Source organism: Ignatzschineria sp. LJL83 (assembly GCF_054871845.1).
Map to the genome: position 1 here is coordinate 230,685 of NZ_JBTXLY010000001.1, position 57,671 is coordinate 288,355.

At 38.0% G+C, this 57,671-nt stretch carries 38 protein-coding genes (2 of these 38 cut by a window edge); 19 read left to right on the top strand and 19 right to left on the bottom strand.

Features of this window, described 5'->3' with window-relative positions; translation table 11 throughout:
- From ACYSN2_RS00990 to ACYSN2_RS01000, 3 genes are all read right to left on the bottom strand, one after another.
- On the bottom strand, positions 1 to 1,057 hold the 5' portion of the coding sequence (locus ACYSN2_RS00990; protein ID WP_461748384.1) for an autotransporter assembly complex protein TamA. Its footprint begins 728 nt before the window's first position; 1,057 of the gene's 1,785 nt are visible here — the first part of the coding sequence; its start codon is at positions 1,055 to 1,057; its stop codon lies beyond the left edge, outside the window.
- Between the two features lie 144 nt (positions 1,058 to 1,201).
- Positions 1,202 to 2,422, bottom strand: coding sequence for an aspartate kinase (locus tag ACYSN2_RS00995; protein ID WP_461748385.1), 1,221 nt, complete (start codon positions 2,420 to 2,422; stop codon positions 1,202 to 1,204).
- A gap of 135 nt (positions 2,423 to 2,557) precedes the next feature.
- Complete coding sequence (locus tag ACYSN2_RS01000; RefSeq protein ID WP_461748386.1) at positions 2,558 to 3,982, bottom strand: sodium:proton antiporter; 1,425 nt, start codon at positions 3,980 to 3,982, stop codon at positions 2,558 to 2,560.
- A 394-nt stretch (positions 3,983 to 4,376) separates the two neighbouring features.
- Between ACYSN2_RS01000 and ACYSN2_RS01005 the strand changes: the two genes are divergently transcribed.
- The 7 genes from ACYSN2_RS01005 to ACYSN2_RS01035 all read left to right on the top strand — a co-directional run bounded on the left by ACYSN2_RS01005 (position 4,377) and on the right by ACYSN2_RS01035 (position 25,149).
- Positions 4,377 to 5,249: an NAD(+)/NADH kinase gene (locus ACYSN2_RS01005; protein ID WP_461748387.1), complete on the top strand. Its 873-nt coding sequence runs from the start codon at positions 4,377 to 4,379 to the stop codon at positions 5,247 to 5,249.
- Between the two features lie 317 nt (positions 5,250 to 5,566).
- A complete protein-coding gene (locus ACYSN2_RS01010) occupies positions 5,567 to 6,604 on the top strand; it encodes an amidohydrolase family protein (RefSeq protein ID WP_461748388.1) in 1,038 nt (345 codons plus the stop codon).
- A 210-nt stretch (positions 6,605 to 6,814) separates the two neighbouring features.
- Positions 6,815 to 7,543, top strand: a complete 729-nt coding sequence (locus ACYSN2_RS01015) for a M15 family metallopeptidase (protein ID WP_461748389.1) — start codon at positions 6,815 to 6,817, stop codon at positions 7,541 to 7,543.
- 263 nt (positions 7,544 to 7,806) lie between these two features.
- Positions 7,807 to 9,024 (top strand): DUF819 family protein, encoded by a 1,218-nt coding sequence (locus tag ACYSN2_RS01020; protein WP_461748390.1) that lies wholly within the window; start codon positions 7,807 to 7,809, stop codon positions 9,022 to 9,024.
- Between the two features lie 389 nt (positions 9,025 to 9,413).
- Positions 9,414 to 17,693, top strand: a complete 8,280-nt coding sequence (locus ACYSN2_RS01025) for an ESPR-type extended signal peptide-containing protein (protein WP_461748391.1) — start codon at positions 9,414 to 9,416, stop codon at positions 17,691 to 17,693.
- A 266-nt stretch (positions 17,694 to 17,959) separates the two neighbouring features.
- On the top strand, positions 17,960 to 22,858 hold the full coding sequence (locus ACYSN2_RS01030; protein ID WP_461748392.1) for an ESPR-type extended signal peptide-containing protein: 4,899 nt from the start codon (positions 17,960 to 17,962) through the stop codon (positions 22,856 to 22,858).
- 356 nt (positions 22,859 to 23,214) lie between these two features.
- A complete protein-coding gene (locus ACYSN2_RS01035; protein WP_461748393.1) occupies positions 23,215 to 25,149 on the top strand; it encodes a BCCT family transporter in 1,935 nt (644 codons plus the stop codon).
- Between the two features lie 154 nt (positions 25,150 to 25,303).
- Here the strand turns inward: ACYSN2_RS01035 and ACYSN2_RS01040 are convergent, their stop codons facing one another.
- The 5 genes from ACYSN2_RS01040 to recC form a co-directional block, all read right to left on the bottom strand.
- Positions 25,304 to 26,059 carry an alpha/beta hydrolase gene (locus ACYSN2_RS01040; protein WP_461748394.1) on the bottom strand — a complete coding sequence of 252 codons (756 nt, stop codon included), beginning with the start codon at positions 26,057 to 26,059 and terminating at the stop codon, positions 25,304 to 25,306.
- A gap of 219 nt (positions 26,060 to 26,278) precedes the next feature.
- Complete coding sequence (gene folD, locus ACYSN2_RS01045; RefSeq protein WP_461748395.1) at positions 26,279 to 27,163, bottom strand: bifunctional methylenetetrahydrofolate dehydrogenase/methenyltetrahydrofolate cyclohydrolase FolD; 885 nt, start codon at positions 27,161 to 27,163, stop codon at positions 26,279 to 26,281.
- A gap of 94 nt (positions 27,164 to 27,257) precedes the next feature.
- Positions 27,258 to 28,121, bottom strand: a complete 864-nt coding sequence (gene rapZ / locus ACYSN2_RS01050) for an RNase adapter RapZ (RefSeq protein WP_461748396.1) — start codon at positions 28,119 to 28,121, stop codon at positions 27,258 to 27,260.
- A gap of 47 nt (positions 28,122 to 28,168) precedes the next feature.
- Positions 28,169 to 28,981: a hypothetical protein gene (locus ACYSN2_RS01055; RefSeq protein WP_461748397.1), complete on the bottom strand. Its 813-nt coding sequence runs from the start codon at positions 28,979 to 28,981 to the stop codon at positions 28,169 to 28,171.
- Positions 28,971 to 32,816, bottom strand: coding sequence for an exodeoxyribonuclease V subunit gamma (gene recC, locus ACYSN2_RS01060; RefSeq protein WP_461748398.1), 3,846 nt, complete (start codon positions 32,814 to 32,816; stop codon positions 28,971 to 28,973). The genes ACYSN2_RS01055 and recC overlap by 11 nt, the downstream gene beginning before the upstream one ends.
- Positions 32,817 to 33,292: 476 nt before the next feature.
- On the opposite strand from recC, the gene ACYSN2_RS01065 reads away from it, so the two are divergent.
- Entirely contained in the window at positions 33,293 to 34,495 is a 1,203-nt protein-coding gene (locus ACYSN2_RS01065; RefSeq protein WP_461748399.1) for an aminotransferase-like domain-containing protein, read from the top strand.
- 185 nt (positions 34,496 to 34,680) lie between these two features.
- On the opposite strand, the gene ACYSN2_RS01070 is transcribed toward ACYSN2_RS01065, so the two are convergent.
- On the bottom strand, positions 34,681 to 35,580 hold the full coding sequence (locus ACYSN2_RS01070) for a U32 family peptidase (RefSeq protein WP_461748400.1): 900 nt from the start codon (positions 35,578 to 35,580) through the stop codon (positions 34,681 to 34,683).
- Positions 35,581 to 35,841: 261 nt separating this feature from the next.
- Positions 35,842 to 36,840 (bottom strand): ubiquinone anaerobic biosynthesis protein UbiU, encoded by a 999-nt coding sequence (ubiU, locus tag ACYSN2_RS01075; RefSeq protein ID WP_461748401.1) that lies wholly within the window; start codon positions 36,838 to 36,840, stop codon positions 35,842 to 35,844.
- A gap of 91 nt (positions 36,841 to 36,931) precedes the next feature.
- Between ubiU and ubiT the strand changes: the two genes are divergently transcribed.
- Together ubiT and ACYSN2_RS01085 are read left to right on the top strand one after the other, a co-directional pair.
- The gene (gene ubiT, locus ACYSN2_RS01080) at positions 36,932 to 37,411 is read left to right on the top strand and encodes a ubiquinone anaerobic biosynthesis accessory factor UbiT (protein ID WP_461748402.1); all 480 of its coding nucleotides are present in this window, start codon (positions 36,932 to 36,934) and stop codon (positions 37,409 to 37,411) included.
- A 199-nt stretch (positions 37,412 to 37,610) separates the two neighbouring features.
- Positions 37,611 to 38,261 carry an IMPACT family protein gene (locus ACYSN2_RS01085; RefSeq protein WP_461748403.1) on the top strand — a complete coding sequence of 217 codons (651 nt, stop codon included), beginning with the start codon at positions 37,611 to 37,613 and terminating at the stop codon, positions 38,259 to 38,261.
- A 95-nt stretch (positions 38,262 to 38,356) separates the two neighbouring features.
- On the opposite strand, the gene ACYSN2_RS01090 is transcribed toward ACYSN2_RS01085, so the two are convergent.
- The gene (locus ACYSN2_RS01090; protein ID WP_461748404.1) at positions 38,357 to 39,127 is read right to left on the bottom strand and encodes an endonuclease/exonuclease/phosphatase family protein; all 771 of its coding nucleotides are present in this window, start codon (positions 39,125 to 39,127) and stop codon (positions 38,357 to 38,359) included.
- A gap of 520 nt (positions 39,128 to 39,647) precedes the next feature.
- On the opposite strand from ACYSN2_RS01090, the gene ACYSN2_RS01095 reads away from it, so the two are divergent.
- The 3 genes from ACYSN2_RS01095 to ACYSN2_RS01105 all read left to right on the top strand — a co-directional run bounded on the left by ACYSN2_RS01095 (position 39,648) and on the right by ACYSN2_RS01105 (position 41,529).
- Positions 39,648 to 40,807, top strand: a protein-coding gene (locus ACYSN2_RS01095) for an IS3 family transposase (protein ID WP_461748405.1) whose coding sequence is annotated in 2 segments (ribosomal slippage) — positions 39,648 to 39,909 and positions 39,909 to 40,807 — 1,161 coding nt in all. Because the reading frame shifts where the segments join, the coding sequence is not laid out codon by codon here.
- Positions 40,804 to 41,055, top strand: a complete 252-nt coding sequence (locus tag ACYSN2_RS01100; RefSeq protein ID WP_461748406.1) for a hypothetical protein — start codon at positions 40,804 to 40,806, stop codon at positions 41,053 to 41,055. The genes ACYSN2_RS01095 and ACYSN2_RS01100 overlap by 4 nt, the downstream gene beginning before the upstream one ends.
- A gap of 120 nt (positions 41,056 to 41,175) precedes the next feature.
- Positions 41,176 to 41,529 carry a hypothetical protein gene (locus tag ACYSN2_RS01105; RefSeq protein ID WP_461748407.1) on the top strand — a complete coding sequence of 118 codons (354 nt, stop codon included), beginning with the start codon at positions 41,176 to 41,178 and terminating at the stop codon, positions 41,527 to 41,529.
- A 394-nt stretch (positions 41,530 to 41,923) separates the two neighbouring features.
- Here ACYSN2_RS01105 and ACYSN2_RS01110 read toward each other — a convergent pair whose 3' ends face one another.
- From ACYSN2_RS01110 to ACYSN2_RS01130, 5 genes are all read right to left on the bottom strand, one after another.
- Positions 41,924 to 42,601: a lysophospholipid acyltransferase family protein gene (locus ACYSN2_RS01110; protein WP_461748408.1), complete on the bottom strand. Its 678-nt coding sequence runs from the start codon at positions 42,599 to 42,601 to the stop codon at positions 41,924 to 41,926.
- Between the two features lie 3 nt (positions 42,602 to 42,604).
- Entirely contained in the window at positions 42,605 to 43,540 is a 936-nt protein-coding gene (locus ACYSN2_RS01115; RefSeq protein ID WP_461748409.1) for a phosphatidate cytidylyltransferase, read from the bottom strand.
- 212 nt (positions 43,541 to 43,752) lie between these two features.
- The gene (locus ACYSN2_RS01120) at positions 43,753 to 44,469 is read right to left on the bottom strand and encodes a CDP-alcohol phosphatidyltransferase family protein (RefSeq protein ID WP_461748410.1); all 717 of its coding nucleotides are present in this window, start codon (positions 44,467 to 44,469) and stop codon (positions 43,753 to 43,755) included.
- 450 nt (positions 44,470 to 44,919) lie between these two features.
- Positions 44,920 to 45,711 carry a restriction endonuclease gene (locus tag ACYSN2_RS01125; protein WP_461748411.1) on the bottom strand — a complete coding sequence of 264 codons (792 nt, stop codon included), beginning with the start codon at positions 45,709 to 45,711 and terminating at the stop codon, positions 44,920 to 44,922.
- A gap of 128 nt (positions 45,712 to 45,839) precedes the next feature.
- Positions 45,840 to 46,268 carry a hypothetical protein gene (locus ACYSN2_RS01130; RefSeq protein WP_461748412.1) on the bottom strand — a complete coding sequence of 143 codons (429 nt, stop codon included), beginning with the start codon at positions 46,266 to 46,268 and terminating at the stop codon, positions 45,840 to 45,842.
- A 332-nt stretch (positions 46,269 to 46,600) separates the two neighbouring features.
- Here ACYSN2_RS01130 and ACYSN2_RS01135 point away from each other — a divergent pair, with 332 nt between their 5' ends.
- The 3 genes from ACYSN2_RS01135 to ACYSN2_RS01145 all read left to right on the top strand — a co-directional run bounded on the left by ACYSN2_RS01135 (position 46,601) and on the right by ACYSN2_RS01145 (position 48,551).
- Entirely contained in the window at positions 46,601 to 46,753 is a 153-nt protein-coding gene (locus ACYSN2_RS01135) for a hypothetical protein (RefSeq protein WP_461748413.1), read from the top strand.
- Between the two features lie 123 nt (positions 46,754 to 46,876).
- On the top strand, positions 46,877 to 47,590 hold the full coding sequence (gene rluF, locus ACYSN2_RS01140; protein ID WP_461748553.1) for a 23S rRNA pseudouridine(2604) synthase RluF: 714 nt from the start codon (positions 46,877 to 46,879) through the stop codon (positions 47,588 to 47,590).
- 265 nt (positions 47,591 to 47,855) lie between these two features.
- Positions 47,856 to 48,551, top strand: a complete 696-nt coding sequence (locus tag ACYSN2_RS01145; RefSeq protein ID WP_461748414.1) for an aspartate/glutamate racemase family protein — start codon at positions 47,856 to 47,858, stop codon at positions 48,549 to 48,551.
- A 115-nt stretch (positions 48,552 to 48,666) separates the two neighbouring features.
- On the opposite strand, the gene ACYSN2_RS01150 is transcribed toward ACYSN2_RS01145, so the two are convergent.
- The gene (locus ACYSN2_RS01150; protein WP_461748415.1) at positions 48,667 to 50,352 is read right to left on the bottom strand and encodes a thiamine pyrophosphate-binding protein; all 1,686 of its coding nucleotides are present in this window, start codon (positions 50,350 to 50,352) and stop codon (positions 48,667 to 48,669) included.
- A gap of 91 nt (positions 50,353 to 50,443) precedes the next feature.
- A complete protein-coding gene (locus tag ACYSN2_RS01155) occupies positions 50,444 to 51,136 on the bottom strand; it encodes a FadR/GntR family transcriptional regulator (RefSeq protein ID WP_461748416.1) in 693 nt (230 codons plus the stop codon).
- A 357-nt stretch (positions 51,137 to 51,493) separates the two neighbouring features.
- On the opposite strand from ACYSN2_RS01155, the gene ACYSN2_RS01160 reads away from it, so the two are divergent.
- The 3 genes from ACYSN2_RS01160 to ACYSN2_RS01170 all read left to right on the top strand — a co-directional run bounded on the left by ACYSN2_RS01160 (position 51,494) and on the right by ACYSN2_RS01170 (position 56,892).
- Complete coding sequence (locus tag ACYSN2_RS01160; protein WP_461748417.1) at positions 51,494 to 51,712, top strand: DUF3311 domain-containing protein; 219 nt, start codon at positions 51,494 to 51,496, stop codon at positions 51,710 to 51,712.
- 2 nt (positions 51,713 to 51,714) lie between these two features.
- Entirely contained in the window at positions 51,715 to 53,148 is a 1,434-nt protein-coding gene (locus ACYSN2_RS01165; protein WP_461748418.1) for a sodium:solute symporter family protein, read from the top strand.
- A gap of 264 nt (positions 53,149 to 53,412) precedes the next feature.
- Positions 53,413 to 56,892 (top strand): pyruvate carboxylase, encoded by a 3,480-nt coding sequence (locus tag ACYSN2_RS01170; protein ID WP_461748419.1) that lies wholly within the window; start codon positions 53,413 to 53,415, stop codon positions 56,890 to 56,892.
- 433 nt (positions 56,893 to 57,325) lie between these two features.
- Here the strand turns inward: ACYSN2_RS01170 and ACYSN2_RS01175 are convergent, their stop codons facing one another.
- A protein-coding gene (locus ACYSN2_RS01175) for an MFS transporter (RefSeq protein WP_461748420.1) crosses the window boundary here: on the bottom strand, positions 57,326 to 57,671 show its final stretch. The gene runs 845 nt beyond the window's last position; the window shows 346 of its 1,191 coding nt (coding positions 846–1,191); its start codon lies off the right edge, out of view; the stop codon is at positions 57,326 to 57,328.

The window sequence follows — 57,671 nt, forward strand, 5'->3', positions numbered from 1 at the left end:
ATTCATATTTAACGAAAATATTGTACATATCTTGAGTGGGATCGGTTCCCGGAATTTGATAGTTAATCAATCCATCTCGTTTTTTCTGACCATAGAGCAGGTTTGTTTGGAGTTTGTGGCCATAAGGATTGAGATAGTGCCAAGTGACTCCGCCCATGATTTTAGGACCAATGTCAGATGAATATCCTGCTCCTAAAGAGAGGGTTCGTTGCTTTCTAGGGCGCAGATAGATATCTAGCGGAACTTCTTTCGTTTCGGCATTTGTTTTTGGAACAATGACAACATCTTCAAAATAGTTAGCTTCATTAAACGTAGATTGTAGTGCCACTAATTTTTGGTCACTATATTCGCTAGATTCTCGCATGTTATGAAGGAAGCGATCTAAGAATTCATCAGCAAAATATTTTTGATGAAACGTCGTGCTACCAAAAAGATAGCGATCTCCTAAAGTCATTTGGAGATTAATATCTGATGTGTATGAGTCTAAATTGACGATAATTTCATGATAAGGATAATAGGCATCAAAATAGCCGAGAGTCGATGCTTGTTGAGAGAGTTGATCTTTCGTGGACTCATAATCAGGGTGATTAAGCGGTGCGCCTACTTTTAATTTACTACTACTCAGAATCTTAGAAAAATCCTGATATTCAGTAAGAGATGTTTCTGTATCTTTTTCTTTTAATTTTTCTAAATCAGTGACGCCTAGTTCTAATGTTTTTATAGGAATCTGTGCGCCAGGATTTACATGATACGTCGCAACAATGGTATCTTTTTGATAGATTAAATCCCCTTTAATTGTTGCTCTATAGTAACCATAAGGTTGTAGTGCCGCTGCGATTTGTTTAGTGCCTTCTTCATATAACCATTGGATTCTCAAGTCTGTAGGTGCAGTTTTCCCTTGTAATGAATAGATTTCTGCTGCATTTTGGGCATTCTCTAAGGCTTTTTTGTCAGAAATCCCCTCGATTTTAATTTCCATTGTTCTCTCGGCAAAAGAGGGGCTTAATAGAAATAAAAGCATGAGTAATATTAGGTAGGGCAGTTTTATCTTTTTCATACAATAGCGCCGTTAAATTTTTATGCTTAACGGCGAAATCCTTGAGATCAAAATTTTAGCGTGAAAGTCACTATTTCATATTTTTGTGACATTAATTCAATATCATACAGTATGTTTCTAATGACTTTAATGTTTTAAAGAAGATTATTCATCTAATTTAAAAGCATCATGAAGCGTTCTTACTGCCAATTCATGATACTTGCTATCAATGACAACCGATACTTTAATTTCAGAAGTAGAGATCATTTTGATATTGATTTTTTCATTTGCGAGCGCTTTAAACATCAAACTTGCAACCCCTGCATGAGAGCGCATTCCTAAGCCAACAAGAGATACTTTCACAATATCTTTATCGCCCAGTACTTTACGAGCACCCATCTCTTTCGCAGATTTTTCCGTAATTTCAAGCGCTTTGTCAAAATCAGTTTCGTTAATGGTAAAAGTGAAATCTGTTGTGCCATCTTGAGAAATATTTTGAACGATCATATCGACTTCGATATTGGCATCACTGATTTGCTCAAGAATATTAAAGGCAATCCCCGGTTGATCAGGAACCCCTAAAACGGTAATTTTAGCTTCATTTTTACTTGTTGCAACGCCGGAGATAATGGCTGCTTCCATGTCAATATCCTTTTCTGTAGTAATTAATGTACCTTCACCTTCTTCTGTGAGAGAAGAGAGAACACGAAGTGGTACTTTATTCTTTGCGGCAAGTTCGACTGAACGAATTTGTAATACTTTAGAACCTAAGCTTGAAAGCTCAAGCATCTCTTCAAAAGCGATTTTGTCGAGTTTGCGAGCTTTGGGCTCTATGCGAGGATCGGTAGTATACACGCCATCCACATCAGTATAGATTTGGCATTCTGTTGCTTTTAAACAAGCCGCAAGTGCAACTGCTGTGGTATCAGAGCCGCCACGACCTAAAGTGGTGACGGAACCATCTTCGGTCACGCCTTGGAAACCCGCAACTACGACAACGTAACCATTTTTTAAATCTTCTTCCATCGCTGAAGTATCAATATTCTTAATACGTGCTTTGGTATGAACCTGATCTGTTAGGATGCGAGCTTGATCACCATTGTAAGATTTCGCTTTGATGCCCATTGCTTCAAGCGCGATACATAACAATGAAATACTCACTTGCTCGCCGGTTGAAACTAACGCATCCATTTCTCTTGGATTAGGGCGAGTTGTTAAACCGTGGGCTAATTTAATAAGGCGATCGGTTTCTCCTGACATAGCAGAGAGAACGATTACCATTTTACTACCTTTTTCGTGATGTTTTTGAATACGACGAGCAACATTCTGAATACGATCAATGTTTGCTACAGAACTCCCGCCATACTTTTGTACTAACAGAGTCATTTAATTTATCCTGCCTTATGATGTATAAGTCCGATTATAAAGATCGCTATTACCGAGCAATCAGCCTATAAATATTACAAGAAAGCGCTAGAAAATCTAGCGCTTTCTTTGTCCTAACAATCTTCTTACAAAAACTTACAAGAAGAGGAAGTTTAGGAGGATATAAACAGGCGTTAATATGATTGTGGCGATAAAGAAATAGCCAAAGAATGATGGCATTTTGATGCCTTCTTGTTCAGCCATAGATTTCACCATAAAGTTTGGCGCATTTCCGATATAGGTTAATGGTCCTGTAAATACCGTTCCCATTGAGATCGCAAGAAGTGTTGCAGGAATACCATTCATGAGGTAATCAGCAGCAGAACTAAATCCTTCAGGAACTGAAGCACCTGCCATCTTGAAGAATACAAGATAAGTCGGAGCATTGTCTAAGAATGCGGAAAGAACCGTTGTTACCCAGAAGTAGATAACATTAATAGGCTCACCGGCATCCGTATGTGTAATATCCACAATCGCACCAAATGCACCACTTCTTCCAGCTTCTAAAATTGCAATGACAGGAACAATTGTTAAGAAGATTCCTGAGAAGAGTTTTGCAACTTCAATAATAGGGTGCCAGTTGAAGTTATTATCTTCACGAATTTTCTTAGAGGTAATTTTCAAGGAAACAATGGTTAAGAATACAAAGAAGAGATCACGAAGGATATTTTCTAGATGTACTTCAACCCCAAATACTGTCCAGTTGATTCCCGGGATCCAAACGCCTGATAAGATAATTCCAAAGAGAACACCAAGAATAATGAGGAAGTTCTGTTTTCCAACTACTACTACGGTTGTTTTTTCATCTGATTTAGGAATGTTTTCTTTATTAAAGAAATGATTATCAATGAAGAAGAAAATAGTGAGGAGAATAACCGAGAAGATTAATACTGGTAAGAACATGTGTTGCAAAGTCCAGAAGAAATCAACGCCATTTAAGAAACCAAGGAATAATGGTGGATCGCCAAGCGGTGTTAAACCTCCCCCGATATTCGCTACCAAGAAGATAAAGAAAATCGGGATATGCATACGATGTTTACGGTTTTTATTCGCTGAAAGAATTGGGCGAATGAGTAGCATGGCCGCTCCCGTTGTTCCCATTACAGACGCTAAAATGGTACCAATTGCTAAGATTGATACGTTGAATTTAGGGCTAGCTACTAAGTTTCCTGAAATATGAATTCCACCAGAAGCTGCAAAAAGCACTAATAAGAGCAAAATAAAGGGGATATATTCTTCTAGGAAAGCATGGGCAAAGATATTTGCTGTAATGCTTAGATCATAAGTGAAAAATAGAGGAATGAAGAATAATAGAGTCCATGCAGCGGTAATTTTCCCATAATGATGATCCCACAGTTTGGGTGCAAAAAGAGGGAGAACCGCAATCGAAAGAATGATTCCTATAAAAGGAATGGACCATAAAGGCGAGAGGTCTTGACCTGTAAACGAAAGTTCGTTTCCAGCTAAGGCGAGGCTTGGCATCATGATGATGCTAAGTAGAAAAAAAAGCGCTTTACGCATTATACCTCCAAAATTTATCTAGCGTATGTTGTCAAAGTTCAACTCTTTAAAAGAGTTGATCGTTAGCCTACTAGCCTTTTGGATCAGTACTTAGCGCACACTATTATTTCAAATGAATTACGCTAAAACCAATCGCAGTAAAATCATGTTCATCTCTATCGCTTTATCCACTGTATTAACTCACATTACTTAATGAATGAAGCTCCTATTTATTTTGAGTAAAAATAGAAGACCATTGTTTTTATAGTGATGTGCGGAAGAAATTTCAGAGCCGAAACTAGCTAATGACCTATATAGTAATTAGTCTCATAAAACAGCAAATTAGAAGCTTTAAGGAAGCAAATAACGTGCTATGCTATGGAACTACTTTAAGCAAAACACAATACCATAGAATATGAAAAAATTTCAAAAAATCGCACTAATTCTCAGTAATAAAGAATCTAAAGACGTTCAAAATGCCATTTTATGCACCAAAAGCATTATGGATGAGCGTGGCGTGAGTTATTTTGAGGTAGACAATTTTGAACATCGACTAGAACTCTCATATCCAGAAAATATTGTGAAAGAGATTTCAAACTGCGACCTCATTATTGCGTTTGGTGGCGATGGTACTTTTTTAGGAATTGCGAGAAAGGTACATCACTTAAAGATTCCAGTGTTAGGCGTTAATTTAGGACGTTTAGGATTCTTAACAGATATCGATCAGAAAGCTTTGCAGTCAAGGTTAGTTGAAATATTAGATGGTAAAAGAATCTATGAAGAGCGATTTTTGCTAAAAGCGATGATCAACAATGAGTTTCGTTCATATGCTATGAATGATGTTGTGATTCATAAAACAGAGTTGTCGCGATTAATAGAGATAGATGTTTATGTCAATGATCATTATCTATCGACGTATCGAGCAGATGGATTAATACTTGCAACGCCTACAGGATCTACAGCTTATTCTCTCTCAACAGGTGGGCCTATTATGTATCCTACATTGCCGGCAATCGTCATTTCCCCTATTTGCCCTCATACTTTGAGTCATCGACCTTTGGTGGTACCGGCAGATAGTAAGATAAGAGTCGTCACGAGTGATCGAGAAGTGTCCCCTGTAAATGTAACATGTGATGGGCAAGAGTTATTTACATTAGCGAGTGATGAGCACTTAACAATTGAGCCCTCAGAAGATCTATTAACATTAGTACATTCAGAGGATTATCGTTATTTTTCGATTTTAAGAGAAAAGCTTCATTGGGGAAATCAGCCTAATACAAGACGCTGAGCAATGATGATCGTTAAAAAACAAAAATAAAACTTGCAACTTTTTTTTTACGCCATAGAATATACTCGTTTGTTTAGGATCTGATAAAGGAAAGTCACAGATGAGCCATGAAGGTTGCACATCAATCATGAAAAAAAACGTAGAGATGCTACGACGTTTTATGACTTCTTTTGATTCTATTGCTATTCACAAAATTCATGAAAGAACCTCCATTTAAATAATGGAGGTTTTTTTTGTGGAAAATCGATGTAGTAAAAAGCCTAGCAACACTTACAAGATGTAAAAGTTATTTAATAAATTTCAAAAAAGGAACAGCTATGAGTACATTAATCGCTAAAGAACATCGCATCTATACAGATACCAGAAGTTTAAAGGCTTATTTATTAAATAACATTCAAAAAAATGGTGGTTGGGTAAATGCACATATGCATGGAGATCGCGCGTTTACAATCGATTATGAAGGATTTGAAGTTTACCAAACGCAAACATTGATTGAAAAATGGGATACGCTTGACCGCATTAAAGCAAACATGACGGAAGAAGATTACTATCGTCATTTCTCAATGGGTATTGAGCGTATGATCGAGCAAGGCGTAACGGCAGTAGGAAGCTTTATTGACGTTGACCCAATTGCTGAAGAGAGAGCGTTAAATGCAGCACTTCGTGCACGCCGTAATTACGAAGGCGATATCACTATTAAGCTTGTGAATCAGACTTTGAAAGGTGTGATTGATAAAGAAGCTCGTTATTGGTTTGATAAAGGTGCAGAAAAAGTCGATATCATCGGTGGTCTTCCACTTCGTGACCTTCGTGATCATGGTCCGGGAATGGATGGTGTGCATATGGATGTACTCCTTCAAACTGCAAAAGCACAAGGTAAAATGGTGCATGTTCACGTTGACCAATTTAACTCTAAAGATGAGAAAGAAACTGAACTCGTTGCGGATAAAGTGATTGAGCATGGTATGGAAGGTCGTGTTGCGGCGGTTCATAGTATTTCAATTACGGCGCATGATGAAGAATATCGTCAAATGCTTTATAACAAAATGTTAAAAGCTCAAATGATGGTAATCGCTTGTCCATTTGCATGGATTGATAGCCCACGACGTGAAGAGCAAGGTCCTACACGTAATGCAATTACGCCGGCAGATGAGTTAGCAAAAGCAGGAATTCCAGTAGCGATTGGTACGGATAATATTGCAGACTACATGTTGCCATTTAGTGATGGAGATCTGTGGGAAGAATTGAAGTTACTCATTACAGGTTGTCGTTATACGGATTTAGAATCAGCAATTAATATTGCGACTAAAAACGGTCGTATGGTATTAGGTTTAGAACCATATGCGCGTGCGTAATATGTGATTAATATACGATTTTTATCCTTCTTTTTTTGGTATGAAAAGGATAGGAATCGTATGACAAGATCGTTAAAGATAAGCTCTTAGTGATATACCACTAAGAGCTTTTTTATTTGATGGCATTTATTTTATAAACGTATACTTTAATAGGTTCAAATAAAGATATTTCAATAAAGGTATGTAAACAGACTGATTTAAGGGGGAATCATGGAGTTTCAGAAATGGCAATTAATGCCGGTAATGAGCCGGGATTTGGTGTTTGAAAAGAGTCGAGAAATTTTGATTGATACGACTTCACATTTTTATCATGATCCATTAGTACAAATAACATCATCGGCAAGGTTAAAGGTATATAGTGCGTACTATCATGATCATATTCAAGGTGCTTTAAAAGAAGTTTATACTCGAAGTCGCGTATTAGAGAAGTTGGAAGAATTATTGAAGAAATTGCCGGAATCTCTCGGCATTTTAGTATTAGATGCTTGGCGCCCGATTGCGGTACAAGAAGCTTTACGAGCAGATTTTAAAAAGCAGTTAGAACAAGATTACCCAGACTTTACTGAAGCAGTAATTCTGGATGTTTTAAATCAATTTGTGGCGCTATCTAGTCTAGATCCACTGAAGCCAAGTCCGCATTTAACAGGAGGATCGATCGATTTGACGCTATTTTCTGTGGAAACAGGTATTCCCTTAAATATGGGAACAGATTTTGATGCCATGCTTCCAAGCGCATGGAGTAGCTTTTTTGAAGATCGTATTTTAGAAAAAGAAGAAAGAGAGATACAGCGAAATCGCCGGATATTAATCCACGGCATGGAATCGGTAGGATTTAGTAATTTGCCTTCAGAGTGGTGGCATTTTGATTATGGTAATCAACTTTGGGGATATTATTATGATCAAGTAGCATTTTATAGTATTGCCAAAGTACCTATTTAGGGAAGTATTTTAAGAATAGAAGAATAGAAGAATAGAAGAATAGAAGAATAGAAGAATAGAAGAATAGAAGAATAGAAGAATAGAAGAATAGAAGAATAGAAGAATAGAAGAATAGAAGAATAGATACATTATCAATCAGTGAAACCTTGGATATATCCTTGAAACATTCTAATACCACCGTCAACAAATTAATAATGAAGTATCAAATATATATAGATGCATATAGATATATAAAATATTATAAATAACAAAGGAGAGAGATTATGAAAACCCTTATTTCCGCAGATCAGTCACTCATTTTATTAGCATTCTTATTTGTCGCAGCTTCGGTATCGATTATTGTGGAGCAGCGTTATAAATGGTCGGCAAAAGTTCCTGGTGCCGTGATTGCCTTAATTATTGCCATTAGTTTTTCCAGTTTTAATATTATTCCAACAGATGCAGCGGTATATGATGCTGTATGGACTTATGTTGTGCCGATCGCAATTCCACTACTTCTATTTCAAGTGAATGTTAAAAGTATTTTTACAGAAAGTCGCCGATTGCTGATTATTTTCTTGATGAGTTCGATCGGAACAATGATCGGGGTATTCACGGCTTTCTTTATCTTCAAAGATTGGATTCCAGAACTTAATAAAATCAGTGGAATGATCGGCGCGTCTTATATTGGTGGCGGAGTAAACTTTGCGGCAATGACAGCAAAATTAGAACCATCTAAAGATATGGTGGCTTCTACCATTGTTGCCGATAATCTTATTATGGCACTCTATTTTATCGTGTTATTAACGGTTGCGAGTATGTCATGGTTTCGTAAGCGCTTTAAAACGCCATTTATTGATGCAGTTGAAAAAGAAACAGATAATAGTGATGAAAATCCGGCAGCAGCATATTGGCAACCTCGCAATATTTCTTTAAAAGATATTGCCATCAATATGGCGGCATCTGTATTGATTGTTGCAGTATCATTTACGTTAGCAGGTTGGTTAAAACCGCTTCGTGGGATGGCAGATAATATTGTATTAGAGATTCTCATTAGTTTTATTACAGATCCTTACTTAATTTTAACAACACTGACTTTTTTAGTAATTTTTTGTTTTCAAAAACCCTTTCAAAAGCTTAATGGAAGCCAAGAGTTAGGTACGTATATGATTTATCTATTCTTTGTCGTCATTGGTATCCCGGCATCTATTCCGTTAATTCTGCAAAATGCACCATTACTTCTACTGTTTGTTGTATTGATTATGTTTATTAATTTAATCGTAAGTCTTGTATTGGGGAAGCTCTTTAAATTCTCTTTAGAAGAGATCTTATTGGCTTGTAATGCAAACGTCGGAGGACCAACAACAGCTGCGGCAATGGCAATCAGTAAGGGATGGAGAACATTAGTAGGCCCCATTTTAGTTATTGGAACAGTTGGATATGTTATTGGAAATTATGCCGGAACGATTATTTATATTATTACAACAAAGATGATCTCTTAAATAACTAGGATGATTTGATCTGAGATTGGCTTTTAAGAGATTATTTATCAATCAGTTAAATTATTGTTTTATAGCTATATAAATTACATAAATCCCGACAGGGAAAATATTGAAAAGCGCATTGGGAGATATTCTCTAATGCGCTTTTATTGTTTTGAAGGCAGATAGCTTAGCACTAAATAAATTTACAAAAATCAATATATATATTATTATCTAATCATTATATTATATTATTACAAATTAATGTAAATACAATTCATAAAATATTCATTGATTTCTGTATTGTTAGTTTTTTAATAAATAGTGTGATTTGATAGGTTTTTATTGATCCTTTTTATACTAAAAACCTATTCCGTCGTATTGAAATTTACGGTTTTTATAGGTGAGCTATGAATAAGGTCTATAAAGTTATTTGGTGTAATGTCCGTAATACGTATGTTGTTGCGTCGGAATTAGCATCTCGAAAGAAATCTAAAAGTAGTAAATCAATGATCACGATTTCTGCTAAGAAAAGATCAGCATTGTTAGCAATGCTTATTAGCGCATCTTTATCGCCGGGATTACTCTATGCAGAAACAGCCTTGCCAGATGCTGAAACAGTAGAAATAGATTTTATAGCAGAGCAAAAAGTGGAACAAAAGCAGGATGAGAAGAAAGACTTGGAAGAGAAATTGGTAGAAGGTCCTTCCAATTTAAATTTCCTTATGATTGATAACTCATTAGTGAATGTCACTTCTACAATTATACCTTTTTCAGAGCCAGAGCCAGAGCCAGATCCAGATCCAGATCAAGATCCTAGTGTAATTCTAACTTCAGTTTTAGATGATACTTATATTCAAATAGGAAAAGAGGCATCAGTAATTCCGATTACAGGAGGGATAGCTATAGGACATAAGAGTGAAGTTACAGGGTCAAATTCTATAGCTTTGGGGAATGAAAGTGTTTCTAGTGGGACGGACAGCATTGCCATTGGTACTGGCGCAAAAGCTACCTCGACAAACTCGGTTGCTATTGGAACAGGCTCTTTTGCAAATAAGACTAATACTGTTTCCTTTGGAACGGTAGGTAATGAACGTAGGTTAGTTAATGTAAAATGGGGAGAGTTAACAGAGTCATCTACTGATGCAGTAATAGGTTATCAACTACGTTCGTTGATTGATGGATTGACTAAGAATGTTATCGGTATAGAGGCTATATTGGCCACAGTAGATGATCAGACTGGGAAGGTTAGCCTTGCCACGGATTTTTCAAGAGCTTTAGGCGCAGAGATAGTAATTCCAACGGTTAATGATGGTTTTAAATATCTAACAAAGAGAATAGATGGATTAGGATCAAGTGATTCACTTGTGATTCTTGATGGAAATCAGCTTATTTTTGATGATGAACTGACATCTAGTGCAGATGTTTTCAATGTATCGAATACAGATGAAAAAAGCGGAATTGTATCTACACGTAAAATCACGGGATTGACAACAGGAACGGTTAGTTCTAATTCAACAGATGCGATTAATGGCGCTCAGCTGTTTGAAAGTAATAGTGCGATCGCCAAAGCATTTGGCGGTGATGCTACTTTGGATGCCGATGGTAATATCACAGCTCCGGAATATGATCTCAATAAAACTGGTGAAAAAGATACCGCTAAAATCTTTGATAATGTTGGTTCTGCATTGGATGATCTGAGTTATCGCTCTTATACCAATGCCGATAATATCAAAACTAATACTGATAACATTGCCGGCAATATAAAAAATATTGAGGAGAACAAAGCGCTCATAGATCAGAATATTACCAATATTGAAGCCAATAAAACCAATATCACCAACAATACGACAGAAATTAATAAATTCAAAGATGGTACCGCGGGCTTAGTGCAGCTCAATGGATCGACAATTGTGATCGATAATACAATTGCGGGTAAAGCGACCCATTTTGATATTTCCAATAATGGTGAGGCAAGAACCTTTACCGGCGTTGATAAAGGGAAAATTCAAGCATCTTCTTTAGATGCCATTAATGGTTCGCAAGTTTATGGTATTAGTGACTCCATCGTTAAGGCTCTTGGCGGTGGTGCATCTGTAAAATCTGATGGCACAATTTTGAATCCTACTTATAAATTTTTAGGTGTTGGGGAATTTACCAATGTTGGTGATGCTTTGAGTAGCCTCAATATAAGAGTAGGTAGTAATACAACGGGTATTAGCCTTAATAGTAATTCGATAAACCAGTTCATTGCAGGACAACTCGGCTTGCTTCAAGTGGGTGAGAAAGCAGGTGAAACGACTATCTTTATAGATAATATGATTAGTGCTAAAGCAGGTGTGTTTGATATATCGAATGAGGATAGTCAGCGAACCTTAACCGGCGTTAAAGACGGTTTAATTGCCGATAATTCAGTAGATGCCATTAATGGTTCTCAAGTTCATGGTATTAGTAACTCTATTGCCGATGTTTTTGGCAGTGGTGCTTATGTGGATTCTGATGGGAAGATAACAGCGCCCATATATAAGCTTTCTGGTGGATTGTTTGATAATGTGGGATCTGCGTTAGAAGCTATTGATAATCAGGCGCTTACAAATTCCTATGATATTGCAGACAACAAAACACAAATCGATATTCATACAGGTGATATTGCTAAAAATACGGCGGATCTACAGGATACGAATACACGGTTAGAAAAAAGTAATGATTCTATCGCCACAATTCTTGGAGGTGGCGCAAAGGTCAATGCCGACGGTTCCATTGAAGCGCCAAGTTATCATTTAGTAAATAAAGATACTGGTCAATCTGAAAGCTTTAATGATGTGGGTTTGGCATTAGCGAATGTGGATGGACGAGTGACCAATATTGTCGGTGGTATTCAGGATATTACGAACGGTACTGCGGGCTTAATACAGCTCAATGGCTCGACAATTGTGATCGATAATACAATTGCAGATAAAGCGACCCATTTTGATATTTCCAATAATGGTGAGGCAAGAACCTTTACCGGCGTTGATAAAGGGAAAATTCAAGCATCTTCTTTAGATGCCATTAATGGCAGTCAGCTTTATACAACGAATAAAACTGTCTCAGATGCACTTGGTGGGGGTTCTACATTAGATGCTGATGGGAATATTACAGGACCGAAATATAACCTTAATAATGTGGGGGAAGATGAGGCTCATAGGATCTTTAGTGATGTAGGTACCGCTTTAGCAGATCTCAGTTTTAGAGGGTATAACAATGAGACAAATATTTTAGATAATAGTGTGTCTATTAAGAGATTAAATGAGGGTAAAGCCGGAGTAATGCAAGTAGTTGCTGATGGGGCAAATGTTGCTGTTCGGATATCTAAAGACTTTGATCAACATGTTTTTGGAATGAGTATTGATAAGGCGGATGGAACCGCTCGATATTTAAAAGGACTTGAAAAAGGAGAAATCTCTTCTGATTCTACGTATGCAATCACAGGAGCTCAGTTATATTTAACCCATTCATATTTAGTGCAGGCATTAGGTGGTGGCACGACATTAGATGCCGATGGCAATATCACGGCACCGAAATATGATCTCAATAAAAGTGGCGAAACAGACTCAACGAAAATCTTTAATAATGTTGGTTCTGCATTGGATGATTTGAGTAATCGAACTTATACCAATGCTGGCGATATTCAAATTAACAAAGATGCGATTAAAAATCTGCAATTAGGTACCGGCGGTTTAGTGAAACTCAGCGATGATAAACAAACCATCATTATTGATAATAAGATGGCGGATCAAGCGACTAGTTTCGATATCTCCGGCACAACTGGCGATCGTACATTAACGGGCGTTGCTATTGGAAAAGCATCAAATGATGCCGTAAATGTATCCCAGCTCAAAGCCTCAACTGAGCTATTAGGAGGCGGAGCGACAGTCGATGCTGATGGGAATATTAAGGCACCGGAATATGATCTGAACAGAACGGGTGAAAATGACACCACTAAAATCTTTGATAATGTTGGTCTTGCATTGGATGATCTAAGTAATCGAACTTATACCAATGCCGATAATATTGAGATTAATACCGGCAATATCAAAATTAATACCGACAACATTGCTGGTAATACAAAAAATATTGAGGAAAACAAAGCGCTCATAGATCAGAACGTTATTAATATTGAAACCAATAAAACCAATATTTCTAACAATACGACAGAAATTAATAAATTCAAAGATGGTACTGCGGGCTTAGTGCAGTTCAATGGCGCGGAAATTGTGATCGATAATACAATTGCGGGTAAAGCGACCCATTTTGATATTTCCAATAATGGTGAGGCGAGAATCTTTACCGGTGTTGACGCTGGCTCGATTGAGAAAGATTCCAAAGATGCCATTAATGGCAGTCAACTCTATGCGACGAATAACACTGTATCCGAAGCGCTCGGTGGCGGTTCTACATTAGATGGAAAAGGAAATATCACTGCACCGAAATATGATCTCAATAAAAATGGCGAAACAGACTCGACGAAAATCTTTAATAATGTGGGTACCGCATTGGATGATCTAAGTAATCGAACTTATACCAATGCCGATAATATTGAGATTAATACCGACAACATTGCCGGTAATACAAAAAATATTGAGGAGAACAAAGCGCTCATAGATCAGAATGTTATTAATATTGAAACCAATAAAACCAATATTTCTAACAATACGACAGAAATTAATAAATTCAAAGATGGCTCTGCAGGCTTAGTGCAGCTGAGCGATGATAAACAAACCATCATTATTGATAATAAGATGGCGGATCAAGCGACTAGTTTCGATATCTCCGGCGCAACTGGCGATCGTACATTAACGGGCGTTGCTATTGGAAAAGCATCAAATGATGCCGTAAATGTATCTCAGCTCAAAGCCTCAACCGAGCTATTAGGAGGCGGAGCGACAGTCGATGCTGATGGGAATATTAAGGCACCGGAATATGATCTGAACAGAACGGGTGAAAATGACACCGCTAAAATCTTTGATAATGTTGGTCTTGCATTGGATGATCTAAGTAATCGAGCTTATACCAATGCCGATAATATTGAGATTAATACCGGCAATATCAAAATTAATACCGACAACATTGCCGGTAATACAAAAAATATTGAGGAGAACAAAGCGCTCATAGATCAGAGTATTACTAATATTGAAGCCAATAAAACCAATATTACAAACAATACGACAGAAATTAATAAATTCAAAGATGGTACTGCGGGCTTAGTGCAGTTCAATGGCTCGGAAATCGTGATCGATAATACAATTGCGGGTAAAGCGACCCATTTTGATATTTCCAATAATGGTGCGGCAAGAATCTTTACCGGTGTTGACGCTGGCTCGATTGAGAAAGATTCCAAAGATGCCATTAATGGCAGTCAACTCTATGCGACGAATAACACTGTATCCGCGGCGCTCGGTGGCGGTTCTACATTAGATGGAAAAGGAAATATCACTGCACCGAAATATGATCTCAATAAAAATGGCGAAACAGACTCGACGAAAGTCTTTAATAATGTGGGTACCGCATTGGATGATCTGAGTAATCGAACTTATACCAATGCCGGTAATATTGAGATCAATGCTGGCAATATTCAGATTAACAAAGATGATATTGCAAACCTGAAATCGGGTGGCGTTGGGTTAATTCAATTAGGTAAAAATAGTAACAATGAAACGATTATTCAGATTGATAATCAAACAGCCGGTGATGCGAACATTTTTGATATTTCTAATGGAAAGGATAAGGATGGAAATCCTGTGACCCGTATGCTCACGGGCGTTAAGGATGGTTTAATTAAGAACGGTTCTAGTGATGCTATTAATGGTTCTCAAGTTTATAATATTAGTGACTCTATTGCTAAGGCTCTTGGCGGTTTCTCTTCTGTAGATGCCGATGGGAAGGTTACGGTGTCGTATAAGCTTTCTGGTAGACCGTTTGATAATGTGGGCTCTGCGTTAGAATATATTGATGATCAAGTGTTTACAAATTCCGTTAATATTGCAGACAACAAAACACAAATCGATATTCATACAGGTGATATTGCTAAAAATACGGCGGATCTACAGGATACGAATACTCGCTTAGAAAAAAGTAATGATTCTATCGCCAAAATTCTCGGAGGCGACGCAAAGGTCAATGCCGATGGTTCCATTGAGGCACCGAGTTATAATTTAGTGAGCAAAGATACCGGTCAATCTGAAAGCTTTAATAATGTGGGTTTGGCATTAGAGAATGTGGATGGACGAGTGACCAATATTGTCGGTGATATTCAGGATATTACTAAGGGTACTGCGGGCTTAATACAGCTCAATGGCTCGACAATTGTGATCGATAATACAATTGCGGGTAAAGCGACTCATTTTGATATTTCCAATAATGGTGAGGCAAGAACCTTTACCGGCGTTGATAAAGGGAAAATTCAAGCATCTTCTTTAGATGCCATTAATGGCAGTCAGCTTTATGCCACGAATAAAACCATATCAGATGCACTAGGTGGTGGCTCTACATTAGATGGTGATGGCTATATCACAGCACCGAAATATGATCTCAATAAAACCGGTGAAAGTGATACCGCTAAAATCTTTAATAATGTGGGTACCGCATTGGATGATCTGAGTAATCGAACTTATACCAATGCCGGTAATATTGAGATTAATACCGACAACATTGCCGGTAATACAAAAAATATTGAGGAAAATAAGGCGCTTATAGATCAGAATATTACCGATATCGATACTAACAAGAGCAATATTGCTAAAAATATAGAGGATATTAAGGATACGAATATACGGTTAGAAAACAGCAATGATTCTATCGCCACAATTCTCGGAGGCGACGCAAAGGTCAATGCCGATGGTTCCATTGAAGCACCAAGTTATAATTTAGTAAATAAAGATACCGGTAAATCTGAAAGCTTTAATAATGTGGGTTTGGCATTAGCGAATGTGGATGGACGAGTGACCAATATTGCCGGTGATATTCAGGATATTACTAAGGGTACTGCGGGTTTAGTGCAGCTCAATGGCTCGACAATTGTAATCGATAATACAATTGCGGATAAAGCCACAAGTTTTGATATTTCTAATGGAAAGGATAAGGATGGAAATCTTGTAACCCGTACATTCACGGGGGTTAAGGATGGCTTGATTGAGAAAGATTCTAGTGATGCAGTCAATGGTAGCCAAATTCATGAGATCAATACCTCGATTGCCGATGCATTAGGCGGTAGTGCAGTAGTGAACGCAGATGGTACGATTTCAGCACCGGAATATGACTTTGATATACATGGTAAATTCAATAATGTTGGTGATGCTCTTGGGAATCTTGACTCACGAGTAAATACTAATAGTGATCTCATTAATAATATTCAAGGCGGAACAGCGGGTTTGATTATTTTAAATAATGGACAGATCCGAGTGAATAATACTTTAGCGGATGATCGTTATATGATCTTTAATTTCTCAAGTGGAAGTGGTGATGCTAGAGTTTTGACGGGTGTTGCTAATGGATTAGTTGAGAAAGATTCAAAAGAGGCTATCAATGGCGGTCAGTTATATGATGGTAATCAATCAATTGCCGATGCTTTAGGAGGAGGCTCTAAAGTAAATTCAGATGGAACGATTGAAAAGCCAAAGTATGAACTCAGTGATAAAAATGGCGATAAGCAAGAGTACGATAATGTCGGAGATGCTTTAGGAAACCTTGATGATCGACTTGATGGATTAGGAGATACGGTTAAAGATCTTGGGGATAAAGTAGCAGATAATACTGGTAAAATTAAAGATTTAGGCGATAAAATCGATGGTATTACTGATGGAAGCTCTGGATTGATTCAAATGGATAAAGATAAATCGACCATTGTCATTGATAATGATATTGCTGGTGGTGCGGATAAATTTGATATCTCTAATAAGGATTCAGATAGAACCTTAACGGGCGTTGCCGATGGAGAGATCAAAGAGGGATCTTCAGATGCGGTTAATGGCGGACAATTAAAAGGATCTTTAGATAGCTTGGCAGATATTCTTGGGAAGGGGGTAACGGTAGATGATAAGGGATATGTGAGTGTTCCTGATTCTACGTTTAATTTAGGGCAAGATGATTTAACGATTGATGGTGCTTTGAAGTATCTGCAAGGTCAGATGGAAGCTGGTGAAGGTGGAATATTTGGGCTAGATCGAGATAAGAACCAGATTATTATCGGAGATAGAGATGGTGTTGATGCCGATACAAAAGTGAATTTTGGAGATCGAGTCGTTACGGGAGTTAAAGATGGAGCTGTTGAAAAAGGTTCCACAGATGCTATTAATGGCGGGCAATTATGGGATACGAATCAAAAAGTCGAATCCAATACTCAACAGATTACTCATATTAATAACACGTTAAATCATTATAATACTCGCATTAACAATATTGAAAGAAAAGTGCATGATAATCGCAAGGTTGCGAGCGCCGGTATTTCAAGTGCGATGGCAATGAGTTCCATTCCTTATATGGAAAGTTTGAAATATTCATTTGGTATGGGAGCGGCATCATACGATGGGCAATCGGCCATTTCGATGGGGTTAACCTATAAAATAGGAACGGATGCACGATTTAAGATCCAAGGATCGTACGATTCTCAAAATAAAGTGGGAGTCGGTATTGGTTTTGCGATTGGGTTTTAACTTCAATTTAAATAAAAAATTATATACAATATAGATATTTAATCATTATAAATAACAATGAACTAATCCATTTTATCTAGGGATAAGATGGATTTTTTATATCTGATTATAAAGGATGTGATTGTAAATATTTAATTAATATAGATTTACAACTCTTTCATTTTATTGATTATCTAGTTAGTAAAGTATCTCTATCAAAAAAAAATAAAAAATGTTCTAGATCAGCATGTTGTCTAGAAATATTCATTTGATAGAGGAACTAGGCAATGAATAGAATATATAAAATCGTTTGGTGTAATGTTCGCAATACATATGTAGTCGCGTCTGAATTAGCATCTCGAAAAAAATCTAAAAGTAGTAAATCCATAATCACGATTTCTGCTAAGAAAAGATCAGCATTGCTAGCAATGCTTCTTGGTGCATCTTTAGCACCGGGGTTACTCTATGCAGAAACAACTTTATCATCTGAAGAAATTTTAGAAACGAATCTTGTAGCAGAGCAACAAGTTGAACAAAAAACAGATGAGAAGATGGGATCAGAAGAAAAATCTGAAGAAGATAAGGCAGATTTGTTTACTGTAAATTCCCTTGTAGTTGATAGCTCACTATTCCAAGAGAATTCTCCGATTACCCCTTTTTCAACCCCAGTTTTAAATGACACCTATATTCAGATAGGAAAAGATGCATTTGCACAATCGGCTGTCAATGCAAGGGCTATAGCTATAGGATCGGAGAGTAAAGCTACAGGGGAAAATTCTATTGCAATAGGAAATAATAGTAAGGCTACTGGAACCGGTAGTATGGCTATTGGTACAGGAACAGAAGCTAGCGCGAGCAACTCTATTGCTATTGGAACAGGTTCTGTTTCCAAGACGACGAATACGGTTTCCTTTGGGAATGATACTCTTAAGCGTAAGTTAGAGAATATCGCAGCAGCAGAACTCACCAAGGATTCTTATCAGGCAGTAGCAGGTTATCAATTATATACAACAATCGATGCGATAAATAACGCCATTGGTCGTGAAGCAATGCTTGTCAGAATAAATGACGAAGGGAGCGTTTCTTTTGGCATAGAGTTTAATAAGGCCTTCGAGACCAGTCAAAAGATCTCATCAGTTTATGAGGGCTTTGCATTTTTAACAGAAAGAATGAATGGATTAGGTTCGCCATTAGTGAAGCTTGATAACAATCAACTGGTTTTTGATACTGTATTAGCATCTGGGGCTAATATTTTCAATGTCGCTAAGAGAAATGAGGAAGGTGGAATAGTATCGACACGTAAGATCACAGGTGTCTCCAATGGATTAGTCAATGCAGATTCCACAGATGCTATTAATGGCAGTCAGCTCCATGAAACCAATGAACGCGTGACTGAGAATGAAGGTAAAATCACGATGATTGAAGGGGATATTACCAATATTACCGGAGAGATTACGGAGATTGGCGATACTATCTCGAATATCGACGGTCGTGTGACCGTGAATGAAGGGAAAATCACGACGATTAAGGAGAATATTACCAATATTACCAGTGGTAAGGCAGGACTTTTCCAATTAAGTGGCGATGATTCTGAGCTTGTGATTGACAATGATTTAGCAAGTAAGGCGAAAGTATTGAATCTAGCGAATGGTACAGAAACTCGGAAGATTACAGGCGTTACTGATGGAGTATTAGATGTGGATTCCACAGATGCTATTAATGGTAGCCAACTGCATGCGACAAATCTTATGGTGGAAGACAATACTAAAAATATTTTAGAGAATACAACCAATATTGCGAATAATACTCAAAATATTACGAATCTTGAAAACAAAACCGGCGAAAGCTTAAAAGGGATCTCAGAAGCATTCGGAGGAACAGCGGTATTTGATGCTGATGGGCAACTCACTGGCGTAGAGTATCAAGGGGCATTAAACTCAGAAGGAAGCTTAGATAGCGTCTACAAAGGCTTTGAGTATGTAGGAGGCCAACTGGATGCTACGAATCTTGTGGTCGAAGGCAATACTAAAAACATTCTGGAGAATACTACTAATATTGCGAATAATACTCAAAATATTACGAATCTTGAAAATAGAACCGGCGAAAGCTTAAAAGGGATCTCAGAAGCATTCGGAGGAACAGCGGTATTTGATGCTGAAGGTAAACTCACCGGTGTGGATTATCAAGGAGCATTAAGAGCAGATTCAACAATAAGTAATGTTTATGATGGCTTTGCATATGTTGGTGACAAGTTAAATAACATTACAGCAGGAACAGCAGGATTGCTGAAATTGAATGAGGACGGTACAAAGCTTATTATCGATAATGCTATAGCTAAAGATGCATTGATTTTGGATATCACAGGGAAAGATGGAGATAGAACCTTAACAGGTGTAGCGAATGGCATCGAGTTAAATGATGCAGTCAATGTTGCACAGTTAAAAGCATCCACAAAACTATTGGGTGGCGGTGCTGATATCGATGATAAAGGGCAAATTATTGCTCCAAAATATGATCTTGCCGATGGGGAATTTAATGATGTGGGCTCGGCATTAGAGAATATTGATGGTCGTGTGACGAATGTGGATAAACGCGTCACCAATATCGATGCTCGAGTGACAGAGAATACAACGACCATTAATAAAATTGAAGGGGATATTACTAATATCACCAACGGTACTGAAGGATTAGTACAGTTATCAAAAGATGCTGAAGGCAATGTTAACGGTATTGTCTTTAATAATAATTTAGCAGAAGATTTTGATTTCAATGTCGCTGGCAAAACAGGAGAGCGTAAAATTACTGGCGTAAAAGAAGGTGATGTACATGCAAAATCTACAGATGCCATTAATGGTAGCCAGCTCAATGCAACGAACCAATCTATTGTGGATAGTTTGGGCGGTAAAGCCGAGTTAAATCCAGATGGGACCATTAAAGGGCCTACATATCATCTCACGGATAATAGTGAACACAATAATGTAGGTGATGCGATCACGAATATTGATGGTCGAGTAACGAAGAATACAACGACTATTAACAACATTGAAGAGAATATTACCAATATTACCGGCGGTAAGGCAGGTCTTGTACAATTAAGTAAGGATGAGAAGACGATTGTTTTAGATAATACTTTGGCAAAAAATGCGGATGTATTTGATATTTCAGGAGTTGAAGATACTCGTACTTTAACAGGGTTGAGTGAAGGGCTAATTGCCGATAACTCAACAGATGCGGTTAATGGTAGTCAACTTCACGCAACGAATCTTGCGGTGGAAGATAATACTAAAAATATTCTTGAGAATACAACCAATATTGCGAATAACACTAAAAATATCATCAATCTTGAAAACAAAACCGGTGAGAGCTTAAAAGGGATTTCAGAAGCTTTTGGGGGAACAGCGGTATTTGATGCCGAAGGTAAACTCACTGGCGTAGATTACCAAGGAGCATTAAATTCAACGGAAAGCTTAGATAGTGTTTATAAGGGTTTTGAATATGTGGGAAGCCAATTAACGAATGTAACAGAGGGTAAAGCAGGCTTATTGCAATTAAACGAAAATGGTACCGAGCTTGTGATTGATAATGACTTAGCGAGTAAGGCGAAAGTATTGAATCTCGCTAATGGTGCTGACACTCGTAAAATTACCGGTGTGTCTGATGGATTAGTAAACTTAGAATCTACAGATGCTATTAATGGTAGCCAACTTTATGTAACGAATAAATCTATCGCAGATAGTTTAGGTGGCGGTGCGCAGTTAAATCCTGATGGCACGATTAAAGAGCCTGAGTATGAATTTAAAAGTGGAATAAAACACACCAATGTTGGTTCGGCATTATATGATTTAGATGATCGAGTAAGTTCTATTAATAATGGGACGGGTGGGTTGATGATTCTTCAAGGTGGTCAGATTCGTGTTAATAATTCATTAGCAGGAACAACCTATAATATCTTTAATATTGAAGATTCTGAAGGAAATGCACGAACATTAACAGGTGTTAAAGAGGGCAAGATCAGTTCCGATTCTAAAGATGCAATTAACGGAAGCCAACTTCATGATACCAATGAGAATGTTGCTAATAACACTTCAAATATCGGCTCGATAGCAGGCTCATTGGGTGGGAACGCTGGGATAGATAAAGATGGTAACTTTAAAAATCCTGAATATGTATTTAAAGATGGAACGACTCATACAGATGTCGGATCAGCCTTAGGAGATCTTGATGGTCGAGTGACGGATAATAGTACTCAAATTAAAAATATTGGTGATAAAGTGACGAATATTGAAAATAATGTGGGTGGTATTACCAATGGAACCGCAGGATTAATCCAAATTGGAAAAGATAAAGCAGGTAATACAGCAATTGTGGTTGATAACACGTTAGGGAATGCTAAAGATGCTGGCTCTTTTGATATTTCTAATGGTGAGAAAGATAGAACCTTAACAGGAGTTGCTGATGGTGCTGTTAATAAGGAATCATCAGATGCTATTAATGGTAGTCAGCTGTATGGATCGATGGATAGTTTAGCGAATATTCTAGGAAAAGAGGTAACGGTAGATGATAAGGGGTATGTAAGTATTCCTGATTCTACGTTTAATCTAGGGCAAGATGATCTAACGATTTCTGGAGCATTACATCATCTGAATAATCAATTAACTTCTGTTACGGCTAATGGTGGGGGATTATTTTCTTTAGATAGAGAACATAATCAGATTATTCTGACTCAGAATAATGATATAAAAGCTGATACGAAAGTTAACTTTGGAGATAGAGTGATTACAGGTGTAAAAGATGGAAAGATTGAAAAAGGATCTTTAGAGGCTGTAAATGGCGGTCAGTTGTGGGAGACAAACCAGAAGGTTGAAAGTAATACCCAACAGATTAATCATATTAATAACACTTTAAATCATTACAATACTCGTATTAATAATATTGAAAGAAAAGTTCAAGAGAACCGAAAAGTTGCAAGTGCGGGTATTTCAAGTGCGATGGCAATGAGTTCAATTCCTTATATTGAAAGTACTAAATATTCATTTGGAATGGGAGCAGCAACGTATGATGGGCAATCTGCGATATCTATGGGATTGACCTATAAAACGGGTGAGAATTCTCGTATTAAAATACAAGGTTCATATGACTCACAGAATAAGGTAGGTTTAGGTATTGGTTTTGCATATGGTTTTTAGACCATAACTACTTGTACTATGTAGCTTATTCTTTTTAAGACACCATTCTGAAGAAATTCAGGATGGTTTTTATTTATTGAGATTTTTTTAATATTAATTTGCATATGTTTTATTTTATTTGTGTATTTATTCGTAATATGCGGATACGCGTGTCAATAAACTAGAGCATCACGTTCGAAAGAGCCTAAAAGCGTTCAGGATAGAGATAGCGAAGATGATGGAAGCAATTTCCATTTTTGATATCGACAATTATAAATAAACTCTAAATTTTACATAAATCACTTCAAGTTTATTGCGCTTGAGGAATGAGTGTCATAGATAAAAGTTTTTCTTATAGTGTTAACAGGGATGAAATTATGAATATAAAAAAACTACTGAATTGGGCGCTTATTGATTCTTATACATTTTTTGGTGCGCTCTTTCTTTTATTATTAGTCGTTATTCCTTTAATTATTTGGCCGGAAGCAGGTGATGTTTGGATTTCTCAAGCAAAAATGTTTGTGACAGATAAGTTTGGAATTTTTTACCTTCTTATGGGGCTTTCCGCACTTTTTTTCTTGGTATATATCTTTTTTAGTGACATTGGATATATCAAATTAGGAGAAGAGGATTGCGAGCCAGAGTTTAGTACCGCTTCTTGGGGGGCAATGCTTTTCAGTAGTGGAATTGGTGCGAGCATTCTCTATTTGGGAAGTATTGAGTGGGCTTACTACTATATTTCCCCACCCTTTAATGTGGAGTCTGGAAGTGCAGAAGCTGTTGTATGGGCATCGACTTATGGGATGTTTCACTGGGGATTAATTGCCTGGGCAATCTATTTAGTACCGGCAATTCCTATTGCCTATTTCTTTTATGTGCGTAAAGAGCCTGTGCTGAAGATCTCTGTAGCATTAAAACCTGTTTTGGGAGAAAAGCATAGTAATGGTTATATCGGGAAAACGATAGATATCCTCTTTATCTTTGGAATCTTGGGGGGTGGGGCTACTAGTTTAGGGCTAGCATCTCCTCTCATTACAGAAGGTTTGCATAAGTTATTTGGTTTACCCATGAATATACAAACCCAAGTGCTCGTTCTATTAATTACAACGATTATTTTTGCTTACTCCGCTTATGCTGGCTTAAAACGCGGCATACAATTTTTAAGTAATGTTACGATTTGGGGAGCGGTAATTCTCCTTCTATTTATCTTTATTGCGGGACCCACCGTATTCATCATGAACACGAGTATTTCGTCTGTGGGCCATATGTTTGATAACTTTTTTTCAATGGCAACATGGACAGAACCCTTTGGCGGATTAGAGGATTTTCCACAATCGAATTTCCCTCAAGATTGGACAATTTTCTATTGGGCGTGGTGGTTAGTATTTGCACCGACCATTGGGCTTTTTATTGCACGAGTTTCAAAAGGTCGAACGATTAGAAATATGATTGCTGGAAGTATCACATTAGGTGCTTTAGGATGTGCTTTCTTCTTCTTTATTTTAGGAAACTATGGCTTGCACCTTCAGCTGTCAGGAGAGCTTGATCTTGTCATGATTTTGAAAGAGCAAGGAGATACGGCAGCTATTTATGCAATGTTAGAATCTTTGCCATTCTCTCCTATTGTGATCGGACTATTTACCATATTAGCGGTGATTTTTACGGCAACAACGTTTGATTCGATGTCGTATATCTTAGCGGCTGTTGTACAGAAAAATATTGAAGATGAACCACTGCGTTGGAATCGACTTTTTTGGGCATTTGCGCTCTCTTTTATGCCGATTACCTTAATGTTTGTAAGCCAAATAACCGGCATTAACTCCTTATCTACTTTACAAACGGCTTCGGTTGTTGCCGGCGTGCCATTATTGGTAATTATCACAATGTTGATGGTTTCCATTAGTCGTGTTGCAAAAGTGGATTTAGAGATTCGAGATGATTATCAAAATCCTACCATTAATATTGAAAATCTACCGGAAGTGGATCCTTGGTCTGAAGAATATGCCTATTTAGAGAAATTTAATAAGCTTAAAGTTGAAGCAATAGAAGCGGCTGAAAATGAAAGAAATGTGATGAATGAGATCATGGCGCTTAAAGTGAAAATCAGAGATCGTTCCGTGAATAAGTTTTCTATACGGGATCGAAACTTTAGAATTACGAGCTCGGAAGTTAGTCAATTATCCCTTTTAGAAACTGCCTTAATAGAAGCGAAACTGAAGAAAGAAGCGAGTTCTTTGGCGGCACAAACTGCTCGAATTGAATTTAAAGAGTGCCGAGATCGAAAGCAAGAGAGCATAGAAGCTATTTCATGAGAATAGGAAATAGTGGATCATCTTCTAAATCAATAGAAAATAGAAGAAGATAGAAGAAGGCAGAAGAGAGAAAAAAATTAAGTGGTTAAAAAAAGCTATTAGGAACCAAGTTCTTAATAGCTTTTTGTTTTTAAGGGTTATTTACGGATCTATTTTATATCTCACTTGTGAGAACATCATGAATAAAATCAATCGATTTTTTAACGATGAAATCCGCATCATTATCGAGTGTTGCTACATGAAAACTTTCATGCAGTTCGATAAGGGTTTTATCTGTACTTTGAATTTGTTGATAGATCGTTGCCGAGTTGTTTGGTGGCACGACGTGATCTGTGGTTGAAGAGAAAATAAGAGTAGGGCAATGAATGTTTGAAAGCTCTTCTCGCACCTTTTTCATGAGCAGCATTAGTTCTTTCATGGATTTTACCGGCGTTCTATCATAGGCGAGCTCAGTGACATTGGTTTTTTTGATATCAGAGCCAATGCCGGAAACAAATTGTAATCCTTCAGATTGTGCAGATTGATAGATTTTTTCTAAGTCCGGCATATCAATTGCGGCATTGATAGTAATAATCCCGAGAATATCGTCATAATTTTCTGCAAGGTAGAGCGTTAATGCACCGCCCATTGAAAGTCCTGCCACAAAGATTTTATCGGCATGAAGCCTTAATTCATCTAACGCTTCTTCTACATCTTGAAGCCAATCTTTAAACTCGGCTTTTTCCATCTCTTCGGGAGAAATACCATGACCTGTTAATCTAGGCGCTAATACTGTGAACTCGGCATCAGCTAAGCCTTTACCAAGATAATGCATGCTCTGCGTTGAGCCGGTAAAACCATGAATAACAAGCACACCTACCTTTCCACCTTCATAAAAGAAATCTTCAGCACCGGGAATAATTTTACTCATGATAAGCTCCTTATAGGTTTAACAGATTAAATTTCAGATGATTCATTAGATGATTGCTTCACTATATCGAATTTATAATATTTTGGTAAAGAAGTGCTCATTTAATTTTTTAATACGGAAATTTATCGCCATAAAAAAAGCGCCCCTAAGAGCGCCTATTTATAAAAGATTGAAAATCTACTAATAATATCTATTAATTTGCGGTATTACTGCTGATTATTAGAGTTTGTTAGGATCTTCGATATTATTTTGTAAGCACATTGCCGTTAAAGTATTTCTTAATAAACAAGCAATTGTCATCGGGCCAACACCGCCTGGAACGGGTGTGATATACGCTGCATTTTTAACAGCCTCATCAAAATCCACATCGCCGACAAGACGAGTTTTACCATCTTCTTCAATGCGGTTAATACCTACATCGATTACCGCTGCACCTTTCTTAATCCAATCGCCTTTGACAAGTTTAGGAACACCAACAGCAGCAACCACGATATCTGCTTCACGGCAAAGTGCAGCAACATCTTTTGTACGAGAATGCGCAACGGTTACAGTACAGTTTTGTGAAAGAAGAAGTTGCATCATTGGTTTACCAACGATGTTTGAACGACCCACGATTACCGCATGTTTCCCTGAAAGATCTTTACCCAGTTTATCTTGTAGTAAAAGAAGGGAACCGAGTGGCGTACAAGGAATTAAATAAGGTTTACCGATAGAGAGCTGACCAATATTCACAGGATGAAAGCCATCCACATCTTTTAGTGGATTAATCGCATTTAATACTTCTTCTTCATTTAAATGTTTTGGAAGTGGTAATTGCACTAAAATGCCATGAATGGTTTTGTCGTTATTTAAAGTGTCGATAAGCTTCAACAATTCTTCTTGAGATGTTTCTGCTGAAAGACGGAATGTCTCTGATTTAAAGCCACACTCGATCGCAAATTTCTCTTTATTACGAACATATACTTGGCTTGCAGGATCTTCGCCTACTAATACAACTGCTAAACCTGGGCAGATGTTATGCTCTTTTTGAAGCGCAGCTGTTTGTTCAGTGATTGTTTGGCGAAGGTTTTGTGCGAATGCTTTTCCATCAATGAGATTGGTCATTGTAATTTCCTTATTTAAGCATAAATTTCATAGGCAAAAAGAGACTGACAATATGATTGAAGTGTAGGATTCATGATTCAATCCCATCACACAATTATGAATGACTAAGTTCTCGGTGCTTAACGAGAACAGTATTATCAGCCTGCAAAAGTTCAAATAATCGTTGCGCTAAGTAGACAGAACGATGTTTACCACCAGTACAACCAATGGCGATAGTGAGATATGATCGGGTTCCGATTTTAAAAGATGGGAGCCATTTTACAATAAATTGTGCGATATCATTATAGAATTCTTGAATATCTTGTGTATCTGCAAAGAAGTCATTGATCTCTTGGCTTAACCCATTAAACTCTCTGATACTCGGAACCCAATGAGGATTCGTCAGCATTCTGGCATCAAAGACAAAGTCTGCATCTAATGGAATCCCATTACGATAACCAAAAGAGATAATGTTTATGGAAAGAGAGCTATGTTGATTATCAATAAGTCGCTCTTTGAGGATAGATCTTAATTCATGAACATTAAGCATTGAGCTATCAATGATAATGTCGGCGCGAGTACGAATCGGAGAAAGTAATTCTCGCTCATGTCTAATGGCATCTATTAACGAAATTTCCGGATTTGTGAGCGGATGCTTTCTACGAGTATGACTATAACGCTTAATGATGATCTCATCATTGGTTTCTAAGAATAGAACTTTCGGGGTAATTGCGGCGAGAGATTCGATCTCTTTGAGGGTTGATTCCGCTTCCATAAAGTCTTCGGGGAAACTTCTAGCATCCACGCCAATCGCAAGTTTTGAGAGCCCTTTTTGTTGCTGAATCTCTTGCATAAATCTTGGAATGAATGAAATAGGCAAGTTGTCAATACAGAAGAACCCTTCATCCTCTAATGTTTGTAAGGCAATAGACTTTCCTGAACCGGATAATCCGCTGATAATGACCATCTGTTTTACCATTGACAACTCCTTTGAAAAGTAAGATTTATGATGATTAAAATGAATATTTAGAGATCCAATTGCATCTGTTTCGAATTTTTTTGAGATTTTGTAGATGCTGTAGTTTTATTTTTTGCAGACTTAGGTGTAGAGGAAGCTTTTTTAGTGCTATTTGCTTTTTTGGGTATATCTGTGCTTGTATTTTCTGTTACTTTTGAAGTAGTAGCTTTTTTAAGCTTTTCTGTATTTGAACTTGTAGTTGCTTTTGATTGTGTGTTGGATTTTGTATTGTCTTGATGAACCGTTTTAGATGTTCTTTTTCTAGTAGTGTTGGAACTAGAAGTATTGGAAGATTTCGGAGCATCCGTTGAAACGGGTTTTGTAGCTGAAGACGTTGTTGGTTCTGTATTGTTTGTAACGTTTTTTGAACCATTTTTTTGAGGTGGTTTTTTGGAAGCGACTTGCCCAATATGTACTTTAGGATGTTTATCTGAAGTTTTATTGTTCTTCGGAATGTTATTTTGAGCTTTCGATTCAGAAGATGGTACAGGCTTTTTCGCGACAACTTGATTACTCACTCTACTCATAGGGCGCAGACGTTGTTTTACTTGTTTGGCTTTAATGATGCTTAAAATCGCTGAAGCAAAACAAAAAATGGCCGTCGCACCGGCAATATAGTAACGATAATCTGTGAAGATATAACGAAACTCCCCTTTAAAGTGCACCAATGGCAAAACCCAAATGATAATGGGCAGTAAGAGGGCACAGATTAAAATATGAATCTTTGCCGGAATTAAGAGCCAAGTGCCGGTAATGCCGTCGTAATCATACTTTGAGGTTGGATGCTGTAAATCTTTTTCTGATACAGAATTATTCTTCATAAGACATTAACTCATTGAGGTAATGGTGATGAAAAAGAATATAAGCGAATACTTCTTTTTCTCCATATTGGGGAAATAATCGTTTTGAGGAGTTACTTCCAGACAAAAGAGATTTTACCTTATTTAAATTCATTCGGGTAGTTTGTGATAACGAATTGATAATATTCTCGCTATTTAATATTTCCTTGAACAATTCTGGATTCCAATTCTCTTTGGTAAACGCAAATAAATCCTCATTTTTAAGGCGAATATCGATACATGTTGTTTGAAATTCGGCGTTATCAAAAGCCTCTTTCGGCGATCCTTGAGAAGTTGCATCATAAAAGTAAGGAATCGGCCCTTGAATGCCGTAAAGATAGCCTTTGATAAGATGCGCTAAAATTGCCGTAGCTTCCTCTTTTCGGTAGTAAGGATACGTCACTTTATTCACTAACGAATCTTGATGATGCTGATATTTCCCCAATAACCATACTGTTTTTTGGGCACTTTCTTCCGTTTTTGTCGCGTGATAAAAGAGGTTAATGATCGCGCCTTTAAGTTGACGATCATGCTTTAACGATCCCACATCCCAAAGAATCAGATCGCCAAAAGGAGACGCTTCCGGCACTTCGCCATAAAGCGTAATGCCATCTTTAAAGGTGACAGTATCCGCTTTGCCGTAAGGATAATCGGCAGTGATGAGCTGTTTCACTAGTTCAATAGCGAATAAGCTTTTCTCTTTCCAAGCCAATTCTCCAAAGGCAAATTTTGGAAGCGCACCTTGTAGACGATATTTTTCAAATAATGATTTGCTCAGCTTTTCTAAAATATGATGAATGTCGTCATTATCATCCTGATCCTCATGAATGTTATTCTTGTCGAGGGTATTCACATCAACAGGCACTTTAAAAGGAGTGTCAAAATGATCTTTCAGCGCAGATGTTTTGATGGATCGATCTCTTAAAGCCTCGTGCTGATTTCGGGAGAATTCTTGTAATAACGCATGTACCAACGCTTGATGGAATTGATATTCATCCAATCCTTTACTAATAATAAACGGCTCATCATCTTCAATGAGATTGGTTTGATCTCTAAAAGTGGTTAGATTCAGGCGGTTTTCTGCAAAATATCGGCAAGGATCTTGATAAAAACGAATCAGCGCATGCAGAGAGATATCCGTTAACGGCGTGATTTTTTCTTGCGCTTGGAAGTTTTCAATCAGAGAATCATAAGAATAAGGTGCGCTGTATGCTTCGATCATTTCGGCATTGAGTAACCATTCATCTTGGAAGCTCTGAATTGCACTTGCCGGACTAAACAACATCGCATTATAAGATGCCATCGGATGAAGCGAAGTAATTTGTGTTGATGTTTTTGCCGGCGATTCTTCTTCTTCGTGCAAAGAAGATGTATGAAGCGAAGATTCAGGAAGCGACACCTGATCGATATAACGCATGAGCTCATCAATTAAGAGCGATGGATAGAGATCGCTATTATCGCGAATGGATTTACCGATATAGCTCAAATAGAGCGTTTCTTTCGCTGATAACAGCGCTTCTAGGAAGAGATAGCGGTCATCGGTATTGCGGTTACGATCGCCTCGCATGGGCTGATATTGAATCAGATCAAAGCTATGATGAATCGTTGATTTGGGGAAATCCGCCTGATTCATGCCGATCATGGCAATCATCTTGAAAGGAATCGTTCGCATGGGAATAAAAGAACAGAACGTGATTTTCCCTTGAATGAAGTTTTGCTCCGGCTTTTCTTCCAATAGCTTATTTTCTAACATCGGCGTTAGGGCTTTAAGCGGGATTTTTTGCGAAAATTCAATCTCATTCGCACCTTCTAAAATGCCGAGCCACATTTTTTGGGTGTAATGAAGTTTATCGTTATTATCTGATGTTTCGCTGAAGAAATCCTGCCAAACTTTCGGTAAAATTAACTCCCATTCGGTAATGGTTTTATCGCCGGAAAGAAGGGTTTTCGTATCAATGAGGCAATCAATAAAATGACACAGATTTCCTAAAATGAGGGCATTTTTTCCTTCAATATAAGGATAAGGCGATACGATATAATCCGTGGAATAGTGACTATAAACATGGCGGGGATCTTTATGATATGCATTATCCTGATTCATCATCGGAAAGGTTAAAGCGGAATCTTCAGAGCCATAACCAAGGAGCATGCGCTGTAATCCCCAGCGCCAAGTATTGATATCCCAATCAAAATATTCTAAATAGGGTGTTTGCAATTCATCTGTTAAATGCATGCCATCAATGGCTTGTTTGATATTCGCATCGTGAACCCAAAAATGAATGAGCGCTAAGTCCTCTTCTTCGAAGTGGAATTTCTCCATAATCTCCGGCATTTGAAGCATCAGCAGAAGATCACTCGCTTTAAAGGCGCTCTCCGGCAAAGCTAGCAATTGCATCAGCGTTGTGAAGATCGTTTCGCTCTCTTTAATGCTCACATCGGAAATGGAATAGGGCAGATAACGATTCTCCGGCGCACTGCCAAATACCGTATGAATAAACGGCGCATACGCTTCGATATTGGGCGTCATCACGACAATATCTTCCGGCGCAAGATCTGGATTATTTTCGAGTTGATGCAAAATCTGATCATAGAGTGCTTCCACTTCTCGCATCGGGCTATACGTTTGATGAAGTTGAATGGAGCGATCATTTTCAGCAACCACATAAGTTTCCGATTCTCTTGCCGGACGAAGATGATAAATCTCTCGTTGCAGATGTTGCAACAGGGAATTGACTTCCGGCTCCGCGAACGCTTCTGTAATTTGTAGATCTAAATCGCCATCATATTTTTGCAGGAGATGCAGATGATCTCGGCCCACTTTTCCAAGAGAAGCCAACAGCGGATTGCCGTAACTATTTTGCCATTCAGCGCTTAATGAATGGAGCATCGATGCCGGAATATGCGGAGAAATGGGATTAATTTGGCTCTCTGTTTGTTCAAAGAAGTTCGTTAAGCTAAAGCTTGGCATGCCGGCATTTTTCGTTAAATCCCCCCAATAATATTGCGAAGGATTATTAAAAAAGAGATGAATATCCATCACTTTTGAAAACTGCGCAATAAGGTCTAAAAAGAGCGGTGGCAACGAGTTTAAGCCAATAATGAAAATGCGTTTCGGCAATTTTTGGGAAATCGTCGGATCTTCTAACTTTTCGGCAATAAGCGGATGCAGTAAGCCAAAATGAAGCGGGCGACCAAGTTTGTCATAAACTTTGCGAAACAACGCCGCTTGCCAATATTCTAATTCAATCGGCAAGGATTGATCAAAATGGAGCGGCGATAATTTTTGGTCATTCCAAGCATTAATCCATTGGCTGCGATAGACGATATATTTATCAAAAATGGATGCCAACTCTTCGGCGAGATGCATAATGCCAATGAGCGGATTTTGTGATTGTTTGCTGACATTATCTTGCTCATATTGCGACAAATAATTACGAATGGGCGCAAAGAATGTAGGATCTTCTCCAAAAATATCGCTATCTTCTTTCGGAGAAACAATCTCTTCGATAATCTGCACTAATGGCCAAAAGAGCTGATCTTTAGATAATCGTTCAATGGGTTTTTCCGCACGTTCTTCTTCTGTGAAAATCATCTCCAATAGGTTCATCAACATTTTGGAAGGGAGCAGAAACTCCGCTTGCGTTAAAATGCCGAGCTGTTTGGCGAGCTTAATCTGCATCCATCTTGCCATTCCAAAGTTCTGCACAAGGAAATATTCTTTATCAAACGGGCTTTCTTGAGGGTCCACTTTTGTGATGTAACCTGCGATATATTGCAACGTATCTAAGTGATTTGAATAGTAGAGATGAAAACTCATAATGGATGCTTTTCCCCTAAAAAGTGATGAAAATACCGCCGCAACTTTGCTGTGAAACCTTGTGAAAAAGCTGATAAAAATAGTCATTCACAGCCAGAATTTATCTGATACAGTATTATATCAAAGTTCCATTTTAGAATTTCGATCCGTATTATTTGTCATGATGATTGACGAATTATTGATGACTTATAAATCTTTACATGCATGAACGGTTGCGATTCTTCTTAAAAGCGTTACTTTGTATGATCATGATCTGTTTTATAAGAGCATTTCTCAGCAATTTTGAAACGGCAACTTTGAAGTTCTACCGTTTAGAAATCTGTTATAAAAGAATCATGATTTTTTGTGGAAACGCATTTGTGTAAAAGCATTAGAAATAGCTAAAACATCGTTGAATAACATAGCTATTATCAGCATTCATTATCAAAGTTATTATCAGAATTCATCACACAAACAGATAGGAGTAGTGATACATCATGGCGGATTTAGAGAGTTTATTTGCAAAGCGCATTCAAGGTTCTCAAAGCTCTATCGTAAGAGATCTTTTGCAATATAGTAAAATGCCGAATATTGTTTCGTTAGCGGGTGGAATTCCTGCGGCGGATATGTTTGATATGGAAGGCATTAATGTCGCTCTGAATGAAGTCATTAGCTCCGGCGAAGTCAATGCTTATCAATACAGCACCACAGATGGCGAGCCGATTTTACAAGAAGAGATCGTAAAGCTCATTAAAGATCGCGGTATTATGGCAACGCCAAGTGAAATCGTTGTGACAAGCGGTTCTCAGCAAGGTTTAGATTTGATTGCGCGTACATTTTTAGATGAAGGCGATACGATTTTAGTAGAACGCCCAACCTATCTAGCGGCAATTCAAGGTTTTAAAATGACAGGCGCCAATGTTGAAGATGTTGCCGGCGGTTCTGATGGTTTAGATGTGGATGCCCTTGAAGCAAGACTTGAAAAAGGTCAAATCAAAGCGCTCTATATCGTGCCAACCTTTGCAAATCCAACGGGTTCCACGCTAAATCAAGAAAAACGTCAACGCATCTTGGATTTAGCGGTAAAACATAACTTTGTGATTTTTGAAGATGATCCTTACGGCGAAATTCGTTTCACAGAATCTTTAGCAAAACCGATCTATTCATTAGCAAAAACAGAAGAAGAGAAAGAGCATATTGTTTATCTTTCCTCATTCTCTAAAGTATTAGTGCCGGGATTACGTTTAGGATTTATCGTCACAAGCGAGAGAATCCGCGACAAAATCGTGATCTGTAAGCAATCTGTAGATCTTCATACGCCGGTATTATCACAGTTAATCGTGGCAAACTACCTCAAAAGCGGTCGTTTACAACCACGCATTAAAGAGATTTCAAAAGCATATAGAGCACGTTGCGAGCTATTAATGGATTCTTTAAAAGAACATACCGGCGACAAAATCACATTTGATGCACCGACGGGCGGCATGTTTCTTTGGGCGAAATTACCAAAAGGAATGAGCGCAACGAAACTTCTAAAATCTGCAATTGATGCCGAAGTAGTATTTGTGCCGGGCGCTGCGTTCTATGTAGGAATGCCGGAAGATGAAACCCTCAGACTCTCTTTTGCAACAGTGACAGAAGAAACTGCAAAAGAAGCGGGTCGCCGTTTAGCCATTGCTTTAGCCAATTACGAAGCGTAATTGGCATTAACTTATATTGGATTGATCTTATGGATCAATCTTATGAGTTATCTTTGATTTGAGTATCATTGAATTGTAGAAAATCTAAAAAGCCATCTTATTGAAGATGGCTTTTTGTTATTTGTAGATCACATGCTTTGTTCAACTTCTATCTAGCAATATAGAGCGTTATTTATATGATCGTTTTATAATAAGGATTGTTTCTCTTGAGCAATTTCCTTGCCGGCATTGCCGAACCAATAGCCATCGCACTCCTCAGGTTTAAGCGGAAAATGAGATGCGGTATTCTCGATGGCTTCTCGGTATTGGGAAATAACGTTGAAGATCTCTTTGTCATCAATAGGAGATAAGCGAATGACGTCAATCAGCCCTTTCATGGAAGCACATTCATTGATGAGATTACTGCAAAGTCCGCTCTGCATCTGAATACCATTCATGGTAAACAGCCTTTCTTGATCTTGAGAAATGACACCTTTGCCGGCAATATCTTCAATGCAGATCACTTCGCAATTCGCTTTCTCTCTTCCGGCATGTCTTGCTGTAAAACAGCGGGCTGAATAGGAAAGAGGAAGATAGCCAAAGGCGAGAATCTCTTTTTGAAATTGGTTCCAAGTACCAAAGCTGAGGGATTGTGTTTTAATCTCTTCTAGCCATTGTTTGGATAATTCCACCGGCAAACACCAACGATTCATGCCATTTCGGAGCATGATATTGAGAGATTCCGCATTATAAAGATTCAGAGCATGTCCGGCAGTGAACGGCAGTTTAGATTCATAGCAGAGATTAACCGCCGCCATATCATTTGCTTCCACGCTGAAAAGTCCATTATCTACGGCATTTTTAACATCTTGAAGTTTTGAGGGACTATCGACCAGAGCAAGAGAGGTTAAAACTACTTCTTTGTCAGATTTTTTAAGCACTTTTCCGATCTCAAGCCAATCCTCTAAGAGAAATTCTTGGCGTTTAGAACAGACCGTTTCACCTAAATAGACAATATCAACATCGCTGTTTTTTACGTTATCGTAGAAGTCATGAAGCCGATTTTTCTCCCAACAATAGAGAATGGGACCGAGAGATAATTTCATAAAAACACCTTCTTTTGGATAGATATCATTGTTTTGATTTAAATTTCTTAAAAGAATACATATGGCTGGCACAAGATATTCGGAAGCATGCAAGTATTCGAACCAGCGATGAATCAGCCTTTAGTTTTACCGTTGAATTGATCATTGAACCTTTTTAAACCCATTGTGCTATAGCCTTTCTCACTATGGTTTTTCTTAGGAAAGGATCGAAGCTGATAAAATAGGTGCGTTTTAAAGTCATCAATGCCGGTAAATACTGGGTTATAACCAATTTCGATTATAAGCGCCTAATGTTGTCTGTTTACCTTCCGAGATTTCATTGAGTGCTTGTTCCCAATGAGATTTCACTTGGAAATTTTCAGGATTAGAGCGGTAATGATCAATTGCTTCTCGCCAAGTCTGAGTGACTTTAGCTACATATGCCGGACTTCTTTGTCGGCCTTCAATTTTGACAGAAGCAATCCCCATTTTGAAAAATTCTGGAATGAGCGCAATGGTATTAAGGCTTGTGGGTTCTTCCATGACATGAGAAAGCGTTTCGCCGATATGATAACGACCTTTACAAAGTGTCGGATATCCCGCTTTTTCTTCTTTATTGAAGCGATCAATTAACACATCATTGAGCCTTGTTTCTTTGCCTCCATCCTCAATTTCAGACCACTCTACAAACTCCGCAGGCGAACAAGCACCGGCAGTATTGGGGGATTTCCCTGTGACATAAGAAGAGAGATAACAGCGACCTTCTGCCATAATACAGAGCCCACCAAAGGCGAATACTTCTAGGGGAACAGGAGAGATTTTAGCAAGCGATTTTACCTGATGAATGGGCAAAACTCGGGGAATAACGACACGATCAATATTAAATTCCCGATGATAAAATTTAATGGATTCAACGGAAGTGCTAGAAGCCTGAACAGAGAGATGCACTTCCATTTCTGGATATTTCTCGGCAACATATTCTAAGTTCGCAATGTCTGAAAGAATGAGCACATCGACACCTTCGCCAACCGCTCGATCAATGGCATTTTGCCAAATCTGCTGTTTTGCAGGATGGGCAAAAGTATTAATGGCAACATGGAGCTTGCGCCCAAATGTACGCGTGATGTTAATGGCTTCTTGTAATCGTTTCTCGGTAAAATTGAGTCCGGGAAAATGCCGAGCATTCGTTTCATCTTTCAGCCCGATATACGCTGCATCTGCGCCATATTCGAAAGCCGTTTTTAGTGCTGGAAGATTTCCTGCAGGACATAAAAGTTCCATAACTCTCCTTAGAATGATCAAAGTCAAAGCCTTTATAAGATAGATTGTTTAGAGTAGGGAGGTCTTGATATCAATCAAATATAAGGAAACTATGAATATTCCCACTCGTATTACGCAGAAAATTCCCGAATTTATGCCACCATTTTGTAAATATCATCTGAAAATCATGCCTAACTGGCTAAAATTGAAAGCTATTTCTCTGGCGCTGAATCATTTTTTTAAATCTTCCATTGAAGAGGGCGATTTAGATTTTTTGGAAGATAAACACTTTTTGATTGAAGTATTAGATTTAGATTATGCCGTTAAAATTACACTGCAAGATGGGAAGTTAATAGTGATCACAGATCCCAATATGCCGGCAGATGTTACGCTTAAATCTACATTTAACCCGCTTATTTTGATGATTTCTCGTAGAGAAGATCCCGATACACTCTTCTTTAATCGCACATTATCATTAGAGGGAAATACGGCACTTGGGCTGGAGATTAAAAATTGGTTAGATAGTTTAGATTTAGATCTATTACCAAAGCCGATTCAATCCACATTACAGCAATATAGTCAGCTGATTTAAACAGTATTATGGATGTATAAAGCCATTAAATAGGAAGCAGTTATGCAGGTTTTAGTAGAAGTTTCGGCAGAAATTTCAATAATATGGAAAAAGAGTGTGATTCACGATATCTCGTTTCTTTATGTTTTGTAGAATGAGGTGTCAACGGCGAAAGACTGGCTATTATCAGCTTCGTTTACGGCATCGAAGAAGAGAAGTTATGAGCGCAGATTATTTTCAAACTCATGATATAATCTCGCTCATGAATAGTGATCAATACAAAACAATAACCGCTCTTAGTGAAGATGAATTTGTGATATCTCGTAGCCGATTTATCACGTTTGCCGTTCCTGTAACTTCAGAAGCTGAAATTGATACGATTTTGGATGAATACCGAAAGCGTTATAACGATTCTCGCCATGTTTGTTATGCATATGTGCTTGGCGATAAATATGAGCATTACAGAGCGAATGATGATGGCGAACCTTCGGGCTCTGCCGGCAGACCGATTTTAGGGCAGATTCGTTCTTTAGAATTAACCAATGTTTTAGTCATGGTTGTGCGTTATTTCGGTGGCATTAAACTTGGCACAGGCGGACTTGTTTCAGCATATCAAGAAGGCGCAAGAAATGCCCTTGAAAAAGCCAATATTGTCACAAGAACCATCGGTTTAAACGTCAGCTTCACATTTGATTATCCGGCAACGAATGATGTGAATCATGTCATTAATGATTTCAATGCGAAAAAAGTGTCTGAAAATTACGGCGTGAATTGTGAAATGACATTAAGCGTTCGAGCAAATGATTACGCAGGATTAATCGAACGTTTAGAGAAAGTCGATACGCTGTTTATCACAGAAAAAGTGGATTGATTGTATATATTTAAATGTTCTTAAACAGAGCTGATTCATGGCGGGAGAGAATGTTTGCATGCTTTTATAGATTGCTCGCCCGCAGGTTGTAGCTTTTATTGAATTCTAAAATCCACCAACATCGGATTATGATCGGAAGCGTCGGTTGTGAGTACTTCACTTTTCTCTAAAATTAATCCTCGATAAAAGACAAAATCGAGCGGAGAATTAAAGACAGATTTTCGCTGATCATCATCAAAAGCCACAGATTTCAAACCCATTCTGCGCGTAAATAGAAAGAGTAAATGCCGGCGTTTTCGGCTCCATGTGTTGAAATCTCCGGCAAAAATCACGGGTCCATTATGATTCATTACATGTTCGGCGATGGATTGAATCTGTTCTTGGTAAATCTTCACACCTAAACTAAAATTCACGGAATGCACATTTACCACCATTAATAAGCGTTTATCATAGAGCGGATAAATTGTGATCAGTGCTGATTTGGCTAAACGCAAAAAGGGTTCGGCGGTGCGAAAAGGGCGAGAATAGATCGGATAGCTCGAAGCCAATGTCATGACGCCGTAAGAATCTTTCGTAATCTCAATTGCCGGCACTTGATCGCCGACCAAAAAATACTCCCGAGAAAACTGGATCAATTCCTCAGAAGCCTTCGCTTCTTGAAGCAGAATCAAATCCCGATCTTTCCCATATTCATTTAAAATCGATAACCAATTTAATTTCTGCTGTTTGTAAATATTCCAAACCATCACTGTTAAGCGATTATCTTTCGAGAAAGGATAATGCCGGTCTAACCGAGTTTCTCCATGTAGCGTTTCCCGATCTTGTTTGTGAGATTCAAAGCGAAACAGATGATTTTTTTGAGCCATAGTTGAGCCCTTATTGAGCTATAGAATAATTGGTTAATGATGATAACGAAAAATCTATTGTGGCTGATTCAGGCTGAAAAATCATGAATTATTCTATTTATTATCTGAATCTACGTTGAAAGGTTTTTAAATCAAAAAAACAAGGAATTTAAATATCTCATAACATATTAAAATTAATCAAAACATGTTAAAACATATACTTAATTTTTTGGGGGTGCTATTCAGCCGGAATAAGAGCTGACTAAGGAGAAAATATGAGAAAATACTTGAAAGTCGGGCTGATATTGCTCGTAAGTTTCATCATGGGCTTGGTACAAGCGCAAGAGAATGAAGATCTTGAAACACGCTATCAATTGCGATTTAAGGCAAATTATATCTCGTGTGCAGTGAAAATTAATGGTGTGCTTATTCATAATACTCAAGATAGTGTAATCATTCCTGAGCAAGTTAGTTGTTCTGGTCTCATAAAAGTGGACACTCTAATAGAGGATAATATATCCTGTTGATTATTGGAGTTATTATGAATAAAAAAAGAAAATATACGAACTATTCCCCTGAGTTTAAAAATGATGCTGTCGCTCTAGTAACCGATCAAGGCTACAGCGTGGCAGATGCTGCTAAAGCCCTTAATGTTCATCCAAATCTTATCTATAAATGGAAACAATCTGTTGAAAAAAGCAAAGATGGGGGCTTAACTTTTGATGAAAGAGCTGAGTTGATCAAGTTACGAGCTGAAAATAGAACTTTAAAGATGGAAAAAGAAATCCTAAAAAAGGCTTCAGCTTTCTTCGCAAAGGAAATGAAATAAATTTTCAAATGATTCAGAAAATAACGGAAGAAGGCTATCCCAAAATTTTGTGTTGTAAAACACTCAAAGTAAGTCGATCAGGCTATTATGCTTGGCTTGGTCGACCAAAGGTCAAGATCAATAAATCTGAATTTCGACTAAAATCTCGAATGAAGTCTTTATTTAATGAAAGCCGTGAAAGTTTAGGCTCAAGAACATTGATGGAGTCCTTGCGGGCAGAAGGATTTACCGTAGGTCGGCGTAAAGTAAGATACTTGATGCGGAGTCTCAATCTACAAGTAAAACAAAGGATACGATATCGATTGAAAAGAGCAGATAATGATCAGCCTAAATATGCACCAAATTTAGTTAGAATGAATTTTGATCCTGTGAGTAAAAATAAGATCTGGGTTGGTGACATCACTTACCTAAAAACCCTTGATGGATGGTACTATTTGAGTGTTGTGATGGATCTCTATTCTCGAAGAATTCTTGGTTGGGATTATTCAAAAATGATGACAACCGATCTAGTTGAACGGTCATTACAGCAGGCTTATACGCTAAGAAACTGCCCGAAAAAAGTTGTTTTTCATAGCGATAGGGGTTCTCAATATAGTAGTAATCAGTTAAAGAAGTTTTTATCAGAAAAGGGATTTATTCAATCGATGGGTAGCACAGGAGCTTGCTGGGATAATGCTGTTATTGAGAGATTTTTTGGAAGTTTAAAACATGATTGGTTGTACAAACAGAAGTTGTTATCGCCGGAAGCCATGAAAAATGGCATTGCAGCTTATATGAGATATTACAATTTAAAGCGGCTTCATAGTTACAATGGGAACATGAGTCCCGTTGATTATGAAAATTATAAAGTGAAAGTGTCCACTGCAGCGTGACCAGTACAAGTTTTGGACAAGATGTTACTCAATATTTAAATCAAGGGGATAATGAATTATCAATAAGTGCTATTAATGTTGCAGAATATATTCCTAGTTCAAAAATTGATCAAGGTTATTGCGAAGTAGATATTATCGCAACAATTAAAAATGAAATAGAAGAAACTATCGAAAATAAAATTGTAAGTAATATTCGTTATAGCTATCAACCTAAATTAGAGCATTCGGAATCTATTTTTCCTTATTAGTTAAGTATAGAGGAATCTAATAGTGAGCTTGATATAAATTTAGTTTCACAGAAAATTAATCTTGTTTGGTTGAAAGATGGTCTTGATGCAAATAAAGAGCCAGTCCAAAGGGCTTTAGCAATGCGAGAATTTACCGTAAATCATCATCAACCTTTCAGTTGGGTTAATGAATCTACGGCATTTGAAGATACGCGGGAAAATAAAAAAATGCTCTGGGATAAATATCAAGAGATCCTAAAAGCAGTTGCAGATAAAGATAAGAAAGCTGTACGAAAATTAGTAGAACCCGGCGTTTCAGATATGGCGAAGCATTATGGCGATAGCAATGCGGAACTGCAATTTGAGTTCAGTTTTGAAGATACATTTGAGCGTTACTTTAATTTGAACCCGAATGTCTATGAAGCAGAGCCGTTATCGATAGATGATTATGATTTAGAAATTTATGCCGATGGAAAATTATTTTTTTTAAACTGAAAAAATTATCCTGCAATATCCCCTTTGCGTTGGAAGAATACGGTAAGAGGAACAACCATTGTTTACACGCCCGTATTTACTTTTATTGATGGCGAAATTGTCATGGCATGGTTTTAATAAGTTTTAAAATAAAATGATGATGATTTATTTTAAATAATAGATAAAAGAGAGAGTTATTAGAATTAATATGGGATGGCATTGCGTGTGTTTTTAGAGTGCTATCGGCGCTTGGTTGCATTATCTGTTTTGTGTTTTGATTCAGCAGAAAAAACCTTTTGCGGTGATTAGAACGTATGTCATCACGAATCTCTTGGTCGGAGTTGGGGTGTTTTTATTAGCGCTCTATCTGATTTTATTTCTGTAAAGTTCTCAAGTTTATGATGGATTTTGATTATTAAATATCTTGGCTTGGATGACTAAATGATTGCGACAGAAGATCATGATATTCCGTTTCTAATGTTTGTAGATAAGCTTTCGCATCCTCTTGATAAGGCAGAGGATCGCCGATAATCACATCGCAATTAAATGGTACAAAAAGCGCTTCGCCTTTTGGGAGCGCTTTTCCTAATCCTCTTAAAATGACCGGCGTTACGGGAATTTCAGGATATTTAGAAATCAGGATATGAATGCCACGTTTGAGTTTAAAATCTCGCTCTTCTGTTAGGGATCTTGTGCCTTCTGGGAAGATAATTAAAATCTCTTCATTCTCCAACGCTTCGTAACACTGTGCAAAGAGCGCATCCGGCGTTTTCATGGCTTTGCGATCGATCGGGATAATATCAATACAATGGGTTGAAAACCAGCGCATATAACGATTTTTCATAAAATAATCCGCCGCTGCAACAGGGCGGATTTGATTGAGCGTTGAAAGCGGATAAAGGCTCATTAATACTAACGTATCTAAATGGCTTGTATGATTTGCCACAATGACAGCCGCGCCTTTTCTCGGCAATTTTGGGCGATGAAGGATATTTAACCCAAGTCCAATCAGCACCAAAGGCTTCACAATGAATGCGAAAAAGAGAAGCTTCAACCATTTGATTTGATGTTTTTTCTGCGAAGATTTTGTCATGATTTAAGCGCCCGTAACATAGTAGAAATAGTGGAAGAATACCGGCGTTGCATAGATCAAACTATCCACGCGATCTAAAATTCCGCCATGTCCCGGAATCAACGTTCCGCTATCTTTAATTTGTAAATCTCGCTTCACAGAAGAGAGCACCACATCGCCGATAAAGCCGGAAACTGCGATAATCATGCCGGCGAAAATCCCTTGTGTCATCGTCAGAATCGTTAAATAAGGCGCTAAAAATGCCGAAAGAATGGTTGTGACAATAAACCCGCCGATAAATCCGCCCCATGTTTTATTTGGGCTTACCTTTGGAATAATTTTCCGTTTCCCAAAGCATTTTCCGGAAACATATTGGCTCACATCATTAAATTGCGTCATAAACAGAAGGTAGATTACAAGCCCAGAAAAGCCGGCATTCACATTCACTCGATCAATATTCGCTAAATAGGCAATATGGCTAAAGGCGAAAACGCAGAGCATTAAGCTCCATTGAATAATGGCATTTGCACGAATAAAGCCGGTGGTTTCGCCGATAATCACAGAACGAAGCGGTAAAAAAAGGAACATATATACAGGAATAAAGATGATAAACATGCCGTACCACTGAATATACGCAAAGTAATATTGAAGCGGAATGGCCAAATATGCCCAAAAGACTAACCGGCGATCTACCGCGCGAAGGGGCGTAATGGAGTAGAATTCTTTCAGCGCAAGGAAGCTAATAAAAGCAAACAGAATGGTCGTAGTTTTAGCGCCAAAATAGAGCGCACCTAAAATAATGATAATCATCCACCACCAAGAGCGCGTTCTGAGCATCAATTCTCGGTAATCCTTTTCGGGATGTTTCTTGATTTTGATAAACACAATAATGCTCGCAATCAGCAAAATGGCAAAGAGCGAAAGGCTCATTGTTAACGCATGGCTTGGAATATTTAACATCTTAAATGTCCTTTGGAATCTAGTATCGTTCAAGGAATTTTCGTAACGATTTCGGGTACTTGTAGAATCATACTACGTTTGTATCTTATTTAGGATAATCTTATCTCATTGATATTTTATTAATGTTTTATTTGGGTATTGATAGATTGGCATGATGAATATCAGGGCGTTCCGAGTTTCAAGTTTCTAGTTTTTGGGTTGAGTTTTGGTATCTAAACTTCGGAATCATTTTTTGCTTCTAAAACGGTTTCTAAATGTTTCTGCGCTTCTAAATTTTTGAACTGATAAATCTGCATTAAACGTCTGAGCGCTGTGATAAAACTGCCGATAATAATGATAATCATCGCTGTCCATAAAAACTCCGAACCGAAATCAAAGAACAGCCCAATCATCGTTGCGACAATTGCAAGATTCATTACCGCCATTCGATGTTGCTTGGCAAATGGACCTGAAAAATATGCCGGCGATCCCATAGAAACGCCTAATACACGAATATATGCCGTAAATGCCGAAAAGAGCGAAGCTAATAATCCCAAAGAAAGTCCGTAAGAAGTATCTAAACTAAAGGGCGGAATCAAGCTTAATCCTAATCCGACAAAGAAAAAAGTATCGCTCACACGATCTGGCACTTCATTAAAAAGCTCTCCCGCCGGCGTGACTTTTCCGCCTTCAATCGCCACCATTCCATCAATCAAGTTGCAGAGTAAACGCAGTTGAATGCCGATAAACACAATACTTAACAGCGCAATCTGTCCATAAATAGATGCCGGAACTTGCCACAGCGCCAGCGCAATCATCGCCATAAATGCCGGCACAATACTAAAGAGCGAAATTTGATTCGGCGTAATATTCTTATTCGATAATGCTTTCGCAAGGCGAATCATCAAAGGATTCGAACGGCTTTTAATCGGTCTTCTTTTATCTGTCATCTTTCTGTTTCCTACTAAGTATGTTGTTGAAGTAAACAATAGTTAACTTTCATAAAGCAGATCATAAAATAGGTGTTTGATGAAGTCAATAAAAAGAGATAACGAATGTTAACTTTGTGGGTTTTAATTGCCGGAGATATTATTTATGGAAGGATGATAAGGAGTTGAATAATTCAATGAATCAATTATAGATCCCTAAAAATGGAGCAATACAATGAATAATCTTAAAGCTAGTAACTTAAAATATGAAGAACAGATTAGGTAATTACTGAAGCCCATAAACCTGAGCGGAAGATAGGGTAAAGTAGGGATTGGGGAATATTTAAACAAAAGAGGGTTTAAAAATCAGGTTTAGTGCTTTTAAAGCGTTTGGCGCAATAAATCAGCTTTTTTATGAATCCTAAATCTAAACAATTTTTGTCGGTGTAGTCTACTTTTGAATCATGCTGTTTATGATAAGTAGACTGGGGGATTACGAAGTATAATATCTAATTCATGCAAATCATCATGATGTAGCAAATAAACATTATGGACACGCGCTATATCTATAGCAGGCTTTGTATACTTGGAATTAGTTACTACTACCGCAATAGTGGCGTCCCAATATTTCATGCCTGTTACAACTTCTTGAACGGCTTTATTACCAACATTTGAATTATATAATTTGCATTGTATAGCAATGCGTTTACTATCTATCATAGCAATCACATCAACTCCATGATCACCGCTTTTTTTCGTTGTTTCTGTAACCCATTCATTTTTATTCAATAAATTAGCGCAGTATTCTTCATATTCATAGGGATTAGTTGGAACTTGATTTAGAGTCTGATTTTCTTCAATATAATTATCAACAGCATAATCTATTAGATTTAGGTAATCTTGATCATTTAGTTTTAGGTTATGTTGATTGTTTAAATATGACAATAATTTTATCTTTTCTTTGCGCCACCATGTAACATCGAGCAAACCATAATCGTTTCTTCTGATTGATAATTGTTTTTTTCTATATAAAACGGGTACATGTTTTTCTATGATATTCAAAAAATAATCTTGTCTATCATTAAATAGTTTTTGGCTAAGTATGCTCATTATGAGTTTATAACCGATATATATGATTGGAATTAATACAAATAAAGAAGCAGTTATTTGACTAAAAGTTTCAAAATTAAAGATTGATGAAATTATAAATAGAACAAATAAAGACCCTTCAATTTTAAGTAATTCGTATATTTCTCTAAGCATATTATTCTTGTTCTCAATTAAACAGATCAATGGTTGTAAACAATGTTTTTTTATTATTTTTCAAATAAATGCGGGGTTGATTATCTTGGGAAGGTATTGTAACTGTCCGAGCGCTATTTATCTTGACTTTAAGATGTTAAGCGTGAAATCACACAATCAATAGTTGTACTAAAAATAATGAATAAAAATGAACCGTACCCCCATATAAGAGTTCCTGTGACTATTAAAGAAAAACCCCAAACCTCATCTTTTTCTATTGGTTTAATATACTCTTTCATTACGTCCTCGGTAAAACCTTTGCTAAAGGTAACTGGTTTACCATCAACTTTTTCAAACTTATTTTTTATAGTGTTTATATGAAAAATAGTAGTCGCTTTAATAGTTAGGAATAATCCAACTATGGTAAAAATTGCTCCAGATGATGAAAATATATTTTGAGCTAGGGGAGAACTCTGATTTTTATATTCAATATAAAATGAAATTATTAACCATAAGAATGCTATGAAAGTACCAGTTTTTCTTTTAAATAATATTTTTTTAATAATGAAATCGAACATAATGTTTTAAATTGAGAGATGATGGAATTTAAAATACCAGAAGAGTTATTTATTTTGATCTCCCAATCATATCATTAGTCAGGATTTAAAAAGTGAAGAAGGGAGAATATATTTCGTTTTTGTTAGGTATTTTTTAAATTCAAAATAAATCCTAGTTGGATATCTTTTCAAAATCTCTAAAAATTAGCCTCTTCAGATCTAGAAATAGTATTAAATGGTGGGTATTATCGGGGTCTTGATAAAAATCAAACATCTATTATTTTGGTAATAAATGAATTTTTCAAAGATTATTGCAAGCTCAACGCTTAGATAATGAGGCTTATTTAAATGGCATGAATAAAGCGTTAAATGATGCAAAGATTCAATTAAATCGTGGAGAGTTGAGGGAACTTCTATACGGCTTTAATGGCTCTGATGAAGAGCTTTTAGAGAAGCCGTTATCGAAACTTGCTCGGGATATTATTCCTGATTTAAAGAAAGATTAAGAGAAACGCTCGAAGGTCGCCGGCAATTTGATTTGGTGGATGAAACGTTTAAAATGAGCTACTAAAATTCAGCATTGATATGAGAAATATCGCAAGTGAGAAAGGGTCCGAAATATGAGTAGTATGCGATTAAATAAGTTTATAAGTGATTCAGGCAGAGCATCAAGACGTGGTGCGGATAAGTTGATCGAAGCTGGCCGAGTGAAAATTAATGGCAGAAAAGCGAAAATTGGGGATCAGGTTCAACGTGGCGATAAAGTGATGGTTGATGGCGCGTTGATTCAAGGCGCGAGTGCGCAGAGTTATGTCTATATTGCCCTCAACAAACCGGTTGGTATTACGAGCACGACAGAAAAAGGCGTGAAGGGAAATATCGTGGATTTCATGGGTTATCCAACCCGAATTTTCCACGTTGGGCGTTTAGATAAAGATTCTGAAGGCTTAATTTTGATGACGGATGACGGCGATATCGTTAATGAAATTCTTCGTTCTGAAAATAAGCATGAAAAAGAATATATCGTAACGGTTGATCGTCCGATTACAGAAGAATTTATCCAAAAAATGTCTTCCGGCGTGAATATTCTCGGCACGACAACGCTTCCTTGTAAAGTGACACAATTATCGAGCCATCAATTTAATATCATTTTAATGCAAGGCTTAAACCGCCAAATTCGCCGAATGACGGAAACAATGGGCTATGTTGTCACAGACCTGAAAAGATTACGCATTATGAATATCGAGTTAGGAAGAATGCCGAGTGGCGAATGGCGCTACTTAACGAAAAAAGAGAAAGATAAACTCTTTGAAGATCTCAATTACGAGCCATCTGATTGGTAGAATGATCGAGTGATTACAAGCTGTAAAATCGAAAGGTTTTACGGCTTTTTTATTACCTATTTCAGGGAGATTTTTAGGAAGAAAATATATTTTCTTAATTATCATTTTCTCTATTACTTTTAATCATCAATCTTGATATTTTTATAACAATGAAAATATAAAAAAACGAAAACAGGAAAGTATTTAATGTTGATTATTGAATACGGATCATTTTTTTTATCTTGTGGAAAATCATTGTTGAATACTTTTGATGGAGGAATATGGAATGAAAAAAATCGGCTTAATTGGTGGAATGAGTTGGGAATCAACGGCGCTCTATTTTAATTGGATTAATCGGGAAGTTCAGAAGCGATTAGGTGGATTACATTCGGCAAAGACGTTAATTAATAGCGTGGATTTTGCAGAGATTGAAACCATGCAACGTCACGGCGAATGGGAAAAGGCAGGGCAATATTTAGCAGAAGTTGCCAAAGAACTTGAACTTGGTGGCGCAGATTGCGTGCTTCTCTGCACGAATACGATGCATAAACTCACGAAAGAGATTGAAACGAACATCACGATTCCTTTTATTCATATTGCTGATGCTACTGCGGATGCGATTTTAGCAGAGGGAATTGATACAGTTTTATTGCTCGGAACGGCATTTACAATGGAGCAAGATTTTTATAAATCTCGGCTTCAAGATCGAGACATTCATGTGATGATTCCAAGTGAAGAAGATCGAAAAACCGTTCACGATATTATCTATCAAGAGCTCTGTTTAGGCATTGTTTCAGAGGAATCGAAAGAGCGGTATTGCAAGATAGTTGAGAAAGCGATTGAGCAAGGAGCGAAGGGCGTGATTTTGGGTTGTACAGAGATCACAATGTTAATCGGCGATGTTGAATTTTCAATTCCCACTTTTGATACTACTTATATTCATGCAATGAAAGCGGTGGATTTTGCGCTGACTCTGAAGTAGAATTTTTCAAAATATCCACTCAAATATCAAAAAAAAGCGAGATAACATCTGTTATCTCGCTTTTAAATCATCTTCCATAATATTAGGAATGGAGGTTATGGAAAATGAAACCGGTTTATGCTTTTTGAGCACCTAGAGATTTTTCGCGAATAGCCATCAATGTTTCTCCGGGAGCAATGTTGTTAGAGTCGTAACGAATTTCTAGCAGCGCTGGGCGATGATGAGTATTGGCAAATTCTAAAGCTCGATTGAAAGCGTCTTTAAAGTCTTCCGTTCTATCGACGACTTCGCCGTAACCTTCATAGCTTTCACAAAGGGTTGTAAAGCTAGGATTCACAAAATTAAGGGCAATGGTTCTGCCAGGAAATTCACGTTCTTGATGAGAACGAATGGTTCCCCAGATTCCATTATTGAAAACTAAAATGACAATTCCCAAATCGTATTGCAGTGCAACGCCAAGTTCTTGTAAGTTCATTTGAAAGCAACCATCGCCGGCATAGCACACAACAGTTTTATCAGGATGCTCAAGTTTACAAGAAATAGCTGCAGGTAAGCCATATCCCATAGAACCAACAGTAGGGGCAAGGCTAGACGTAAGGCCATTAAATTTTATATATTTATGTGGATAGAGCGCATAATTCCCAGCACCTACTGTGATGCAGAAATCTTCAGGCAATAACTCATTCATTTGAGCAGATAGAGTATCTAAACTGAGATTTCCGTTACTTGGTAGAGGAACAAGGGAGTTGAGGTGTTCATTTCTGAGTTTTTCTACCCAGGCTTTGCGTGAAAGCTCTTTGGAAGGACTCATGGTTTTAGTGGCATTTGCAAAATCTTTGACGGAGGAAGCAATAGATACTTCAGCATTAAAGACACTATTGAGTTCACTTGGAGATGGATGAATATGGACTAGTTTTTGTGTTGGAGTAGGACTTTCTATCGCTGTATAAATCTCTGTTGTTTCTTCACCAAGTCTTGTGCCAAGAGCAATAATAAGATCTGCATCTTTAATGTTTTGTCGTAATGAATCCGTCATTCCCCAGCCCATATGACCGGAAAAATTAGGGTGATGATGGTCAAAGCACTCAAGACGACGCCAAGAGCAGGCTACAGGAATCTGAAATTTTTCGGAGAAGTTTTGAATATCTTGAACAGCCTCTTCTGACCAACGGCTACCTCCTACAACAAGTAGAGGCTTTTGGGCATTCTCAATCAACGTTTGGAGATTCTCAAGATCTTCAGGATGTGGATAGGATTTTACAGGAGTATATTTGGGAATATCTTTCACTTCCGCTTCGCCCCACAGTACATCTTCAGGAAGCGCAATGACCACAGGACCTGGGCGGCCGCTCGTTGCAATATTGAAAGCGCGAGAAATATACTCCGGAATTCGTTCTGTTTGATTGATCTGTACTACCCATTTTGCGACTTTGGAAAACATGCTGACATAATCAATTTCTTGGAAGGCTTCTTTGTCATAAATATCGTTTCCAACTTGTCCAACAAAAAGAATCATAGGGGTTGAGTCTTGAAAAGCAGTATGAACACCAATACTAGCATTGGTGGCTCCAGGTCCGCGAGTGACGAAGCAGATACCAGGTTCTCCTGTTAGTTTTCCATATGCTTCCGCCATATAGGCAGCGCCACTTTCTTGACGGCACACAATGGGTTTAATTTGCTTAAAATCATTCAGAGCATCAATGCAAGGAAGGTAGCTTTCACCAGGAACCATGAAAATACGTTTTACGCCATGGTTAGCGAGTTGCTGCATTAGAATTTTTCCGCCATTTCTTTTCATCATTATTTTCTCCATATCCATCAATTCCAAATTTGGTCAGACCAATATGATGGTTGCAAGAATTTTGAAAATAATCAACTTTTGTTTTAAGAAATTAGCTAAGACGAAGCAAAACGCCGACTAGATGGTGATACATTGTCTGCTCGGCTAGTTTTTCATCACCTTTAATAATCGCATTGATCACAGCTTTATGTTCCTGAAGAGAGATATCCCAGAACTTTTTAGTAACGAAATGCTTATTGAAATTTTGCGGTATGACACTCTGTTCAGCAGTTTGCCAAATTTCTTGCATAATATTTTTTGCTAAGGGATTTTTTGTTGCTTCAGCAATGAGAAGATGAAACTTTTTATCAAAATAATAGTGATCATTTAAGTCACTAATTTTCTCAGCGGTGGCTTGTAGTGACTTAAATGATTCTATATCTTTGGGAGATGCATTTTTTGCGGCAAGAGCTGCAAATTCAGGCTCCACGAGAAGTCTGATATCGATTAATTCATTTGGAGTGACTTCATGTTGGGTAGAGTTTTCGATATTAATATCTTGTATTGGATTTGCATTTACGACATAGATACCAGCTCCCATTTTAATCTCGACATATCCAAGAATCTCTAAAGCAATTACAGCTTCACGAACGGTAGCTCTACTGATGGAGTATTGATCCGCTAAAGCTCTTTCAGAGGGTAATCGTTCTCCAGGCAGATATTCTTTTTGCTGAATCTGTTGAGCGATTTTACTGGCAATTTGTTGATAGAGCTTTTGTTCTTTTGTTGCATCAAATAGATTCATAGGTACTTAATTTCTCAATTTTAATATGTCGTGATATCTAGTAAAAGATCTGAAAGAGGGCAAATATTGTCAGATATTATATATGACAATTTTGATATTGAAGGAAGTATAAATGAATAAGTACGAATTCACTTTCAAAGGGTCTTCATCTCCTAGGTTGCATAGAGGATTTATGAATATTTTTTTGGCGAATTATCTAGGGCTATTTTATTGCAAGATAATTTGACAGAAAGCCAAAATTAATGAAATATGAAGTTGAAATTGGTCAGTCCAGTTTTGTTGTGTAATTAAATAATATTAAAAAATAATAATGACAACTGTATCTATCTAGATGCAAAACTTTCCAGGAGGATCGGTATGGCTAAAAAAAAGATTTATAGCTTTGTTCTAAGTGTGTTGGTTCCTTATATAGGAATTTTTAGTGGTATTTATTTTTTTAAGTATTCGGAGCAATTGGTTTTTGGGTTTCCCATTCTCTATTTTTGGATATTTCTCTGGTTTTTCTTAACGACGGCTTGTTTGTCGCTCGCTTGGATACTGTTTGACCGAGATGATGCTGTGGAAGAGGGGAAATAACTATGTCTATATCTATTATTATTTTTGCAACCATTATTCTCTTCACCATTGGTATTGCATTTTATGCGGGTCGGCAATCGAATAAACAGAGCGTTGGAGATTACTTGGTTGGTGGGCGTTCGTTTAGTGTAATGATTCTCTTTTTTCTAGCCGTAGGAGAGATTTATGGTATCGGCACAATCATAGGATTCCCTGGAGGTGTTTTTGCGGGGGGATTTAGCTATGGGATTTGGTTTTTAGCCTATATTGTTTTGTCATACTCCTTTGGCTATTTTATCTCACCATTAATTTGGCGTGCGGGAAATCAATATCAGGCTTTAACTGCTGCTGATATCTTTAAGGTGCATTTTGCTAGTCGTAAATTAGAGCTTGTGGTTGCTCTAGTTTTATTAATGTTCTTAATTCCTTGGGCACAACTTCAATTTGAAGGGTTAATTGTGACATTAAATGCATTAGGTTATGATCTTCCGCCTTATATTGCGGTGATTATCGCTGGTGCGATTGCTTATATTTATATCTCTGTTTCAGGAGTTCGTTCACCCGCTCTTATCTCAATTTTTAAAGATATTATTCTTTTTGCAGCCATTGTTGTAGTTGGGATTGCCGTATATAAGAAGATGGGTGGTATTGAGCCTCTATTCTTAGGCGCAAGAGAGAAAGGAGCGATTTTAAAATTCCAAAGCAGTTCAGAGATTAACTTTGCTATTTCGACGATCATATTGCAATCGATCACTTTCTACTGCTTACCGCATTTAATTACAGTTGTCTTTACGAGTAAATCAGAGAAGACGATTCAAAAAGCGCAACGTTATATGCCGTTATATATGTTGATGTTCCCTTTCTTAATTGCTACCTCATATTATGCAATGATCTATTTGCCAAATTTAGGAGATAAGCCTAATCATACGTTTATTGTAACGGCGATAGATTTGCTACCGTCTTGGGTGATTGGATTTATTGCCGCGGGCGCAGCGTTGTCTGGATTCTTGCTATTGTCGGTCATTTCACTTGCTGTAGCTGGTTTAATTGTGCGCAATATTATTCCTAATGTACCGGAAAAATCGCAACGACGTTATTCCCAAACAAGTGTTCTGATCTATCTCGTCATTTCAATGATTATTACGGTTGCACTTCCCAGCTTAATGTTAAATCTCATTAGCACAGCTTATGGTGGATTTAGCCAAATTGTCCCAGGAATATTTGCCATTATCTTCTTTAAGCGTGCTACAGCAAAAGGAATTGCGGCGGGAATTATCGTGGGTATTATTGCTGTATTCATTATGTATTTTGGGAAAATCAGTGTGTATGCGATTAATCCTGGTATTATTGCAGTTATTCTTAATATTATTACATTAGTTATTGTGAGCGCATTGACACAAAAAGAAGTTGTTAATCGTGAGCCGATAGCCTATATAAAGCAACCGAAAGAAGCATAATATTGCCATTGCTTATATTGTAAAATAGTTCAGGTTCTTACTTAAAAAAGAGGCCGCAAAGTCGAAGAGGATTTTGCGGCCTCTTCTGGTTTATATTTATGTTGTTCTAGAGGAATTGATTTAAAAAAATATTTTAAATAAAAGATTATGAATCTCAGTTTGCTTGTTGTATGGTTGTAGTGTTTGTGTAGTTTTAGTGATGAACATTCACGGAAACTCGACTGAATAATTTTAATAATAAATATCATTGACGGAGGAAGATTCATGTCTTTAGATTCATCAGAAAAACAGATCAAAAAAATTCTAGTAGCGAACCGTTCGGAGATTGCGATCCGTATTATCAGGGCAGCTGCAGAGCTTGGCATTAACACTGTAGGAATTTATGCAGAACAAGATAGACGATCTGCGCATCGTTTTAATGCCGATGAGAGTTATGTTGTTGGGCGAGGTAAGCAGCCACTTGAAGCCTACTTAGATATTGATGATATTATCCGAATTGCGAAAGAAACCAATGCCGATGCGATCCATCCTGGATATGGTTTCTTGGCGGAAAATCCGGATTTTGCTAAAGCATGTGCCGAGAATGGCATTATCTTTATTGGGCCTTCATTTGAGGTGCTCAATACCCTTGGAAATAAAGTTGCGGCAAGAAATGCGGCAATGGCTGCCGGCGTTCCGGTAATGCCAGCATCAGATCCGCTTCCAAGGGATGAAGAAGCGATCAAAAAGATTGCGCTTGAAATTGGTTATCCTGTGATGCTGAAAGCTAGCTGGGGCGGCGGTGGCCGTGGAATGCGTGCGATTTATAATGAGTCGCAATTAATGGGTTCTGTGCGAGAAGCTCGCGGGGAATCGTTGGCGGCATTTGGCAATGATGAAGTGTACTTTGAAAAGCTCATCGAAGAAGCGCGTCACGTCGAAGTACAGTTACTTGGCGATAATCACGGCAATATCGTGCATCTTTGGGAGCGAGATTGCTCTGTTCAGCGTCGTCATCAAAAGGTGGTTGAACGTGCACCGGCGCCATATCTTTCGCAAGCAATGCGTGAAGAGATTTGTGAAAGCGCGCTAAAACTTGGAAGAGCGGTAAAATATAGTAATGCCGGAACGGTGGAATTCCTCATGGATGCAAGCACCGGCAAGTTCTACTTTATCGAAGTGAATCCTCGTATTCAGGTAGAACATACGGTTACAGAAGAAGTCACGGGCATTGATATTGTCAAAGCGCAAATTCAAATTGCCGGCGGTGGGGAGATCGGTACAGCTTCTGCAGAAGTTCCCACGCAAGAGAATATCAAGCTGAAAGGCAGTGCGCTTCAATGCCGAGTCACCACAGAAGATCCGGCGAATAACTTCTTGCCGGGAACAGGCACGATTATTGCGTATCGTTCTCCTGCGGGCTTTGGGATTCGTTTAGATGGTGGAACGGCTTATTCCGGCGCTGTGATTTCGCCTTATTATGATTCACTGCTTGTGAAAGTGACAACATGGGGAAATACGCCGATTGAAGCCATTGATCGCATGGATCGTGCGCTTCGTGAGTTTAGAATTCGTGGCGTTTCTACGAACCTTTCGTTTGTGGAAAATGTGATTAATAATCCGAAATTTATTGCCGGCGATTACACAACGAAGTTTATTGATCAACATCCTGATCTTTTCCATTTGAAAGAACGACAAGATCGCTCGAACTTGATTTTGAAGTTCTTAGGCGATGTTGCCGTGAATGGTAATCCGGAATTGGAAGGTCGAGATCTTCCAAAACACATCATTACGCCGGTATTGCCAAAGCTCCAAAAAGACTACAAAGAAAACGGTAAAAAAGAAATTATCGGATCAAGAACAAGATTACTGGAGTTAGGGCCAGAAAAGTTCGCCAATTGGGTAAAAGATCAGAAAGAAGTTCTGATTACAGATACTACGATGCGAGATGCGCATCAATCGCTCTTCGCAACCAGAATGCGTTCACACGATTTATGGCAAATTGCACCATATTATGAAGCATTAATGCCGGAGTTATTCTCCATTGAATGTTGGGGCGGTGCGACATTTGACGTTTCCATGCGCTTCTTAAATGAAGATCCGTGGGAACGTTTAGTGAAACTGCGTCAGATGATTCCGGGAACGCTGTTTCAAATGCTGCTTCGTGGCGTAAATGGCGTAGGTTATACAAGTTATCCTGATAATGTGATTCAATATTTTGTGAAGCAAGCAGCGGAAAAAGGCATTGATCTCTTTAGGGTATTCGATTCGCTCAACATTATGGACAATATGCGCGTTTCCATTGATAGCGTTTTGGAAGCGAATAAACTTTGTGAAGGCACAATCTGTTATACAGCAGATATTTTCGATGCGAAACGCCCGAAATATCAATTAAGCTACTATGTAAAACTTGCGAAACAGCTTGCAAATGCTGGCGCACATATTATCGGCATTAAAGATATGTCCGGCGTTTGTCGTCCTGAAGCGGCAAGAGCGCTTGTGAAAGCGTTGAAAGAGGAAGTCGGTTTACCGATTCATTTCCACACACACGATACTTCCGGCATTTCAGCGGCAACGGTCTTAGCGGCGATTGAAGCCGGCGTCGATATTGTGGATACGGCGATGGATAGTTTATCGGGCTTAACGAGCCAACCGCCGATGGGTTCTATTATTCATGCGCTTAAAGGTACAGAGCGAGCTTCCCAAATTGATCTTGGTGCGATGAATGAAATTTCCACCTATTTTGAAGGTGTTCGCTCCATCTATGCGCCTTTTGAAGCCACAATGCGTGCCGGTACTTCCGATGTGTATAATCATGAAATGCCGGGCGGACAATATACGAATCTTCGTGAACAAGCTCGCTCAATGGGACTTGAATCTCGTTGGAAAGAGGTTTCAGAATCTTATGCGGTTGTGAATCAGTTGCTCGGCGATATCGTCAAAGTGACGCCAAGCTCCAAAGTTGTGGGCGATATGGCACTGATGATGGTCACGCAAGATATTACGGCAGAAGATGTGTTAGATCCTGATCGTGAAATTGCGTTCCCGCAATCCGTTGTCGGGCTTCTGAAAGGCGAGCTTGGTATTCCTGAAGGCGGATTTCCGGAAGATATCAGCAAGAAAGTGTTGAAAGATGAAAAACCCATTGAAGGCAGACCAGGCGCACATCTGCCGCCGGTAGATTTAGCGGCAACAAAGGCAGAGCTTGAAGCGTTCTTAGGTTATACGATCTCGGATGCGGATTTGGCATCTTACCTCATGTATCCTGCGGTGTTTAAAGGCTTTAAAGCACATCAGGAAAAATATGGAAATGTGTCGAATATTCCGTCCAAAATCTTCTTTTACGGACCGGAAAAAGATACGCACCATGCCATTGAGCTTGATCTTGGAAAAGAGCTTTTAATTAAGTTATTAGCAATTTCTCAGCCGGATCAAACAGGGCATTGTAGCGTTTTCTTTGAGCTAAATGGAGAAACTCGCGCATTCTCAATCTTGAAAGATGAGCTTGCAAAAGACTTACCATTAAGGGAGAAACGTGAAAAGGGGAATCCATATCAAGTTGCGGCAATGATGCCGGGCGTTGTGGGTTCAATCCATGTGAAAGTCGGCGATATTGTGAAAGAGGGCGACGCCATTGTCACGCTTGAAGCGATGAAGATGGAAACCACTCTTCGAGCAGAAAGCACCGGCGCCATTGAGCGAATCCTTGTGGTCAAAGGCGATGTCGTTGAAGCGGATGATCTGTTAGTAGAGATTGATAAGTAGTTGCGATAATTAGTAATCGATTAATAGTTATTAATCTCGGTTATAAGTTGTATTTGATGATATTTAAGAAGAGCTGATTTATGGCGGGAGGGAAAGTTTGCACTCATTGGACAAACGCTCGCCCGCAGATCATAAGCTTTTAGATTCAGATTTACTGAGATAACTACGTTCCTTCAACTTTTCTTAATAAGCGTTATCAATCATACAAAAAGCGTTTCTGTGTTTAATCAGAAACGCTTTTCTTTTGTGGCTTTTAGAATTTTGAAAATTTAAAAGAAGATTAATATCTCTATCATGAGATTTTCAGGATATAGAAATCCTAAAAAAATGATGCTTGCTGGCACGGGATTTTCGGAAGCATGCAAGCATTCGAACTAGCCATGCATTAGACTTTATTGTTGAATGAAACCTTTTCTATCTTTTTTATATTCGTTTAAACAGTCAATTTGAGCCTTGAGTTTTCCGTCATGGCATATACCCAAAACGTGAGGCAGAAGATGATAATGCTTGCGGCAAGGGCTACCATAAATCCTGCACTAATGCTCATTTCATCAATCACAATGCCGGCAATGGCAGCGCCGAGCGCAACGCCAATTCCAAGCCCTGAAATGAGCCATGTTAAACCTTCTGTGAGCTGATCATCAGGAACGGCTTCTTCAATTAAACTCATGGCGATAATCATGGTCGGCGAGAAGAAGAAACCGGCGATAAATACGACGGTGGAGAGCGAGCTGATATTCCAAACATAGATCAGTGGAATGCTTGAAATCATGGTGGCA

Excerpts from the sequence above, each read along its gene's own strand:
- ACYSN2_RS01070 (WP_461748400.1), bottom strand. The coding sequence starts at position 35,580 with ATGAAATTATCTCTCGGTCCCATTCTCTATTGTTGGGAGAAAAATCGG.
- ACYSN2_RS01105 (WP_461748407.1), top strand. The coding sequence starts at position 41,176 with ATGCGAGAATTTACCGTAAATCATCATCAACCTTTCAGTTGGGTTAAT.
- ACYSN2_RS01085 (WP_461748403.1), top strand. The coding sequence starts at position 37,611 with ATGAGCGCAGATTATTTTCAAACTCATGATATAATCTCGCTCATGAAT.
- ubiT (WP_461748402.1), top strand. The coding sequence starts at position 36,932 with ATGAATATTCCCACTCGTATTACGCAGAAAATTCCCGAATTTATGCCA.
- rapZ (WP_461748396.1), bottom strand. The coding sequence starts at position 28,121 with ATGGTAAAACAGATGGTCATTATCAGCGGATTATCCGGTTCAGGAAAG.
- ACYSN2_RS01025 (WP_461748391.1), top strand. The coding sequence starts at position 9,414 with ATGAATAAGGTCTATAAAGTTATTTGGTGTAATGTCCGTAATACGTAT.
- ACYSN2_RS01015 (WP_461748389.1), top strand. The coding sequence starts at position 6,815 with ATGGAGTTTCAGAAATGGCAATTAATGCCGGTAATGAGCCGGGATTTG.
- ACYSN2_RS01090 (WP_461748404.1), bottom strand. The coding sequence starts at position 39,127 with ATGGCTCAAAAAAATCATCTGTTTCGCTTTGAATCTCACAAACAAGAT.
- rluF (WP_461748553.1), top strand. The coding sequence starts at position 46,877 with ATGCGATTAAATAAGTTTATAAGTGATTCAGGCAGAGCATCAAGACGT.
- folD (WP_461748395.1), bottom strand. The coding sequence starts at position 27,163 with ATGACCAATCTCATTGATGGAAAAGCATTCGCACAAAACCTTCGCCAA.
- recC (WP_461748398.1), bottom strand. The coding sequence starts at position 32,816 with ATGAGTTTTCATCTCTACTATTCAAATCACTTAGATACGTTGCAATAT.
- ACYSN2_RS01150 (WP_461748415.1), bottom strand. The coding sequence starts at position 50,352 with ATGATGAAAAGAAATGGCGGAAAAATTCTAATGCAGCAACTCGCTAAC.
- ACYSN2_RS01020 (WP_461748390.1), top strand. The coding sequence starts at position 7,807 with ATGAAAACCCTTATTTCCGCAGATCAGTCACTCATTTTATTAGCATTC.
- ACYSN2_RS01160 (WP_461748417.1), top strand. The coding sequence starts at position 51,494 with ATGGCTAAAAAAAAGATTTATAGCTTTGTTCTAAGTGTGTTGGTTCCT.
- ACYSN2_RS01170 (WP_461748419.1), top strand. The coding sequence starts at position 53,413 with ATGTCTTTAGATTCATCAGAAAAACAGATCAAAAAAATTCTAGTAGCG.
- ACYSN2_RS00995 (WP_461748385.1), bottom strand. The coding sequence starts at position 2,422 with ATGACTCTGTTAGTACAAAAGTATGGCGGGAGTTCTGTAGCAAACATT.
- ACYSN2_RS01040 (WP_461748394.1), bottom strand. The coding sequence starts at position 26,059 with ATGAGTAAAATTATTCCCGGTGCTGAAGATTTCTTTTATGAAGGTGGA.
- ACYSN2_RS01055 (WP_461748397.1), bottom strand. The coding sequence starts at position 28,981 with ATGAAGAATAATTCTGTATCAGAAAAAGATTTACAGCATCCAACCTCA.
- ACYSN2_RS01120 (WP_461748410.1), bottom strand. The coding sequence starts at position 44,469 with ATGACAGATAAAAGAAGACCGATTAAAAGCCGTTCGAATCCTTTGATG.
- ACYSN2_RS01155 (WP_461748416.1), bottom strand. The coding sequence starts at position 51,136 with ATGAATCTATTTGATGCAACAAAAGAACAAAAGCTCTATCAACAAATT.
- ACYSN2_RS01010 (WP_461748388.1), top strand. The coding sequence starts at position 5,567 with ATGAGTACATTAATCGCTAAAGAACATCGCATCTATACAGATACCAGA.
- ACYSN2_RS01115 (WP_461748409.1), bottom strand. The coding sequence starts at position 43,540 with ATGTTAAATATTCCAAGCCATGCGTTAACAATGAGCCTTTCGCTCTTT.
- ACYSN2_RS01000 (WP_461748386.1), bottom strand. The coding sequence starts at position 3,982 with ATGCGTAAAGCGCTTTTTTTTCTACTTAGCATCATCATGATGCCAAGC.
- ACYSN2_RS01065 (WP_461748399.1), top strand. The coding sequence starts at position 33,293 with ATGGCGGATTTAGAGAGTTTATTTGCAAAGCGCATTCAAGGTTCTCAA.
- ACYSN2_RS01110 (WP_461748408.1), bottom strand. The coding sequence starts at position 42,601 with ATGACAAAATCTTCGCAGAAAAAACATCAAATCAAATGGTTGAAGCTT.
- ACYSN2_RS01165 (WP_461748418.1), top strand. The coding sequence starts at position 51,715 with ATGTCTATATCTATTATTATTTTTGCAACCATTATTCTCTTCACCATT.
- ACYSN2_RS01135 (WP_461748413.1), top strand. The coding sequence starts at position 46,601 with ATGAATAAAGCGTTAAATGATGCAAAGATTCAATTAAATCGTGGAGAG.
- ACYSN2_RS01030 (WP_461748392.1), top strand. The coding sequence starts at position 17,960 with ATGAATAGAATATATAAAATCGTTTGGTGTAATGTTCGCAATACATAT.
- ACYSN2_RS01125 (WP_461748411.1), bottom strand. The coding sequence starts at position 45,711 with ATGCTTAGAGAAATATACGAATTACTTAAAATTGAAGGGTCTTTATTT.
- ubiU (WP_461748401.1), bottom strand. The coding sequence starts at position 36,840 with ATGGAACTTTTATGTCCTGCAGGAAATCTTCCAGCACTAAAAACGGCT.
- ACYSN2_RS01035 (WP_461748393.1), top strand. The coding sequence starts at position 23,215 with ATGAATATAAAAAAACTACTGAATTGGGCGCTTATTGATTCTTATACA.
- ACYSN2_RS01130 (WP_461748412.1), bottom strand. The coding sequence starts at position 46,268 with ATGTTCGATTTCATTATTAAAAAAATATTATTTAAAAGAAAAACTGGT.
- ACYSN2_RS01145 (WP_461748414.1), top strand. The coding sequence starts at position 47,856 with ATGAAAAAAATCGGCTTAATTGGTGGAATGAGTTGGGAATCAACGGCG.
- ACYSN2_RS01005 (WP_461748387.1), top strand. The coding sequence starts at position 4,377 with ATGAAAAAATTTCAAAAAATCGCACTAATTCTCAGTAATAAAGAATCT.